Below are 56134 nucleotides of genomic sequence, written 5' to 3'. Positions count from 1 at the left end.
CTCGCTGACGGTGGTGCGGATGGGATGACCCTGTTCGCCGTACAGGTCCCAGAATTGCACCGGCGTGTCGGCATAGACCCAGTCGGTGTCGCCGATCTCGGCGGCGCGCGCGGCGAAGGCGGCGTGCGTCTTGGCCTGCGGCGAGCCCGCCATCGCGAGGCCGGACAAATCGCCCTTCACGTCGGCGACGAAGCTCGGCACCCCGATTTTGGAGAAGCCCTCGATGATCCCCTGCAGGGTCACCGTCTTGCCGGTGCCGGTCGCGCCGGCGATCAACCCGTGGCGGTTGGCGCGCTTGAGGTCGAGCGTCTGCGGCATGCCGCCGCCGAGGCCGATGAAGATGCCGTCGCTCATGTCCGCTCCTGTTGTCGTGGTGCAGACCTACCCCGGCGATCGGGCAAAAGGAAAGGGCCGCCGCTCGGGTGAGCGACGACCCTTTCTCATCAGCAAGCGACAGGCGCTTACTTGATCTTCACCGGGATGAAGCCCGGGATCCGGCCCCGCTGGACCAGCAGCAGGACCTGCGGACGGCCTGCGGCCTTGGCCTGCGCGACGAGGCGGGCGACGTCGGCCGAAGTGCGAACCGGCGTGCTGTTGACCGCCTGAATCACGTCACCGCGCTTGATCTTGCCATTGGCGTCGCTCGACGAATCGACCGATGCGACAACCACGCCCTGCACGGTGGGATCGACGCCGACCGCACGGGCGATGCCCGGCGTCAGCGGCTGGACGTTGAGCCCGAGCGGCGCGGTGCTGCCCTGGGTCGGCCCGGCGCTGCCCGTGCCGTCATCGTCGCTGCCGTCCGTCTGCGAATCGTTCGGGCCGAAGCCGCCCGAATCCTCGCCGCCGTTGGCCAGCGCCTTGAGCTGGTCGTTCGATGGGCGCGTCACCACCTGGATGTTCACGGTCGTCGGCTGTCCGGCGCGCAACACCTCGAAGCGCGCGGTCGTACCCGGCTGGAGATTGGAGACGAGGCGCGTCAGCGTCTGGTCGGGGGTGACCTGCTGGCCGTTGATCTTGGTGACCACGTCGCCGGCACGCAGGCCGCCCTTCGCCGCCGGGCCGCCCGGCTCGACGCGCGCGATCAATTCGCCCTGGTTCTTCGGGATGCCCAGCGCCGCGGCGGCATCGTCGTTGACCGCGCCGCCGATCGACACGCCGATATAGCCGCGGGTGATCTTGCCACCCTTCATGAACGTCTCGATGATTGGCTTGGCGGTCGCCGCGGGGATGGCGAAGCCGATGCCGATATTGCCGCCCGACTGGCTGAAGATCTGCGAATTGACGCCGATCACGTTGCCGTTGAGGTCGAACATCGGGCCGCCCGAATTGCCCTGGTTGATCGAGGCGTCGGTCTGGATGAACTGGTCGTAGGCGCCGCCCTGACCGGTGACGCGGTTGATCGCCGAGATGATGCCCGCGGTCACCGTGCCGCCGAGGCCGAAGGGCTCGCCGATCGCCAGCACCCAATCGCCGACGCGCGAGCGGCTCGAATCGCCCCACTTCACGAACGGCAGGCCCGCGGCGTCGATCTTGAGCAGCGCGAGGTCCGAATCCTGGTCCTTGCCGACGACGCGCGCGGTATATTCCTTGTTGTTGCTCAGCGTGACGGTGATCGAATTGACCGTCGCGCCTTCCGCACCCGGCGCGATGACGTGGTTGTTGGTCACGACATAGCCGTCCGGCGAGATCAGGAAGCCCGAGCCCAGCGACGCGCCCTCGCGCTTCACCGGTGCGCCGCCCTGCCCGCCGCCCATGCCGCCGAACAGGTCGCCGAACGGCGTGCCCGAGAAGGGGTTGGCCGGCTGGCGCTGAACGATCGTCTGCTTGGTCGAGATGTTGACCACGGCGGGCTGCAACTTGGCCACCATGTCGGCGAAGCTCATCGGCGCGCCGGCCTTGGGCGCGGCGGCCTGGATCGCACCGGGCTCGTTCTGGGCCTGTTGCGCGGTGCTCGGCTGCAGCGCCAGCGTGGCGGTCGCGCCACCGAGGAGAAGCGCACTGGTAATGGCGTAGGCGTAGCGCACTAGGAGAAAATCCTCTTCATGAAGGGCGGTCGGAATTGGTGCCTTAGTGGACCCAAACGCCTGAACGCCGCTTGAATGTTCATACGCCCGAAAGCTGGGGGCTCAATCCCTGCGGATCAACGCCCCCTGCCCTCGAACTCACGCAAGTAACTGTTTCCGGGTGACAAGATGATGGACGTCGAACCGCTCGGTGCCGGTCCGCCATCCGCCCCGAAGGTGTGGCGATAGGACTGCATGGCACGGTAGAAGTCGTAGAAATCGGCGTCCTTGGTGAAGCTTTGCGCATAGATGCGCGCCGCTGCCGCATCCGCCTCGCCGCGGATGATCTGCGCTTCCTTCTGGCCCTGCGCGCGGATCGTCGTCGCCTGCTGCTGGCGCGCGGTCGCCATCCGGGCGAGCGCGCGGTCGAGCGGGCTGCCGTCGGGCAGATCGGCGTGCTTGATGCGCACGTCGACGATCTGCACGCCATATTGGCTGGCGAGCCGCTGCATGCGGGTCTGGATATTGTCCATCACCTGGTCACGCTCGGGGCTGAGCAGGGTGGCGAACGGCTGGTTGCCGAGCTCGTTGCGGATCGAGCTGCCGAGCAACGGGCGCAGCGCCTCGGTGATCGCCGCCTCGGTCTGCGAGGTGCTGCCGGTCGCGTTCACCGCCTTCAGCGGATCGATGATGCGGAAGCGCGCATAAGCGTCGACCTCGAGCCGGAGCTGGTCCGACGAGAGCACCTGCTGATTGTCGTAGTCGACGTCGAGCACGCGCTTGTTGAGCCACACCAGCCGGTCGATGAACGGGATGCGCAGGATCGGGCCGGCACCGGTACGGCCGAATTGTTCGTTCGGCTTCCACGCGTTGACGGTGCGCACCGGCTGTTCGAAGCGCAGGATCACCGCCTGCTGCGTCTCGGGCACGATGGTGATCGTCGCCGAAAACAGGATGACGAGGACCAGCGCGGCGAGGCCGAGCGCGATCGGGTGACGCCAGAGGCCGTTCACTGGCCGCCTCCCGTCGTCGGCGCGGGCTGCACCTGGGTTGCCTGTGCCGGCGCGGCATCGGGCAGCCGCCGGGCGCGGTCGAGCGGCAGATAGGGCACGACGCCATTGGCTTCGACGATCGTCTTGTCGGACTTGGCCAGCACGGCCTCCATGGTCTCGTAATACATGCGGCGGCGCGTCACCTCAGGGGCGAGGCGATATTGTTCGTACACCTTGTCGAACTGCGACGCTTCGCCTTCGGCACGGGCGACGACCTGCTTGGCATAGGATTGCGCCTGGTTGCGGACGCCCTGCGCATCCTGCTGCGCGGCGGTGACGTCCTTGAACGCGTCGTTGACGCGCGCGGGCGGATCGGCCTGCTTGATGCCGACGCCGACGACGACGATGCCCGACTTATAGTCGTCGAGCACCTTCTGCATCCGCTCCTGCACCTGGTTCTCGATCAGCGCGCGGCCCGGCCCGAGCGCCGAATCGAGGCTGACGTTCGCCACCACCTCGCGCATCGCGCTCTCCGCGGTGGCACGCACGGTGTCGCGCGGCCGGTCGATCTGGAACACGAAATTCTGCGGGCTCGAGATCTTCCAGCGCACCGCATAGGCCAGATCGATGATGTTCTGGTCGCGGGTCAGCATCAGATTCTCGGTGCCGCTCTCCGGGAAATTCTCGATGCGGATGTTCTGCACGTCGACCTTGACGACGCGCGCGATCGGCGCCGGCATCGTCATCGCGATACCGGGATCAAGCGTACCCGAATAGCGGCCGAGATAGGTGACGACGCCGCGTTCCTGCGGCGCGATCGGGTGGATCGAGGTATAGAGGATCCACACCAGCAGGATGATCCCCGCGCCGATCAGCCACAAAGCGCGCGCATTGGGTGCGCCGGGCAGGCCACCGAGCCCGCCGCCGTTACCGCCGCCGCCGCCGCCCCGCGCCTTGCGGAGGAATTCGTCGAGCGCGGTCGGCTTGGCGCCGGTCTTGCGGGCGCCGGGCGGCAGCGACCATGGATTGCGCGGACCACCGCCGTTGGCGCCGCCATTGGCGTCATCGCCCTGTCCCCAGGGACCCTTGGGCGTTTCGGCAGCGAGAATGGGAGGGCGGCTTTTGCGGCCCGGCAGGATATTCATCCTTTCCTTATAAGAAGGCGGACGCGGAAAAACAGTGGCAAGCCGCCGACGCGGGCCTATCTGGTGCCGCATGACACAAGACGTAACGATTGCCGCGGTCCGCGCCGCCGCGGGCGAGCGGGCGACGGTCCGGTTCGAGGGCACACGCGCCGGCATCGTGCTCGACGCGACCGGCCTCGGCGGCGCCGAGCGCGACGCGCTGGAAGCCGCGGTCCGCGCCGCGGCGAGCGCGGCGTGGACGGGCGAGGTGCGGCTGGTGGTCACCGCCGAGCGCATCCATCGTCGCCTGATCGCGGTGGGAAGCGGCAAGGGCGGCGTCGGCAAATCGACGCTCGCCGCCAATCTCGCCATCGCGCTGAAGGCGCGCGGCCGCCGCGTCGGGCTGGTCGATGCCGATATCTACGGTCCCTCGCAGCCGCGGCTGATGGCGGCGGAGGACCAGCGTCCGACCGCCAAGGACAAGGTGCTCGACCCCGTCCCCACGCCTTATGGCGTGCCGATGCTGTCGATGGGACAGCTCATCGAGCCGGGCAAGGCGATCGCCTGGCGCGGGCCGATGGCGGCGGGCGCGCTGACGCAATTGGTCGATGCCGATTGGGGGGCGACCGACACGTTGGTACTCGACCTGCCGCCCGGCACCGGCGACGTTCAGCTGACGATGGTGCAGAAGCACAAGCCGGCGGGTGCGATCATCGTCTCGACGCCGCAGGACCTCGCGCTGATCGACGCGGCGCGCGCGATCGACCTGTTCGACAAGGCGGGTATCCCGATCATCGGACTGGTCGAGAATATGGCGGGCTATGTCTGCCCGCATTGCGGCGAACTGTCCGATCCGTTCGGCAATGGCGGCGCGCAGGCGACCGCGGAACGGCTCGGCCTGCCCTTCCTGGGCCGGGTACCGCTGGCGATCGGCATCCGCACCGCCTCCGACGCTGGCCAGCCGCCGGCGGCGGGGAACGGCGCCGATGCGACCGCGTTCCATGCGATAGCGGGTCAGGTCGATGACTGGCTGCGCGCCCATTGAGGAGACGATCATGCCGCTGACCGACGATGCCGCGATCAAGGCGCTGCTGGAAGGCGCACGGACGATTGCCCTGGTCGGCGCCTCGGACCGGCCCGATCGGCCATCCTATGGCGTCATGGCGACGTTGCAGCGCCACGGCTATCGCGTCATCCCGGTCAATCCGCAGATCACCGGCGAGCACGTCCACGGTGAATTCGTCTTCCGCGACCTGCACCAGCTCGGCGATCCCATCGACATCGTCGACATCTTCCGCCGCCCCGAAGCCGCGGGCGAGGCGGTCGACGAGGCGATCGCGATCGGCGCCAAGGCGGTCTGGCTGCAACTGGGCGTGATCAACGAGGCCGCGGCGGCACGGGCGGAAGCGGCCGGGCTGCAGGTGGTCATGGACCGCTGCCCGGCGATCGAGATCCCGCGGCTCGGCGTCGCGCCGATCGAGGCTTGATTCGCCGGCCCGGCTCGGCGAGGATGCCGGCACCGCTCGTCATGGGAGTTGGGCTGGATGCTTGCGCTGCTGTTGCTGTTTGCCGCCCCGACCGAGGACCCCGCTACGGTCATCGCGCGATCGTCGTCGCTGATTGCCGGCGATCGCTGCACCACCGATCCCAACAAGACCGACATCACCGTTTGCGGCCGGCGTCGCGCCGATCGCTTTCGCGTGCCGTTCGTCGAGCACGATGCGGGCGATCCCAAGCATGAGGCGGTGCGCGTCGAGCGCGACCGGCTGCTCAACCGCACCAATCCGGTGCAGGATCTCAGCCCGTTCCTCGTCGGCGGCGGCATGGCGGGTGTGACGGTGAGCAGCGCGACCGGCGTCAGCGGCGTCACCAACCGGCCGCTCGCGCCATGATCTGGCTCGCGATCGCCCTTCAGGCCGCTGCGGCAGCGACTCCGGCGCCGGCGCCGGACGCACCGCAACGCTGGTCGATCCTCACGCCGCAGCCGTGCATGCCGCAGGCCGACAAGACCGACATCGTCGTCTGCGCGGACGGCACATCGTCGCAGACGCTGCCGCTCCCCGACGAGATAGGGCCGCCACCCGGCCGCGGCGCCAACCGCGACCTGAAAGCGACCACCGCGCTGGCGCTGGACGCCCCGCCCTGCGCGGCGACGCTTCGCGGCTGCACCGTCGGCTTCGGCCCGCCGATCGTACCGCTCGTCGGCGCGCTGGCGAAAGTCGCCAAATCCGCCTTCGCCAAGAAACCCGACAAGCGCGGCCGCGTGGCAATCGACCTCAGCACGCCGTAATTCCTCCCCCGCCGGGGGAAGGTGGTAGCGCGAAGCGGTGTCGCCGCGGGAGGATGGGACGGAGTGTCATGACAGCGCTTCCGCCCTTTCCTCCCCCTCCACCATTCGGCTTTCGCCGAACGGTCCCCCTCCCCCTGGCGGGGGAGGAATATGGCGTTATCCCAGGATCGGCATCCACAGCGGCTGGCCGGACAGGCTCTGCGAGCCCCGCAGCTTCTCCAGCGCGTGGACCACCGCGCGTTCCGGGCCTTCGTGCGTGACGATCGCGACGATCGCGCTGCCGTCGGCGGCGACGCCGCGCTGGATCAGGCTCTCGATCGACACGCCGGCATCGCGCATCGCCGCGGCGATCTCGGCGAGCACGCCGACGCGATCCTGCACGGTGAATCGCAGATAGGATCGTGCGCGCCGTTCGCCGGTGTCGGCGGCGGGTTCGACGGTCAGTGCCGCCGCCGGCATGGCATAAGGCGAGCCATATTCGCCGCGCGCGATGTCGATCAGGTCGGCGACCACCGCGCTCGCGGTCGGGCCCTCGCCCGCGCCGGCGCCCTGAAAGAACAGGCGGCCGACGTAATTGCCCTCCGCCACCACCGCGTTGAGCGACCCGGTGACGTGCGCGAGGGGATGGTCGAGCGGCACGAGATGCGGGTGGACGCGCTGGAACAGGCCATGCGCATCGGCCTCCGCGACCCCGACCAGCCGCACGCGATACCCGAGCGCCGCCGCTTCTGCGATGTCGGCGGCGATGACGTGGCGGATGCCCGTCGCCGAAACGTCGCCGAACGCCGGTCGCGTGCCGAAGGCGAGGCTGGCGAGGATCGACAGTTTGTGCGCCGCGTCGACGCCGTCGATATCGAAGCTCGGGTCCGATTCGGCGTAACCGAGCGCCTGCGCCTCGGCGAGCACGTCGGCGAAGTCGCGCCCCTCCGCCTCCATCTTCGACAGGATGAAATTGCATGTGCCATTGAGGATGCCATAGACCCGGCTGATCCGGTTTGCGGCGGCGCCCTCGCGCAGCCCCTTGATCACCGGCACCCCGCCGGCCACCGCCGCCTCGAACTTGAGGGGCACCGCCGCAGCCTCGGCCGCCTGCGCGAGTTCGAGGCCATGGTGTGCGATCATCGCCTTGTTCGCGGTGACGAATCCCTTGCCCGCCGCGATCGTGGTACGGGCGAGCGTCAGCGCCGGGCCGTCGGCGCCGCCGATCAGCTCGACCACCACATCGGCGCCGTCGCCGCCGGCGAGATCGCGCATGTCGTCGACCCAGGCGAAGCGGCCGAGATCGACGCCGCGATCCTTCGACCTATCCCGCGCGGATATCGCGACAATCTCGATCGGGCGGCCGGCACGGCGGGTGATGAGATCGCGGTTCGCATCGAGCAGGCGGACGACGCCGCCGCCGACCGTACCGAGGCCAGCGAGGGCGACGCGCAAGGGTGTGTTGCTATCCATGGCCGCCGCCTAGCGGAAAGGCGCGTCGCCTGTCGAGACGGCGCACCTTTATGTCGCGCACGTCGCCGCCATTGCCCGACGGCCGCGTACCGTGCCACAACCCGCGGTACTTCCTTTTTGCCAGCGAGCGCATTTCCCTGATGGCCACCGCCCCCAGCCCCACCACCCGGCCCGTCGCCGAGCTGACCGTCCGCGGCATCCTGCTCGGCGGGCTCATCACCCTGCTGTTCACCGCCGCCAACGTCTATCTCGGGCTGAAGGTGGGGCTGACCTTCGCAACCTCGATCCCCGCGGCGGTGATATCGATGGCGATCCTGCGCTATCTGCCCGGCGCGACGATCCTCGAAAACAACATCGTCCAGACCGTCGCCTCCGCGGCGGGGACGCTGGCGGCGATCATCTTCGTGCTGCCCGGACTGGTGATGATCGGCTGGTGGCAGGGTTTCCCCTATCTGCTCACCGCCGGGATCACGATGACCGGCGGTATCCTCGGCGTGATGTTCTCGGTGCCGCTACGCCGCGCGCTGGTGGTCGACACCGACCTGCCCTATCCCGAAGGCCGTGCCGCCGCCGAGGTGCTGATGGTCGGCGCCGGCAGCCGCGCGGGCGAGGCGGAGAGCACGCGCGGGCTGCGGCTGATCGTCGTCAACGCGCTGGTTTCGGCGGGTTTCGCGGTGCTGACCCAGACCAAGCTGGTGGTCGCCGAGGCGGCGCATTTCTTTCGCGCCGGCGCGGGTGCGACCGCGATCTCGGGCGGGCTGTCGTTCGCGCTGATCGGTGCGGGGCATCTCGTCGGCCTGTCGGTCGGCCTGGCGATGTTCGCCGGCGTCGTCATCGGCTGGTGGATCGCGCTGCCGATCCTGACCGGCCTGTCGCCCGCCGCCGCCGGCGTCGGCATCGAGGCGTGGGTCGGCGGCGTGTTCCGCACCGACGTGCGCTTCCTCGGCGCGGGCGTGATCGGCGTCGCGGCGATCTGGACCTTGCTCAAGATCATCGGGCCGGTGCTCGGCGGCATCCGCTCGTCGATCGCGGCGAGCAAGGCGAAGCGCGGCGGCGCGGTGCTCGAACTCGGCGAGCGCGATTTGTCGATCGGCATCGTCGTCGCGGTGACGCTGGCGACGCTGGTGCCGATCGCCGGCCTGTTGTGGTCGGTGATCGCGGGCGGGCCGCTGGAGGGATCGGCGCTGGTGCTGATCGCGGGCGCGTTGGTGTTCGTGCTGGTGCTCGGCCTGATCATCGCCGCGGTGTGCGGCTATATGGCGGGCCTGATCGGCGCGTCGAACAGCCCGGTGTCGGGGATCGGCATCCTCTCCGTGCTCGCCGCCAGCCTGATGCTCGTCGGCCTGTTCGGCCGCGGCGCGGGGCCGGACACCACGCAGGCGCTGGTCGCCTATGCGTTGATCGTCACCGGCATCGTCTTCGGCGTCGCGACCATCTCGAACGACAATCTGCAGGATCTCAAGACCGGCCAGCTCGTCGGGGCGACGCCGTGGAAGCAGCAGGTCGCGCTGATCTTCGGCGTGATCTTCGGCAGCCTCGTGGTGCCGCCGGTGCTCGAACTGCTCGCGACGACGCTGGGGTTCCAGGGCGCGCCCGGCGCCGGCCCGAACGCGCTCGCCGCGCCGCAGGCGGCGCTGATCTCCGCGCTCGCCAAGGGCGTGCTCGGCGGCGATCTCAACTGGGCGATGATCGGCTATGGCGCATTGGTCGGCGTCGGCGTGATCCTGCTCGACGAGACGCTGGGGCGGCTCGGCAAGCTGCGCCTGCCGCCGCTCGGGATCGGCCTCGGCGTCTATCTGCCGATGGCGGTGACCTTGCCGGTGGTGATCGGCGCGGTCATCGGCGCGTTCTACGACCGCTGGGCGGAACGGACCCCCGATGTCGAACTGGCCAAGCGCATGGGCGTGCTGACCGCGACCGGGATGATCGTCGGCGAGAGCCTGTGGGGCGTCGGCTTCGCGATCATCGTCTACCTCACCAATTCCGACGCGCCGCTGGCGATCGCGCCGGCGGGGTTCGAGACGGCGGCCCTGATCGGCGGGACGATCGCGTTCCTGGCGCTGATCGCCGGCCTGTACCGCTACACGCGACGCTCCGTCGCCGCCTAAATGCGGCCAACCGTTGGAACGCGGCGCAGGATCGGCCGTTGAGGAAATGGAACCCGGTGATCACCCAGCCATCCCCCCCGGCCGGTGATTGCCGGGTTTTCAGTTAGCGTATCATGGGGTTCGTCGTGACATCGTCAGCACAAGAGAAGCGCGACCGACTGGCGAGGGTGAGCGAGGCGCTGCAGTCGAGCGTCGCCGTGCCGACCGACACGTTCATCACCGACGACATTCCGCTGCTGCTCACCAAGCTGTCTCGGATCCCCGCCAAACGGGCCAAGACAGATCCCAACACTTAGCCGTCATCCCGGCAAAAGCCGGGACCGACGGTTACGGTAGGCGGCATGATGCGCGAAACGAACGCGCATCATGACCATGGGCCCAGCTTTTGCCGGGATGACGAGACCGGCGCAGGGCACGCCTCACACCATCGCGGCGAGCATGTCCTTGATCTTGACGAAGGCGAAGCCGACCGAGCTGTCGGCGATGCCGTACGGCAGGAACAACGTGTCGCCGTGCTTGATCGCGCCGCAGCTGTAGACGACGTTGGGCACATAGCCCTCGCGGTCCTGATCCTTCGCCGCGAGGATCGGCTCGCGGGTGCGGCCGAGCACCTTCGACGGATCGTTCTTGTCGAGCAGCGCCGCACCGATCGAATATTTGCGCATCGCGCCGACGCCGTGGGTCAGCAGCAGCCAGCCCTCGTCGAGTTCGATCGGCGGGCCGCAATTGCCGATCTGCACCAGCTCCCACGGGAAGACCGGCGTCAGGATCTTCTCGCCCTCGTCCCAATGCTCCAGACTGTCCGACTTGAGCAGGAACAGATTCTCGCCGTCCTGCCGGCCGATCATCATATATTGGCCGGCGACCTTGCGCGGGAACAGCGCCATGCCCTTGTTGCGCGCCGCGGGTCCCGACATCGGCACCAGATCGAACGCGCGGAAGTCGCGCGTGCGCAACAGCTCCGACTGGATCACCGAACCGTTATAGGCGGTATAGGTGCCGATCCATTCGTGGCTGCCGTCCTCATGCTGGAAGTGGACGATGCGCAAATCCTCCAGCCCCTTCGACTGCGCCTGCGTGATCGGGAAGATGACGGTGCCTGACAGCGTCGAATCACGATGGCGCCACACGGTGACCGGGCCTTCGGGAATCTCGTCCTCGCCGGCACCGACGACGTCGGTCGCTGTGGCGAAGGGCGGCTCCGGCGCCAGCTTCAGCTCGTTGCCGCTGGTGATGATCCCCTCACGGAACGCGACCGAGGAGATATGCCCCTCGCCGACCGAGCGCAGGCTCATCAGGATGCGCATAGACCCCTCGGGCATGCCCGTCTGGTCGAAATGCGGCACCGCGCTGGGGTTCATCAACGCCGCGGCGGCATAGCTGTATTCGTGGCAGAAATAGGCACCGATCAGCTGGCGCTTCTCGTCGCTGATCTCGGCGCCGTCGAGGCCGAGCAGATCCTCGATCTCGTCGTAGCGCGTCATGAAGACGCGGCGCGTCTGCCAGTGGCGCGCCTCGAAATCCTTGAGCACCGTCTCGAGCTGCTCGCGCGCCTCTTCAGACGACATTTCGAGCACTTCGCCGACCAGACGCTCGGTCCGGTTGGGCGGGCCGCCCTTGCCGCCCCACGCAATGTGGAACGGCCGGACGACCACGCGGGACGGATCGGCATGAAGCCGCAAGCGGTGGGTGAACAGATCCATCGCGATTGTTAAGCCTCGCCGGTCGGGTCGTTGACTGGACCGCCGCCCGAACCGATCAGGCGACGCGCGTCGTCCCTGCCACGCCTTGGGCCGACTTTGAAAGCCCCGAAATCGCGCAACTGGCCAGTTGAAGCGCCAAAATCGACTCGGCACCCTGATTGCGGTTGAGCCCGGTCGGCATCAGCCCGTCGAAACAGCCGCCATCCAGCGGGCTGGCAAGCGGCAAATCGAGGTCGTTCTGGCCGAGATACCAGGCATAGGCGCGCTCCACCTCTGCCACCCAGCGCGTATCGCGGGTCGCATGCCAGGCCGCCAGACAGGCATCCACCGTCGCCTGCGCTTCGAGCGGCTGCTGGTCGAACTGCAACGGCTCGGCATAGGGCCGGCCGAAGCTCTCGGTACCAACGGCACGGAACCGCCCCTCGGGCGACGTCTGCTTGGCGACGATCCAGTCGAGCGTCTCCAGACCGCAGTCGATCAGATCCTGCCGCTCCAGCGCCTGACCCGCGACGATCAGCGCCTGCGGCAAACGGGCGTTGTCATAGGCGAGGACGATCTCGAACCACTGCCATTCCGGCCGACGCGCCTCGGCAAGCAAGGCGAGATGATCGTCCGGGAAGCGTTCGAGGATCGATCGCGCCAGATCGTGACCGGGCGACGCTTCCAGCATCGCCGCCGCGCCGAGCATCGCGAACGACTGCGCACGCAGCGACCCCAGGTCGAGCGCAAGGCTGGCCGTCGCGTCGAACATGTTGCGCGCCCAGTCGCGATGCTTGGCATCCTTGCCGTCGCGTGCGGTGACGCCCAGCGCCCAGATCGCACGGCCGTTCGAATCCTCGGAGCCGACGTCCTCGCACCACGTCCGGTCGAAGTTCATGAAGTTGCGGAACCGGCGCTCGTCCGGATTCCACGCATATTGGACGAAGGAGGCGTAGATCGTCGTCCATTTGTCGCGCTCGACCGGATCGATATCGTCCATCGCGCTCATCAGCATCAGCGCGCGGGCGTTGTCGTCGATGCAATAGCCGTGGCGGCGATCGGGCACCGAATAGATCGAATGCTGCAACATGCCGGTGCCGTCGCTCATCCGCTCGACCGCGGCGAAATTGGGCTTCAACGCGCGCACACCCTGCTGGGGCTGCGCCAGCCGCCTAGGGCGGGCGGCGACGGCGACCTCGGTCTCGTGCAGCGTCGCCTCGGCGAGGCGCGGCCAGATCATCGTGCGGCCGCGATCATAAGCCCGCTGCGCCAGCCGCGTGCGATCGCGCGCGCTCGACAGCAGCCGGTTGATCTCGCGCGCGAACGCGGCGACGTCGCGGAAGTCGACCAGCACGCCGTGACCGTCGGCGAGGATCTCGGTCGCATGCACGTAAGGCGTGGAGATCACCGCCTTGCCGACGCCCACCGCATAGGACAGCGTGCCCGAGGTGATCTGCGCCGGATTGAGATACGGCGTCGCGTAGATGTCGGCCGCCTGCAGATAGTCGATCAGTTCGTTATGCTCGACGAACGCATCGATGAAGGCAACGTTGTCGCCGACGCCATGCTCTTCCGCCAGCGCCTTGAGACGGTCGCGATAGGCCTCGCCCTCATGCGCGACGAGATTGGGGTGGGTCGCGCCGAGCACGACGTACAGCAGATTGGGATGGCGCTCCGTCACGGCGGGCAGCGCATCGATGATCGTCTCGATTCCCTTGTTGGGGGCGAGCAGGCCGAAGGTCAGCACCACGTCGCGGCCCTGCCAGCCGAAGCGCGGCTTCAGCGTCTCGGGATCGACGAAGGGGCGATCGGGCACGCCGTGCGGGATCATCGCGATCTGACGCGGCGCCGCACCATAGACCCGGCGCAGGATGTCGCGGCCCCGCTCGGCCATCACCACCACCTTGGCGGCGCGGCGCAACAGACCTTCGAGCACCCGGCGCTCGTCGGCATTGGGCTTTTCGAGGACGGTGTGCAGCGTCACGATCACCGGCAGCGTCGTCCGGTCGAGCAAGGCGAGCAGATACTCGCCGGCCGGACCGCCGTAGATGCCATATTCGTGCTGCACCCAGATCGCCTGCGCGCCACTCGCCTCGATCGTCCGGGCGGTCGTGAGATAGGAGGACAGATCGTTCTGCGGGATCGTGCCGGTCACCGCGGGCGGATAGTCGTAGCGACCGGGATGATCGTCCATCGCATAGACGTCGACGCGGACATCGGGGAAACGGTCGCGCATCGCCTGATACACGTCCGTCGTGAACGTCGCGAGACCACATTGGCGCGGCAGGAAGTTGCCGATCATCGCCAGATGCTGGATTCCGTCGCCATTCCCCGCGGTCGTAAACATCCGAGTCCCTTCAAAAAGGCAGATTTGTGGCGAAGCCAAAACCTTGCTGTTTGGTGAACACGCGAACGGCCCAAAGGTTGCATTCTTGTTGCACTGCAACCAGCGGCGACCCGGATGCGATCAGCCTCTGCCGCGATAGGGCTGCACGCCCTGATCGGGCAGCCACAGGCCAGCGGGCGGCGCCCCGGACTGCCAGAAGACATCGATCGGAATGCCGCCGCGTGGATACCAATAGCCGCCGATGCGCAGCCACTGGGGCTTCATCTCGTCGAACAGGCGCTGGCCGATGCCGACGGTGCAATCCTCGTGGAAGCCGGCATGGTTGCGGAACGACCCGAGGAACAGCTTGAGCGACTTGGATTCGACGATCGTCTCGCCGGGCGCATAATCGATGACGAGATGCGCGAAATCGGGCTGGCCAGTCACCGGGCAGAGCGAGGTGAATTCCGGCACCGCGAAACGGACGAGATAGGTCGTTCCGGCACGCGGGTTGGGAACATAATCGAGCACCGCCTCTTCGGGAGAGGCGGGCAGCTGGCTGGCTTGGCCGAGGTGCATTGGGGTCATGCCCCGCCATGTAGGATGTCGATCCCGATATGAAAACGCTGGTTCCGGTGCTGGGCGACCAGCTCAGCCTGTCCCTCTCCTCGCTGCGCGACGCCGACCCGGCCGAAACGATCGTGCTGATGATGGAGGTCGGCGACGAGACGACCTACGTCCGCCACCACAAGCAGAAGATCGCCTATATCCTGTCGGCGATGCGCCACCACGCCGCGGCGCTGGCGCACGCGGGCTGGACGATCGATTACGTCCGGCTCGACGATCCCGACAACAGCGGCAGCTTCACCGGCGAGATCGCCCGCGCCGTCCAGCGCCACGCACCCGACCGTATCACCGTCACCGAAGCCGGCGAATGGCGCGTCGTCGCGATGATCGACGGCTGGGAGACGATCTTCGGCCTGCCCGTCGACATCCGCCGCGACGATCGCTTTCTTTGCGACCATGCCGAGTTCGAGGCCTGGGCGAAGGACCGCAACCAGTTGACGATGGAGTTCTTCTACCGCGTCATGCGTCGCAAGACCGGGCTGGTGATGGATGGCAAACAGCCGGTCGGCGAACGCTGGAACTTCGACAAGGAGAATCGCAAGCCGGCGAAGAACGACCTGTTCATGCCGCGTCCGCACAGGTTCGCGCCCGATGCGATCACGCAGGAGGTGCTGGCGCTGGTCGCCGAGCGCTTCGCCGATCATCCCGGCACGCTCGACGGTTTCGCTTATGCGGTGACCGCGGCCGATGCCGAGAAACAGGCCGCCTATTTCCTCGAAAAGGCGCTGCCGCAATTCGGCGATTACGAGGACGCGATGCTGACCGGCGAGCGCTACCTCTGGCACTCGATCCTGTCGCCCTACATCAATTCCGGGCTGCTCGATCCGCTCGACCTGTGCCGGCGCGCCGAGGCGGAATATCGCGCCGGCCGCGCCCCGCTCAATTCGGTCGAGGGCTATATCCGCCAGATCATCGGCTGGCGCGAATATATGCGTGGCATCTACTGGCGGGAGGGGCCCGCATATGTCGAGCGCAACTTCCTCGATCATCACCGCAAATTGCCCGGCTGGTATTGGACCGGCGAGACCGACATGCACTGCCTCAAGGAGGTGATCGGCCAGACGCTCGCCACCGCGCACGCGCATCATATCCAGCGGCTGATGGTCACCGGCAATTTCGCGCTGCTGATCGGCGCCGATCCCGCCGAGGTCCATCGCTGGTATCTCGAAGTCTATATCGACGCCTATGAATGGGTCGAGCTGCCCAACACGCTCGGGATGAGCCAGTTCGGCGACGGCGGCCTGCTGGGGTCGAAGCCCTATATCTCGTCGGGCGCCTATATCGACCGGATGAGCGACTATTGCGGCAAATGCCGCTACGACGTGAAGCAGCGGGTCGGCGAAAACGCCTGCCCGTACAACGCACTCTACTGGGACTTCCTCGTCCGCCACGAGGACAAGCTGGGCGGCAACATGCGCCTGCGCATGCCATATAGTACGTGGGCGAAGCAATCCGAGCAATCTCAAAAGGAAACACTGGCTCAGGCCGCAACTTTTTTGCAGGCCCTCGACACCGCCGGGGAAGATGGCTATTGACGGCATCGGGCGCTCCTCCCCAGTCGTCGGCCCGACTAACCCGTGTGAACGTAGGGAGTGAGTGATGGACGCGTTGGTGACCACCGAATGGCTGGCCGGGGAACTCGGTGCGAGCGATCTCAGGATCGTCGATGCCACCTATTTCGCCAATTTCCCCGGCGAGCCGCCGCGCGACGCCGCCATCGAATATGAGGCGGCGCATATTCCGGGCGCGGTGTTCATGAACCTCGGCGAATTGCGCGACACCGACAGCGATCTGCCGATGATGCTGCCGAGCGCGGAGAAATTCGCCAGCCGCATGCAAAGCCTCGGGCTCGGCGACGGCAGCCGCATCGTGCTCTACGACAATTCCCCGCATCATACCGCCGCGCGGGCGTGGTGGATGCTGCGTACCTTCGGCGCGCACGACGTCGCGATCCTCGATGGCGGCCTCGCCAAATGGCAGGCGGAGGGGCGCGCGACCGCGAGCGGCAAGGAAAGCCTGCGCCATCGCCATTTCACCGTCTGGGCCGACGCCAAGAACGTCCGCACGCTGGCGCAGATGAAGGCTAATATCGACAGCGGCGCCGAACAGGTGGTCGACGCCCGCTCGGCGGCGCGCTTCACCGGCGAGGAACCCGATCCGCGCCCCGCGACGCATGCCGGCCATATCCCGGGCTCGAAGAACCTGCCGCAGGGCAAGCTGTTCAACGTCGACGGCACGTGGAAGCGCGGGCAGGCGCTGCACGAGGCGTTCGCGGCGGCGGGGGTCGACCTCGACCGGCCGATGGTCGCCACCTGCGGTTCTGGCATCACCGCGGCGGTGCTTGCCTTCGGCGCGCATCTGGTCGGCAGGGACATGCCCATCTATGATGGCAGTTGGTCGGAATGGGGAGCGGATCGCTCGACGCCCAAGGCCATGGGAGCCAAGGAAACCGTTGACGGATAGGAACACGACCGACCGCGATCTGGGCGACGCCACCCGCGTCGTCCAGGCCGGCCGGCGCCCCGAATGGACGCAAGGCATCGTCAACACGCCGGTCTGGCGCGCCTCGACGATCCTCTACGACAGCATCGCCGACCTGCGCGCCAACGCCCGGCCTGACACGCATCACCGCCTTTATTACGGCCGCCGCGGCACGCCGACGCAATGGAGCCTCGCCGACGCGCTGACGGCGCTCGAACCGGGGGCGGAGGCGACCTTCCTCTACCCCTCGGGCGTCGCGGCGATCGCCGCGGCGTTGCTCTCCGTCCTGTCGCCCGGCGACGAATTGCTGCTGGTCGACAGCGCCTATGACCCGACACGCGGGCAGGCGATGCAATTGCTCAAGCGGTTCGGGATCACGACGCGCTTCTACGATCCGTTGATCGGCGCGGGGATCGAGGCGCTGGTCGGCCCGGCGACCAAGGCGATCTTTCTCGAAAGCCCGGGCAGCCTGACCTTCGAGGTGCAGGACGTGCCGGCGATCGTCGCGGTGGCCAAGCGCCATGGGCTGACGACGCTGCTCGACAATACTTGGGCGACGCCGCTGTTCTTCCCGGCGATCGAGAAAGGCATCGACCTCACCATCCTCGCCGCGACCAAATATGTCGTCGGCCATTCCGACGCGATGCTCGGCTCGGTCACCGCCGCGCCGGGCCATTATGCGCGGCTGCGCGATACGAGCTTCCAATTGGGGCAGGTCGCCTCCCCCGACGACAGCTGGCTCGGCAGCCGCGGCCTGCGCACGATGGCGGTACGGCTGGCGCAGCACCAGCGCAGCGCGCTGGAGATCGCACGCTGGCTCGCGGAGCGGCCCGAGGTGGCGCAGGTGCTGCACCCGGCCCTGCCCTCCTGCCCCGGCCACGATCTGTGGGCGCGCGACTTCAAGGGATCGAGCGGATTGTTCTCGTTCGTGCTGAACGGCGGCGGCGAGGCGGCGCGTGCGGCGCTGATCGATACGCTCGACCTGTTCGGCATCGGCTATAGCTGGGGCGGGTTCGAAAGCCTCGCCATCCCCGCCGACCCCGCCCGAAGCAGGACCGCGGCGCCGCGCGACTATGCCGGGCCGATGGTGCGGTTGCAGATCGGGCTGGAGGACGCAGGCGACCTGATCGCCGATCTTGAGCGCGGGCTGGCGGCGTTCAGAGGGGCTATATAATTTGTAAGTCCTCCCCCGCCAGGGAGTGCCGGGTTGAACGGCCGCCGGCCGTTCAAGGTCATGCCGGGGGCATGATCGACCCTGCACTCCCGCTGACGCGAGGGAGGATTTGACGGTTACTGCGCCGATGCCTTCGCGTCCTGGCCGTCGCCCTCGGGGGCTGCGACGATGTCGCGCGTCGTCGCACCCTTGTCGACGACGTTGGTCGCGGGGTCGCCGACCGACGAGCGGATGCCGGTGTCGGCCGCGTCGCCGCCGGCCTGGCTGACGACGCCATTCTCCGCCGCGCTGCGCTGCGTATTGCCGCCGAACAAGGCGTCGAGCGTCTGCGCCTGCGAGGCATTGTCCTGCGGGCGGGCGGCGCCGGGCTGCGGCGGCACCAGCGAATAATCGGGCGGGATCACCAGCGGCGCCTGGCGCGCGACGGCGAATTCGTCCGGCCGGGCGCGATCGTAGCCGCGCTTGCCGCAGCCCGAGAGGAGGACGACGCAGGCGAGGCCGGCGAGAATCGGAACTGACTTACGCATGGGGATTCTCCGAGGGGATGTCGCGCTTGTCGCGCATCAGGAGCGCGCGGACAAGCAGCACCAGCACGCCGAGGGTGATCGCCGCATCGGCGACGTTGAAGACGAGGAACGGCCGCCAGTCGCCGAAATGCAGATCGGCGAAGTCGACGACATAGCCGAAGCGCACCCGGTCGACGATATTGCCGAGCGCGCCGCCCAGGATCGCGCCCAGCGCCATCTGGTCGGCGCGATGCGGCTCGCGCGTCATCCACACCGCCACCGCAATCGCAATCGCGCCGGTCATCGCGACCAGCGCCCAGCGCATCGTATTCGTGTCGGCGTGGAGCAGCCCCAGCGAGATGCCGTGGTTGGCGACGAAGCGCAGGTTGAAGAACGGCGTGATCGTCCGCTCCGCGGTCAGCTCGTCGAGCTGCAACACATCGGTGATCGTCACCTTCGTCACCTGATCGACGACGAACAGCAAGGCCGCGGTCAGCAGCCCGGCGATGGGGATGTTACGCATGGGCGACGACATCCTCGCACCGCGCGCACAGGTCGCCGTCGACCGCCACCTCGGGCAGATGCCGCCAGCAGCGTCCGCATTTGTGGTAATCGGTACGCGTCACCGCGACCGCGTCGCCGGCTTCGACCTTGGCGACGATGAACGTCTCGGCCAGCGCCTCTGCCGACAGCGGCAGCTCGGGTACGGTCACCTCCGCCTCGAGGCTGGAGCGCACAGTCTTCTCGCGGCGCAGCGGCTCGATCGCCTCGGTCACGCTGGTACGCAGCCGGCGGACGTCCGCCCAGTCGGTGCCGAGCGGCTGATCGCCGGGCAGCGCCGGAAGTTCGGGCCATTCGAGGAAATGCACCGATCCGTCCTCGCTCGGGAAGCGCGCCTGCCACACCTCTTCCGCGGTGAAGCAGAGGATCGGCGCGGCATAGCGGACGAGGGCGTGGAACAAGGTGTCGAGTACCGTGCGATAGGCGCGCCGCTTCGGATCGCCCGGCGCATCGCAATAGAGCGAGTCCTTGCGGATATCGAAGAAGAAGGCCGACAGATCCTCGTTGGCGAAGTCGGTCAGGCGACGCAGATAGCGGTTGAGCTCGTAGCTCTCCGCCGCCTCGCGCAGGTCCATGTCGAGCTGGCCCAGCAAGGTGAGCACGTAGCGCTCCAGCTCGGGCATCGCCTCGACCTCGACCCGTTCGGCCTCGCTGAAGCCGTCGAGCGCGCCGAGCAGATAGCGGAAGGTGTTGCGCAGCTTGCGATAGCCGTCGGAGGCGGTACCGAGCACTTCCTTGCCGATCCGCACGTCGTCGAAATAATCCGTCGAGGCGACCCACATGCGCAGGATATCCGCCCCACTCTCGCCGATCACCTTGAGGGGATCGACGACGTTGCCGAGGCTCTTCGACATCTTTCGCCCCTGTCCGTCGAGCGCGAAGCCGTGCGTCAGCACCGCGTCATACGGCGCGCGACCGCGCGTGCCGCAGCTTTCGAGGAGCGACGACTGGAACCAGCCGCGATGCTGGTCGCTGCCTTCGAGGTACAGATTGGCGCGGACGTCCTCGCCGTAGCGCGCCTCGACGGTGAAGACATGCGTCGAACCGCTGTCGAACCAGACGTCGAGAATGTCGTTCTGCGGTTCGTAATCCGCCAGGTCATGATCGGGGCCGAGCAGCGCCTGATGATCCGCGGTGAACCACGCATCGGCGCCGCCGTTGCGGAAGGCGGCGATGATCCGCGCGTTGACCGCGGGATCGTTGAGATAGTCGCCGGTCGCGCGATCGACGTAAAGCGCGATCGGCACACCCCACGCGCGTTGGCGGCTGATCACCCAATCGGGCCGTCCCTCGACCATCGAGCGGATGCGGTTCTGCGAGCGCGCCGGCACCCAGCGCGTATGCTCGATCGCGTCGAGCGCGGTCTCGCGCAGCGTCGCGCCGTTGCTCGCGCCTTCCCCGCCGTTGAGGATCGGCCGGTCCATCGGGATGAACCATTGCGGCGTCGCGCGGAAGATCACCTTCGCCTTCGACCGCCACGAATGCGGATAGCTGTGCGCGAAATCGTCCGACGCGGCGAGCAATGCGCCGACCGCGCGCAGGTCCGTGCAGATCGGGCCGTCGGCGCCGACGAACTTCTTGTTGATGACGCTGCCCTGCCCACCGAGCCACGCCCAATCGGGCCGGTAGAAGCCGGCACCATCGACCGCGAACACCGGCTCCAGGCCATTGGCCTTGCACAGCAGGAAGTCGTCCTCGCCATGGTCTGGCGCCATGTGGACGAGGCCGGTGCCCGCGTCGCTGGTGACGAAATCGCCCGACAGGAACGGCCGCGGCCGCGCGAAGAAGCCGCCGAGCGCGTGCATCGGGTGACGCGCGGTCGCCCCCTCCAGGGCGCTGCCCTTGACCAGGGCTATCACGGTTTCGAGCGCGATGCCGGTGCGCTTGCCGAACGCCGACACCAGATTTTCCTCGACGAGGAAGCGCCGGCCGCCGCTTTCGAACAGCACGTAATCGAGCGCCGGATTATAGGCGAGCGCCTGGTTGACCGGGATCGTCCACGGCGTGGTCGTCCAGATCACCGCGGTCGCGCCGACCAGCAATTCTCCCTCGGGCGCGGTTGCGATCTCGAAGCCGACGTCGATCTGGGTCGAGACGACGTCCTCATATTCGACCTCCGCCTCGGCGAGCGCGGTCTTTTCGACCGGCGACCACATCACCGGTTTGGCACCGCGATAGAGCTGGCCGCTCTCGGCGAATTTGAGCAATTCGCCGACGATCGTCGCCTCGGCGTCGTAATTCATCGTCAGATAGGGATCGGCCCAATCGCCCATCACGCCCAGCCGCTGGAACTGGTCGCGCTGCACGCCGACCCAGCGATCGGCATAGGCGCGGCATTCAGCACGGAATTGCGCGACCGGCACCTCGTCCTTGTTCTGCTTCTTGGCGCGATACGCCTCCTCGACCTTCCATTCGATCGGCAGGCCATGGCAGTCCCAGCCGGGCACGTAGGGCGCGTCCTTGCCGATCAGCGACTGGCTGCGGACGATGATGTCCTTCAGCACCTTGTTCATCGCATGGCCCATGTGGATGTCGCCATTGGCGTAGGGCGGGCCGTCATGGAGGATGAATTTCTCGCGTCCCGCCCGCTGTTCGCGCAGCCGGTCGTAGACGCCGATCCGCGCCCAGCGGTCGAGGATCGCCGGCTCCTTGGCGGCGAGACCCGCCTTCATCGGAAAGTCGGTCTTCGGCAGGAAGACGGTGTCGCGCCAATCTTCAGGCGTGTCGGGGGCGTCGGTCATATGTTTGGCGGTCTTATCGTGAGTGTCGGTCAGCACAAAGCGCATAAACGAGGTGGGTTAAGCATCCAGCAACGCCCGCGCCCGCGCGCAATCGCGCTCCATCTGCGCCATCAGCGCATCCAGGCCGTCGAATTTCGCCTCGGGACGCAGATAGTCGATCAGCGCCACCTCGATCGATTGCCCGTACAGATCGCCGGAGAAATCGAAGAAAAAGGGTTCGAGCAGCTCCTTGGGCGGATCGAAGGTCGGCCGGATGCCGAGGTTCGCCGCGCCCTTCAGCTGCCGCCCGTCGGCGAGCCGCGCGGTGACCGCATAGATGCCGTAGGCCGGGCGCAAATATTTGCCCATGTCGACGTTGGCGGTGGGATAGCCGATCGTGCGACCGACCTTGTCGCCATGCTGGACCACGCCCTCAATCGCGAAGGGGCGGGTGAGCAGCCGCGCCGCACCGCGCGGGTCGCCGTCGCACAGCAGCCTACGGATGCGGGTCGACGACACCGGCTCGCCGTCCAGCGTCACCGCACCGACCGTCTCCGCGACGAAACCATGCGCCCGGCCGCGCGCGGCGAGCAGGCGGACGTCGCCGCTCTTGTGATGGCCGAAGGTGAAATCCTCGCCGGTCACGACGCCCGCGACCGCGAGATTGGCGTGCAGCCGCTCGGCGATGAACGCCTCCGCCGACAGCGCGGCGAGCGCCGCGTCGAACGGGAAGACGACCATCGCATCGACCCCCGCCGCGGCGAACAGCCGTTCGCGCTGGTCGAGCGTGGTCAGCCGGAACGGCGGCGCATCGGGGCGGAAGTGGCGTACCGGATGCGGATCGAAGGTCGCGACCAGTGCCGGCCTGCCCTCGGCGCGCGCACGCGCCACCGCCCGCCCGACCACCGCCTGGTGCCCGAGGTGAAAGCCATCGAAATTGCCGAGCGCGACGATCCCGCCCGCCAGATGCGACGGCACCGCCGAGCCACCGTCCAGCCGCTCCATCGCCGGCCCCTTAGGACGCGCGCGTGCGGGGAGCAACAGGTGGTGCAAATCGGCCCCTTTCCGCGGCCCGTCGACCGGGGGTAGGATGATGACCATGACGTCCCTCCCCTACCTCGGCAGCGGCCTGATGCCCGAGCCGATCGTCGCCCGCCTGCTGTCGCAACCCGGCGTGCAGAAGGTGCCGAGCCCGAAGCTCGACCTGTTCATCGCCCGCGGCTTCATCGGGCCAACGCTGTGCGACGCGCTGATCGAGCGGATCGACGCGGTCCGCCGCCCCTCGACGATCGCCGATCCCAACGGCGACGCCGCCTTCCGCACCAGCGAGACGGGCGATCTCGCCGCGACCGACCCGGTGGTGCAGGCGGTCGAGGCACGGCTGGCCGCGTTCACCGGCCTCGACCCCATGCATGGCGAGCCGTTGCAGGGCCAGCGCTACGCGGTCGGGCAGGAGTTCAAGGGCCACACCGATTATTTCGAGCCGCAGGGCGCCGACTACGAGCGCTATTGCTCCGTGGCGGGCAACCGGACGTGGACGGTGATGGTCTATCTCAACGAACCCGAAGCCGGCGGCGCGACCCGCTTCAAGGCGGCGGACAAGATCATCCAGCCGGAGACGGGCAAGCTCGTCGCCTGGAACAACCGCCGCTTCGACGGCACACCCAACCCAGCGACGCTGCATCAGGGGATGAAGGTGCGCGACGGGGTAAAATACGTCATCACCAAATGGTATCGCGAACGGGTGTGGGCATGATCCCAATTCCTCCCCCGCCAGGGCGAGGTGGCAGTGCGCAGCACTGACGAAAGGGGCGGAAAGGGCGGGAGCCCTGATACGAGGCTCCGCCCCATCCTCCCCCTCCACCACTCGGCTAGCGCCGGGCGGTCCCCCTCCCCCTTGCGGGGGAGGATTTCGGATTAGAACGTCGCGCTCACGCCCAGGCTGAACACGCGGCCGAGATTGTAGCGGTTGATATACACCTCGTTGCCGTTGGCGAAGGTCTGGCTCTCGCGATAGCGGGTGCGGGTCAGGTTGCGCGCCTCGGCCTTTATCTCGAACTTGCCGCCCATCAGCTCGACGCCTTGCCGCGCGACGAGATCGAGGCGGACGCCGGGATGCTCGACGATGTCGGGCTGGAAGCCGGTGCCGCTCAGCAGCGAGGGACCGCGATTGGTCACGCGCTTGCTCGCATAGTTGAACAGCAAGGTGATCTGCGAGAGCGCCGCGCTGTCCTCGATCCCGATCTGCAAATTGACGAGATGGTCCGACTGGCCCGTCAGCGGCGCACCGTCGCGGAACAGCGACGAGGCGGGCGCGAAACCGACCGCGCAATTGCCGACCGCCTGCGTCGAAGAGGCGACCGACGGCGCGCAATTGCTGTCCGCGGTGATCTTCGACTTGGTGTAGGTGTAATTGGCGACCAGCAGCGCGCGCCGCGTCGCGAAGAAGTCGCTGCCGAAGACGTCGGCGAGCGGGAAATATTTCTGGAGCTCGACCTCGCCGCCGTACAGCGTCGCCTTGGGCAGATAGGTGAAGCCGGTCTGCAACCGGTCGTCGGCGCCGGTGTAGAAGCCGACCTGCTCGATCGGATTGTCGATCCGCTTGTAGAAGCCCGCCAGAGTGAAGCGCTGGTCGCGCTTGAAGAACCATTCGTAGCGCGCTTCGAGATTATAGAGCTTCGAATCGCGCAGCAGCGGGTTACCGAAGAACAAGCGATCCGAATCGGGATCGCGGAACTGCTGCGGCGCGAGCTCGCGGAACTGCGGGCGCGAGATCGTCTTGGCGGCGCTGGCACGCAATTGCATGTCGGCGGCGAAATTCCAGGTCAGCGTCGATGCCGGCAGGAAGTAATCGTTCTTCAGCCGCGCAAGACCCGTGGTGACGCCGAACGGCGTGACCCGCTCGTCGCCGCGCTCGTAGCGCACGCCGATCACCGCCCGCAGCCCGTCGAACGCCTCGCCCTCGGCCTGCACGTAGCCGGCGTGGACGTCGAGGCTGGCGTCATAGCGATAGGCGCCCGCCGCGGTGCTGAACTGCAACTGGATCGTGCAGGGCGCGGTGTTGGCGGTCGACGGACAGGCGTTGTTGAGCACGTCGGGGCTCAACAGATAATCCGGCCGCAACAGATTGTAGGGATAGCCGGGCGCGGTGCCGCCGCCGTTCGACGTCTGATAGTTGAACTGCAGGCGCGACGAGGTCCGGTCGGTGCCCTGGTAGAAATAGCCCGCCGACAGCGTGATCGGACGATCGCCGTCGATCTTGTACGACGTGTCCGCCTGACCGGTCCACAGATTCTCGTTCAGCTCGCTGAAGATGATCGAGGCGAAGGGGGTGAAGCGCTGCGTCACCTGATAGGCGCCGTTGCACTGGTAGCCGTCCGCCTGCTGCGCACCGTCGCTGGTGATCGGCAGGCCGGTGGTGGTCGTCGCGGAGCAGAGATAGTCGAACTGGCGCTCATAGGGCGCATTGCGCTTCGAATTGGCATAGGCGCCGCGCACGTCGACCTTCAGCGCATCGGTCAGCTTGAACTCGCCGACCAATTGCGTCTCGATCAGCTGGCGTTCGAACCAATTGGTGTTCTGCTGGAAACGCAAACCGCTGGCGTTGTTGTACAGCGTCGCCGCCGATCCGCGCGCCTGCTTCAGCGTGTCGTGGATATAGACGTTGGTCCAGCGGATGGTGTTCTCGCCGAACTCCAGACCGACGCCGATCAGCGCATTGGCGACGATCCGGTTGTCGGTCAGCAAGGTGCTGAAATCGTTGCGCAGCGTGCCGTCGGCCGAGACGCTGTCCTGTTGGTTGGCGAAACGGGTGCGGAAGGTGTTGCTGGCGCTCAGCGAGGCGATCACGCCGAGCCGCGAAGATCCTATGTCGTAAACCGAGCCGCCGCTGATCTCGCCCGACCAGTTCGCCGGCAATTGGTTGTTGCGCTGGAGCAGCGTGGTCGAGGCGTTGGAGAGCTGCGCGACCTGCGCGGCGGGGATGATGCCGCTGCCGTTGGGCGCATTCTTGATGAACGCGGGCACCTTGCGCGTGCCGTCGTCGAAGCCGATCCAGTCGGCATCGCCGCCGTAATAGGTATAGCCCAATTCGCTGGTCGTCGCGTCGTCGGCCGAGATGGTCGCGCCGAACGAGACGAAATTCTTGTCGGGGATCGCCTTGGTCGTCAAATTGATGACGCCGCCGCCGAACTCGCCGGGATAATTGACCGAATAGGTCTTCTGGACCAGCGCCGAACCGACGATCGTCGTCGGGAAGATGTCGAGCGGCACCGAACGGCGCAGCGGCTCGGGGCTGGGCAAAGGCGAACCGTTGAGCAGCGACGAGGAATAGCGATCGCCGAGGCCGCGGACGTAGACGAAGCCGCCGCCGACCACCGACAGGCCGGTGACGCGGGTCAGCGCGCCGGCGATGTCGCCCTCGCCGGTCCGCGCGATATCGGCACTCGACAGCACCGAGACGATCTGCGGAGTCGAGCGGACGACGTTGGGGATGTTGCGGCCGACGACGACGATGTCCTCGACATCGCCGTTCATGCCCGGGGCGGACACCTCGACCGGTGCCTCCTGCTGATCGGTGGCGGTCGGCGCCGCGCTCTGCGGATCGGTCGCGCCGCCAGGGCTCGACGTCGCGGGCGTGGAGGTCTGCGCCGGGGGCGGTGCCGGCGCGGCGGTGCCACCCGCGGTCTGCGCGAGAACCGCCGGCGCCACGAGGGTGGAGGACATCAATAGAAGGGTGGCGAAAGCGAGCCGCTGCGGCATGACCGTCAATCCCGGATCAGGAGTCTGGATACAGGTGTCCGCAGGTGACGGGATCGCCACCTGCGGAACCAATGCTGGGATGGGGCGCCGTCAGGCGCCCCATGGCCTCAGCGGCCCTGGCAGGCGAAATAGACCGAGTTGAACGACGGCGGACCGAAGTCCTGCAACGCCGTATCGGCCGGACGGACGGTGCTGCGCCCGCCGCTGGTCTGCTCGCCGGCGATGATGTTGACGCAGGCGACGTTGCTCACCGTCTTCACCACGCCGTTGACGAAGCGCATGTCGGAGCCGCCACGCTGGCGGATCGCGGCGGGCGCCAGCGCGGTCTGGATGAAGGTGAAATTGGCGTAGGTCGCGAAGGTCCGCGGCAGCAGGTCCTCGGCGTTGTTCGAGTCGATCTCGGTCGAGAAGCTGTCGACGGTCGCGCCGCTGGTCCGCTGCGCCGCGATCATGAACTGGATGAAGCCGCGATAGCCGTTGTCGATGTCGAAACCGTCGTCGTCGGCGCCGGTGATCGCGATATATTTCAGGTTGCTGGTGCCGCCGAAGATCTCGATGCCGTCATCCGCCGAATTGTGGCTCTGGATATGGTCTAGCGTGGTGCCCGACCCGGTCGCGCCCAGCGTCAGGCCCTGCAGCTCGTTGCCGTCGCTGATCGCGATGCCCGAATAGCGGATCTGGACGTAGGACATCGTGCCGCTCGAATCGGCGGTGTCGGTGCCGCCGTAGAAGCGGCCGGTGACGCCCTCGATCGCGAGCTGGCACGGCGTCGCGTTGCTGCCGCCGCTGCCGGTCGCGCACACCGCGGTCGGCGCGCGGCCGAGCAGGATGATGCCGCCCCAATGGCCCTGGCTGGTTTCCGATTCGCCGGTCGCCGAGCTGACGTTCTGCTGCGAGGTGAAGATGATCGGCGCCGCGGCGGTGCCGATCGCGTTGAGCTTCGATCCGCGGTTGACCAGCAGCAGGTCGTTGGTCGATTCGTTGGCATTGGCGAAGACGGTGACGCCGGGTTCGACGGTCAGCGTTACGCCGGTGCCGCCGGTCGCGCCGAGATCGGTGCCGACCTCGGTCTGGCCGGTGAAGCGATAGGCGATGCCGGCGATGCGCGGCAGCGTCAGGCTGGTGGTGACCGCCTGCGGGATGTCGCAGACCTTGAAGCCGCCGATCGTCGCGGCGGTGGCGGTGTTCGCCGCGCCGGTCGCGGTGTTGGTGCCCGCCGGGCAGGCGGCGCCGCTCGCCAGCGTGCCGATCGCCGGCACCGCGGTGCAGCGCGCGCCGCTGCCGCCGAACTCGGCGGCGGTCGAGTTGCAGGTCCAGCCCTGGAAGCTCGTGTCGCTCGGCCCGCTCAGCGCGCCGACGTAATTGGTGCGGGTGAAGAAGGCGTTGATCGCCGACGGGTCGGCCGCGGTGGTCAGCGAGGTCGCGGACACCGGATAGACGCCGTTGAGCGTCGAGCCGACGCCGTTGACGTTGTTGTTGCTGCCCGCGTTGACGATGGCGAGCTGCTCGTCGGAGGTGATCGTGATCGTGTTGACCTGCGTGGGGGCGGCGAATTGCGCGGCGGTGATCGCCGAGGGGGTCGGCGTCGGGGTCGGCGCGGTCGGCGTCGGGGTCGGCGCGACGATCACGACGCTGCCGGCTCCCGGCGAGGCGACGCTGTCGGCGCCGCCGCAGCCGGCAAGCGCCAGGCAGGCGGTGGATGCCATGAGGATTGCGCCGATGCGCGTGTTGCTCGCCATGATCGAAAGCTCCCGGTCGATAGTCGTTGTGACGGTCGGCCAAGGCTCCCCCTTCGACCGTTCCCTGGAGCCGCGGTACGAGCGGTAAATGACGTCTGAATGAGATTCGGGAGACGTTTCAGTGACGGTGATGTGACGACTTTGTTACGGCGGCGGTTCCGGGACCGCGCGGCGCATGGGACGCAAGCCACTGAATGCCAGCGAAATTCCTCCCCCGCCAGCGCGAACGGATCGCACACGACCCGTGACAAGCCAAACCCTCTTCCCGTCACCCCGGCCTTGAGCCGGGGTCCCGCTTCTTCTTCTGCGGCTCAACCGCGGCGAGCAGAAGAGAGCGGGATGCCGGATCAAGTCCGGCATGACGAAGCAGGTTGCGGATACCCCCGCCCCCAACACAAAACGGGCGCCCTCCTTCCGGAGGACGCCCGCCGCGTCACGAAGCCAGCAAGCTTACTTCTTGCCGTCCGTCACGCCGATCGCGGGAACCGAGACGGTTTCCTTCTCGGTCTTGACCTTGGGCACTTCGACCGTGGTTTCCTTGGTGCCGACGACGACCTTTTTCGAGTCGAGATCCACCGCCGGCAGCGAACCGCCCTTGGCGCTGACGTCGACGGTCGGCAGCGAGCCCTTCTTGGTAACGTCCGCGCTCCAGAAGCCGGTCAGGAACAGCAGGGCGACGATGATGATCGCCACCACCGCCACGATCGCCAGCACGCGGCCCGCGCCGCCGCGACGCTCGACGATGACGCGGTCGCCGTTACGGTCGGTCGTATAGTCTACCATGATCTCTCTCCCTTTGAACTGAAGAGCTTAATCCGGAGATCAGACGATTGTTCCCGATCCGCAACGACCAAAAGGAACCGGGAACCGCGCCGGCCTCGGCCTGCACGCCGCAACGCCCCGGCGCCGGAAACCAAAAAGCCCGCCGATCGTGCGACCGGACGGGCTGATATGGTGGGCGCGACAGGGATTGAACCTGTGACCCCACCCGTGTGAAGGGTGTGCTCTACCGCTGAGCTACGCGCCCGAAACTTGTCGGAGGCGGGCCTTTACGGGCAGCCGCCGCCGCTGTCCAGTCTCAGTTCACCGAATCTTTCAGGCCCTTGCCGGCCTTGAACTTGGGCTGGTTGGACGCCTTGATCGTCATCGGCTCCAGCGTGCGGGGATTGCGGCCCTGCGACGCCTTGCGCTTGGAGACGGAGAAGGTGCCGAACCCCACCAGGCGAACCTCGTCGCCCTTCTTCAAGCTGTCCGTGATCGCGTCGAACACCGCTTCCACCGCCTTGATCGCGTCGCCCTTGGCGAGCCCCGAGGTGTCCGCGACCGTCGCGATCAGCTCTTGCTTGTTCATGGAATACTGCCCCCTTCGAACCTTAAGAAGAATCATTGCCAAGCCAGAACGACCAGTAAGGCCGCCCCGACCGGCAGAGTCAATCGATACCGCTGCGCTGTGTAAGGCGCAGCGGTTTCAAAACGTTAACGACGGCCTAGCCGCCTTTGGGTCAGTGATGCAACTCACCGCCCGCAGGTGCAACCCCCGCCGGCGGCAATGCGGCGAGTTCATCGGCGTCCGTCCATTCGATTGCGGACAGGGGTTCGGTCAGCGCCAGCTTGAGCACCTCGTCGACGTGCGCGACCGGCACGATGGTCAGCCCGTCCTTGATGTTCTGCGGGATGTCGGCGAGATCCTTCTCGTTTTCCTGCGGGATCAGCACCGTGGTGATGCCGCCGCGCAGCGCCGCGAGCAGCTTTTCCTTGAGCCCGCCGATCGGCAGCACGCGGCCGCGGAGCGTGACCTCGCCGGTCATCGCCACGTCCTTCTTCACCGAAACGCCGGTCAGCGTCGAGACGATCGAGACGACCAGGCCGATGCCCGCCGACGGCCCGTCCTTGGGCACCGCACCCTCGGGCAGATGGATGTGGATGTCCTTGCGGTGGAACAGCGACGGCTTGATGCCATAGCTCGGGCTGCGCGCCTGGACGAAGCTGAAGGCGGCCTGCACCGATTCCTTCATCACGTCGCCCAGCGTACCCGTGGTCTTGACCGCGCCCTTGCCGGGCACGGTGACGCTCTCGATCGTCAGCAATTCGCCGCCGACCTCGGTCCAGGCGAGCCCAGTGACCGCACCAATCTGATGCTCGGTCTCGCCGAGCCCGTGGCGGAATTTCTGCACGCCCGCAAACTCGCCGAGATTGTCGGGCGTCACCGTGACGCTCGTCACCTTGCCCTCCAGGATCTGGCGCAAAGCCTTGCGCGCCAGCCGCGCGATCTCGCGCTCGAGCGTGCGTACGCCCGCCTCGCGCGTGTATTTCTGGATCAGCGCGCGCAGCCCGTCGTCGGTCAGCGTGAACTCGCCGGGCTTCAGGCCGTGCGCCTCGATCTGCTTCTCAATCAGATGGCCCTTGGCGATCTCGACCTTCTCGTCCTCGGTATAGCCTTCGAGGCGGATGATCTCCATCCGGTCGAGCAACGGCTGCGGCAGGTTGAGCGTGTTGGCGGTGCAGACGAACATCACGTCGGACAGATCGATGTCGATCTCGAGATAATGGTCGTTGAACTTGCCGTTCTGTTCCGGGTCGAGCACCTCGAGCAGCGCCGACGCCGGGTCGCCGCGAAAATCCTGGCCGAGCTTGTCGATCTCGTCGAGCAGGAACAGCGGGTTGGACGTGCCGGCCTTCTTGAGGTTGGTGACGATCTTGCCCGGCAGCGAGCCGATGTACGTACGGCGATGGCCGCGGATTTCGGCTTCGTCGCGCACGCCGCCCAGCGACTGGCGGATGAACTCGCGGCCCGTCGCCTTGGCGATCGACTTGCCGAGGCTGGTCTTGCCGACGCCCGGCGGGCCGACGAGGCACAGGATCGGCCCCTTCAGCTTGTTGGTGCGCGCCTGCACGCCGAGATATTCGACAATCCGGTCCTTGACCTTCTCCAGCGCGTAATGATCCTCGTCCAGCACCGCCTGCGCCGCGGCGATGTCCTTCTTGATCTTGGACTTCTTGCCCCAGGGCAGGCCGAGCAGCACGTCGAGGTAGTTGCGCACGACGGTCGCCTCGGCGCTCATCGGCGCCATCGTCTTGAGCTTCTTCAGCTCCGACGTCGCCTTGCTGCGCGCTTCCTTGCTGAGCTTCAGCGTCGCGATCTTCTGCGTCAGCTCGGCGATCTCGTCGCCGTCGCTCTCGTCGTCGCTATTGCCCAGCTCGCGCTGGATCGCCTTCAACTGCTCGTTGAGATAATATTCGCGCTGCGTCTTCTCCATCTGGCGCTTGACGCGGCTCTTGATCTTCTTCTCGACGTGCAGCACGCCGAGCTCGCCCTCCATCAGCGCATAGGCCATCTCCAGCCGCTTGACCGGATCGAGCTCGACCAGCAGCGCCTGCTTGTCGGCGACCTTGACCTGCACGTTGGCCATGATCGCATCGCCGAGCTTCGAGGCCTTGACGATCTCGCCGAGCTGCTGCGCGGTTTCGGCGGGCAGCTTCTTGTTGAGCTTGGCATAGGTCTCGAACTGCTCGACCGCCGAGCGCATCAGCGCCTCGACCTCGACGCCCTCCGCCTCGCGCTCCTCCAGCATCTCGACCGTCGACTGCAGATAGCCGTCGCCCTCCGACAGCTCGCCCAGCCGGCCCCGCGCCTTGCCCTCGACCAGCACGCGCACGGTGCCGTCGGGCAGCTTCAGCAATTGCAGCACGGTGGCGGTGACGCCGACCTCGTACAGATCCTCGCGGCCGGGATCGTCCTCGGCCGGATCGAGCTGCGCGACGAGGAAGATCTCCTTGTCCGCGCCCATCGCCGCTTCCAGCGCGGCGACCGATTTGTCGCGTCCGACGAACAGCGGCACGATCATGTGCGGGAACACGACGATGTCGCGCAGCGGCAGAACGGGGAATGTGATCATGGATACTCCGGCGCCACTTCGAACGGGGTGGCTTTGATACTCTATATGGGGATCGGGGCGTATCCATCAATCGTCGCGCGTACGGCACGGCGGGACTTGTCATCCTTCGGCCGAGCGCCGAAACCCGCCGCTTCCATCCGGGAGTACAGAATGCCGCTACGCCTGCCGTTCGCCGCCCTATTGCTGCTGTCGGCCAGCGCTTATGCCGCCGAACCGGGCAAGCCGCCGCTCAGCGCGCAGACCGCCGCCTCGGGCGGGCCGCTCGACGCCGCGCAGAAGAAGGTGACGTTCGACACCGCGGACCTGCAGTTCGAGGTCGATCCCGAGCGCGAGGTGATCAACGCCACCGCGACGCTCGTCTTCACCGCCAAGGAGCGGATCGACCGGCTGGTCGTCGATCTCGACAAGAATTTCACCGTCACCGCGGTGACCGTCGACGGCGTCGATTCGGCGGGGTTCAGCAACCCCGAAGGCCGGATGACGATCAAATTGGTCAAGAAGGCCGCCAAGGACGCCAAGCTCACCGTCAAGATCACGTATGGTGGCCGCCCGCATACCGCGGTGCGCGCGCCGTGGGACGGCGGCTTCGTCTGGGCCAAGACGCCCGACGGCAGCCCGTGGATCGCCACCGCGGTGCAGGGCGAGGGCTGCGACCTGTTCTGGCCGTGCATCGACTATCCGACCTACGAGCCGCAGAAGGTGACGCTCCACATCACCGTGCCCAAGGGGCTGAAGGCGCCGTCGAACGGCAAATTGCTCGGCGTCGATCATCTCGACGATGGCCGCAGCACCTGGAACTGGGAGGTCGCGCACCCCAATCCCTATACGATCGCGCTCAACGTCGGCCCGTATGAGGAGCTGACCGGCACCTACAAGAGCAAATACGGCAACGAGATACCGATGTATTATTGGTATCTGCCCGGCGAGAAGGACAAAGCGGGGAAGCTGTTCGCCGAATTCGCGCCGACGCTCGACTTCTACGAAAGCGTCGTCGGCCCCTACCCCTGGGCGAACGAGAAGGTCGGCGTGGTCGAGACCCCGCACAAGGGCATGGAGCACCAGACGATCAACGCCTACGGCAACGAATATGCCAAGGCGCCCGAGGGGTTCGACTGGCTGTTCCAGCACGAATTCGGCCACGAATGGTTCGCCAACCAGATGACCGCGCCCAATTGGGACGACTTCTGGATGCACGAAGGCTTCACCGAATATATGCAGCCGCTCTACGGCCGCTGGCGCGACGGCGACGCGCGCTATGCGGCGATGATGCTCGACATGCGGCCGAAGATCCTCAACCAGTCGGCGCTGGTCGCCGGCAAGCCGCAGACCGCCGACGACGTCTACAAGACCTCGCCCGGCCGCGGCGGCGACATCTATTACAAGGGCGCGTGGGTGCTCCACACGCTGCGCAACGCGATCGGCGACAGGCAGTTCGACGAGATCCTGCGCTGGACCGTCTACGGCCGCGCCGATCCCGCGCCGGGCAATTTCCAGCCGTTGTTCCGCACGACGCCCGAGTTCATCGGCTACGTCAAGCAGGTGACGGGGCAGGATTGGCAATGGTTCTTCGACGTCTACCTTTACCAGGCGGCGCTGCCCAAGCTGACCGCGACGCGCAACGCGACGCAGCTCACGCTGAAATGGACCTCGCCGACCAACAAGCCCTTCCCGCTGCCGGTCGAGGTGTCGGTCGACGACGTCGTCCAGAAGGTGGCGATGACCGGCGGCGTCGCGACGATCACCGTGCCGGCGGGCGCGCACGTCGTCGTCGACCCGATGGCGCGCGTGCTCAGGCAGGACGATGCGATCGACGCCTATCAGGCGTGGAAGGCCGCGCAGCCCAAACCCAAATGACCGAGGAGCCCGCGATGACGACCCAGCCCTGGACCGCGCGTGCCGCCGAGATGGCGGCGATCTTCATGGTCGGCGACGGCCTCGTCGGCCTCCTCCAGCCGCGGCGCCACGTCGATCTGTGGAAGGAAAAATCGCTCGGCGCCGAGAAGACGGTCGCGCCGTTCGTCGACCGGCCGGGCCGGCGGCAACTCTATGCGCTCGCGCAGATCGCCGGCGGCCTGTGGCTCGCCAGCCGCCAGCGCCCGCGATGAGCCATGCCGCCGGCCTGCCCGCATTGGCGGCGCTGGCGACCGGGCTTTTGCTGTTCGCGGTCGCGCTCGTCGCGCGGCGCTGGCGACGCCCGGCCGAACGCGGCAGCCGGCGCGACGCGGCGTCGCTGATCGGCATCGCAATTCAAGGCCTCGGCGGCGTCATCGCCGCGAGCGGCCCGGTACGGGCGACGCTCGACCCGCTCGGGTCCGCGGCGCTGGTGCAGGCGGCGCTAACCGCAGCGCTGCTCGCCGCGGCGCTCACCCTCTTCGTCTGGGCGACCGCGGCGATGGGCCGCAACTGGAGCCTCGTCGCGCGCACCCGCGCCGATCATGCCCTGATCACCACCGGCCCCTTCGCCCGGATGCGCCACCCGATCTACACCGCACTCGCGCTGGTGGTGATCGCGCTCGCGTTGGCGCTGGGCCACCTCCCCCGCCTGACATTGGCCCTGCCGGTTTACGCGCTGGGCACGTGGCTGCGCGTCCGCATCGAGGAGCGATTGCTGCAGGCGATGTTCGGCGCGACCTACGAAGCCTATGCGGCACGCGTGAAGCGCTTCGTGCCGGGGCTGATCTAGTCGGAACGACATTCACTCAAAATCCTCCCCCGCCAGGGGGAGGTGGCGCGGCGAAGCCGTGACGGAAGGGGAGGTAAGCGACGTCTTGCGTTGCGTGTCCTCCCCCTCCGTCAGGCCTTCGGCCTGCCACCTCCCCCTGGCGGGGGAGGATTTATGTCCAACATCCTGAATGTACGGCCCCTACGGCACCACCGTGGTGAACAGATACGCCGCGAAGATCACCAGATGCACCACCCCCTGCAGCACCGTCGTCCGCCCGGTGCCCAGCGAGATCGTCGTCACGAACAGCGACAGCGCCAGCAGCGTCATGCTCTTCGCGCCGATCCCCAGCGCCAGCGGCAGGCCGAGCACCAGGCTGACGATCGCCACCGCCGGAATGGTCAGCCCGATCGTCGCCAGCGCCGACCCCAAAGCGAGGTTGAGGCTGGTCTGCAACCGGTCGCGCCGCGCCGCATTGTAGGCGGCGAGGCTCTCCGGCGCGAGCACCAGCGCCGCGATCACCACGCCGACGATCGCCAGCGGCAGCCCGGCGGCGAGGATCGCCGCCTCGACCTGCGCCGACAATCCTTTGGCGAGCAATACCACCACGACCAATGCGACCAGCAGGATGCCGAACGCGGTCCATGCGGTGCGGTCGTTCGGCGGCGGCGCATGTTCTTCCTGCGCGATGTCGCCGGCGGGCAGGAAATAGTCGCGATGCCGCACCGTCTGCACCAGCACGAACGTGCCGTAGAGCACCAGGCTGACGATCGCGACGAAGATCAGTTGCGACGGCGCATAGGTCGGCCCTGCCGCGCTCGTCGTGTAATTGGGCAGGATCAGCGACAGCACGACCAGCGCGGCGAGCGTCGCCAGCGCGGCGCTGATCCCGCGCAACGTGAAGCGTTGCTCGCCATGCTTGATCCCGCCGGTCAGCAGGCACAGCCCGATGATGAAGTTCAGGATGATCATGATCGCCGCGAACACTGTGTCGCGCGCCAGCGCGGCGACGTCGCCTGAGCCCGACAGCATCAGCGAGACGATCAGCGACACCTCGATCACCGTCACCGCGATCGCCAATACCAGCGTTCCGAACGGCTCGCCGACGCGATGCGCGACCACTTCCGCGTGATGCACCGCCGCCACGACGGCGCCGATCAGCACGATCGCGGCGACGATCGTACCGATCGTTCCCACCGCATAGACCGACAGCAGCACCACCGGCACGCCGAGCGCCGGGAACAGGATCGCCCAAGGCGGTAGCCCTATCCAGCCCTTGGTTACGGTCATGCTGTCTCCTCCGGATCGTTACGCAAAGCCAATGCTTCCGCGTACGCAAAAGGTCCGTATCGATCGCAGCGAAGCGCCGCCATTAACACTTTGATACGGATCAAGAGCAGACGCGACGTACCCGGCAAGATGTCCGGGTGATGATCTAAGTTATTACGATTGTTAAGTTTTGTTCTACCTGCGCATCAAACCCATGGCGTCGTCGTCGGTTAGGTCAGGGTCGGTGCGAGGCCGACATGTTTCTTCCCGAACATCCGGAGACCCCGCCATGTATTATCACGACAAGCGCCTGCAATATCCCGTCACCGTCGAAAAGCCGGACCCGCAGTTCGCGCGCATGCTGCAACAGGCGATCGGCGGCGTGGAAGGCGAGATTCGCGTCTGCATGCAATATTTCTTTCAGGCGTGGGGCAATCGTGCGCGGGATACGCGCTACCGCGACATGCTGTTGCACACCGCGACCGAAGAGATCGGCCATATCGAGATGCTCGCCACCGCGGTCGCGCTCAACCTCGACAAGGCCCCTGCCTCCTTGCAGGAAGAGGGCGCAGCCGACGGGATCGTCGGCGCGGTGATGGGCGGCGAACGCCCGCGCCACATCATCGAAGGGCTGATCCACAAGAATCTGCTGTCGAGCGGCCTCGCCGCGATGCCGATCGATTCCGACGGCGTGCCCTTCAACATGAGCCACATCTACGCCAGCGGCAATATTGCGGCGGACATGTATGCGAACGTCGCAGCGGAAAGCACGGGCCGCGTGCTCGCCGTCCGCCTGTTCAACGCGGCGCATGACGAGGGCATGAAGAAGATGCTCCACTATATGATCGCCCGCGACACGATGCACCAGAATCAATGGCTCGCGGTGGTCGAGGAACTCGGTGGCATGACCGTTCAGGCCCCCGTTCCGAACAGCTTCCCGGAGAGCGAGGAAGACAATCAGAACAACTATAATTTCTACGCCACCTCGGTCGACGGCACCTTCCCGGGAGGACGCTGGACCAGCGGCCCCTCGGTCGACGGCAAGGGCGAATATACCGTGTTCCGTAACGAGCCGCTCGGCGAGGAACCGATCCTCGGGCCCGCCCGTCCGGACAGCGGCGCGCAGACCGACCAGATCGGCAAGCCCTGATCGACTGGACCCGGCGGCGTCGGAAGCGCCGCCGGGCCTCCCTCATCGTCCCTGCGCGGCCCGCGCCTGCGCCGGCCGGTCGAACGCCTGATCGCGATAGCGCCCGTCCTTCTCGACCCAATGCAGGAAGAGGTGCGCCGACCAGCTATTGGGATTGGCCTCGAGCCGCCCGTGCCGGTGATGCGTCCCCTGATACAGCACCCCGTCGCCCGGCTGCATCGCCACCGATGCATAGGGTTGCGCCCCGAAATCCTCCGAGACCTGCGGCTGCGGCACCTCGGTGCGCTCGGTCGCGACCGACAGCGCCCACGGCCGGTCGTCACCATAAGCGATAGTCAGCGACAGGCTGTGTTCGCACGCTTGCCGATCCGAATGCACGCGGCAGACGTCGCCCTGCTGATAGGCGCGGAAATAGGCATAGGTCGGCAGCAGTTCGCGCCCCACCACCTCGGCGACCCGCGGCGTCAGCCCCCAGAGGAAGGTGAGCATCGGCGCATATTGGAACGCATAGACCTCGATCGCCGGCTGGCGCAGCAACGGCCCGCGCGCGGTGAAGCTCTGCAACGGCCGCCCCGCCGCCTGCAGGTCGGTCTGCATCATCCGATAGAAAGCGAGCAGCACCTCGGGCACGAACAATTGCGGCAGGCCGACATGGCCGTCGCGATGATAGCGTTCCGATAAGGTCATGGTCCGGCTCGTCTTTCTGGCATCGCCACGGTCTAGGCCGCGCGCGCGCCGGGCGCCACGCCTGTTTCGCCGGCGCCGGTCAGTCGCCCATGACGAGCAGGATCGCCGGGAACAGGTTCTGCAGCACGTGCACCGCCACCACGACCCCGATCGCCCACCAGAAGCCGCGCGGCCGCCAGGTGACGTAGAGCGTCGAGAAGATCAGGAACGGCCACCAGATCACCGCCCCCCACCACGGCGAGGCGAGGCTGTGCGCGATCCCCCACAAGGCGCTGCTCGCGAGCACCGCCTGCCACCCGCTCAGCCAGCGCAGCAACAGGCTGAGGACGCCCGCCATGATCAGCGTCTCGACCACGGGACTGAACCCCGCGACGAGGAACAGCTTCATCGGCCCCGAGGTATCGCCGAGATCCGGCCCGGCGTTGCCCGGCACGAGATGCTCGATCGCCGTGCTCAGCGCGATGCTGCCGACGATCGTCAGCAGCCACCCGACGAGGACCGCCAGCCACGCCCGCCGGTCGCGGAACAGCAGCGGCGGCAGGATGGCGAGCGGCCCCCTGCCCTCGTACCATGCCGGGCTGAGGCCGGGTGCGGTCTCGATCCGTGTCGTTGCCATCGTCGCTCCGTCGTTTGTCGCCCGCCGTCTGCGCCGGCCCGCGTTAACCCCGGATGAGGCGATGCGGCTATTCTTTGCGGGCGTGCCATAAATATGCCCCTTTGCCCGACACCCGCCCCTTCACCCCGGACTAGGGCCGATCAACATTCAACTCGTGGACGATGACAATTCCTCCCCCGCCAGGGGGAGGAATTCGACTGAAGGTCGATCCTGCGTAGTTCCGGGGTCCACCCTGTGGCGAGGAGAGCGGCTTGAGAACCCACTCGTCTCCCGCGGCCCGGTGGACCCCGGAACTAGTACGTGGTGACGGATAGAAAGAGAAAGCCGATTGAACCTCACCACCCCGGCCCTGTACGATAGCCGTACCCGCTGGGGTCGCGATCGGCCACCGCCCCACGAAAAAGGGGCGCCGCTCGCGCGACGCCCCCATCTCATCCAAAGGCGAATGGATCAGGCAGCAGCGCCCGCCCCGTCCTTCTTCTTCTCGGCATAGACGCGGATCGGTTCCTTGCGGCCTTCGATCACGTCCTTGTCGATCATCACCTCGTCGACGCCGTCCATGCCGGGCAGGTCGAACATCGTGTCGAGCAGGATCGATTCGAGGATCGAACGCAGCCCGCGCGCGCCGGTCTTGCGCTCGATCGCCTTCTTGGCGACCGTCACCAGCGCGTCGTCGGTGAAGTCGAGCTCGACCTGCTCCATCTCGAACAGCTTCTGATATTGCTTTACCAAAGCGTTCTTCGGCTCGGACAGGATCTTGACCAGCGCCGGGATGTCGAGATCCTCCAACGTCGCGATCACCGGCAGACGGCCGACGAATTCGGGGATCAGGCCGAACTTGAGCAGATCCTCGGGCTCGGTCTGGCGCAGCAGCTCGCCGGTGCGCTTCTCCTCGGGCGCCGCCACATAGGCGCCGAAACCGATCGACTTGCCCTGCAAACGGTCGCCGATGATCTTCTCGAGGCCCGAGAAGGCGCCGCCGCAGATGAACAGGATGTTCGTCGTGTCGACCTGCAGGAATTCCTGCTGCGGATGCTTGCGCCCGCCCTGCGGCGGTACGCTCGCGGTGGTGCCTTCCATCAGCTTGAGCAGCGCCTGCTGCACGCCCTCGCCCGACACGTCGCGGGTGATAGACGGGTTTTCCGCCTTACGGCTGATCTTGTCGATCTCGTCGATATAGACGATGCCGCGCTGCGCCCGCTCGACGTTATAGTCGGACGCCTGGAGCAGCTTGAGGATGATGTTCTCGACGTCCTCGCCGACGTAACCCGCCTCGGTCAGCGTCGTCGCGTCCGCCATCGTGAACGGCACGTCGAGGATGCGCGCCAGCGTCTGCGCGAGCAGCGTCTTGCCGCAGCCGGTCGGCCCGACGAGCAGGATGTTCGACTTGCTCAGCTCGACGTCGGCACCCTTGGCGCCGTGGTTGAGGCGCTTGTAATGGTTGTGCACCGCCACCGACAGCACGCGCTTGGCGCGCTTCTGGCCGATGACGTAATCGTCGAGGACGTCGCAGATTTCCTGCGGAGTCGGCACGCCGCCGTCCTTCTTGGACACCAGGGCCGACTTCGTCTCCTCACGGATGATGTCGTTGCACAGCTCGACGCACTCGTCGCAGATGAACACGGTGGGTCCGGCAATCAGCTTCCGAACCTCGTGCTGCGACTTGCCGCAGAACGAGCAGTAGAGGGTGCTCTTCGAGTCGCCACCGCTCAGTTTCGTCATTCAAACTTCCTTGTCGCGGGTGAGGCCCCGCTGGTGAGGCCGGCCATCGTAGACCGGCCGTTACGCAAACCACAACGCCCAAACGTCCCTAACGGCACGGCCGGGCGCGGAACTGCGCCTTTATGCCGCTTGGGCAACGTCTTCCGAGGGGCTCGGACGCTTGTCGAACACCTCGTCGACCAGGCCGAACTCCTTGGCTTCATGCGCTTCTAGGAACGTGTCGCGATCCATCCGGCGCTCGATCTCCTCGATCGGCTGACCGGTATATTGCGCGTACAGCTGGTTCATCCGCGCACGGATGCGCAGGATTTCCTTCGCCTGGATCTCGATGTCGCTGGCCATGCCCTGCGCGCCGCCCGACGGCTGGTGGATCATGATCCGCGCATTGGTCAGCGCCACGCGCATGCCCGGCTCGCCGCTGGCGAGCAGGAAGCTGCCCATCGAGGCGGCCTGACCGATGCACACCGTGCCGACGCGGGGACGGATATATTGCATCGTGTCGTGGATCGCCATGCCCGCCGTGACGACGCCGCCCGGCGAGTTGATGTACATGAAGATGTCCTTCTTCGGGTTCTCGGACTCGAGGAAGAGCAGCTGCGCGGTGATGAGGCTGGCCATGCCGTCCTCGACGCCGCCGGTGACGAAGATGATCCGCTCGCGCAGCAGGCGGCTGAAGATGTCGAACGAACGCTCGCCGCGGTTCGACTGTTCGATGACGATCGGCACGAGACCCGACTGGGTCTGCTGCAAACCAAGGCCGGCATTGGCCATCGGGCTCATGAAGTCGCCGGTCTCGAACGGATTATGCATGAAAATCTCTCTATATGCCCCGAAGATCGCCAACATCGGCGCTCCGGCGGGGGAGTTCAAGCCCCGGCGGTCGGGGCGGGTTGGGCGAGATAGGCGAGCCGGCGCACCTCGCGCCGGCCGCGCACCACGGTATCGAGGATCAGCCCGGCGAACCCGCACAACGCGGCGATGATCATCAGCCCGGTGATCAGGATCGCGGTCGGGAAGCGCGGCACCAGGTGCGTGTGCATATAGGTGATCGCCAGCGGCACGCTCATCGCCACGCCGATCGCGGCGAACACCGCGCCGATCGTGCCGAAGAACAGCAGCGGCCGCTCGATCCGGTACAAGGTCAGGATGGTGTTGAGGATGCGGAAGCCGTCGCCATAGGTGCTCAGCTTCGACGCCGAACCCTCGGGACGCGCATAATAAGGCGTTTCGATCTCGGCGCAGGGCATCTTGAGTTCGAGCGCGTGGACGCTGATCTCGGTCTCGATCTCGAACCCCGACGACAGCGACGGGAAGCTCTTGACGAAGCGGCGCGAGAAGACGCGATAGCCCGACAGGATATCGGTGAAGCTGCGCCCGAACAGCCGCGCGAGCATGCCGGTGAGCAGGGCGTTGCCGAAGCGATGCCCGCGCCGATAGCTCTCCTGCACCTGGCTGATCCGGCTGCCGACCACCATGTCGCATTGCTCGTCGAACAGGCGCGCGACCAGCGCCGGGGCGGAGGCGGCGTCATAGGTCGCATCGCCATCGGCCATCACATAGACGTCGGCGTCGATATCGGCGAACATCCGGCGGACGACATTGCCCTTGCCCTGGATGCGCTCGGTGCGGACCATCGCACCCGCAGCGCGCGCGACCGCGACGGTGTCGTCGGTCGAATTGTTGTCGTAGACGTAGACGGTCGCACCCGGCAGCGCGGCGCGGAAGCCGGCGACGGTCTGCGCGATCGCCGCGGCCTCGTTATAGCAGGGCAGCAGGACTGCGATCGTCGGTTGCGTCACGTCTGTCCTCTTTGGGTCAGCAAGGGTGCGGGACCGCCCGCACCATCCCGTTCGTCATCCCCGCGCAGGCGGGGATCCATAGACGCTGACGCTGCGGCTCCATCGGGGAGCTGCGCGTCTGGATCCCCGCCTGCGCGGGGATGACAATGGCGGGAAGGGGACGCCGCCCCCTCCCCAATCAGTCTCAGCCCTCGCTCGACGCGGCGGCCTTCTTCGCCCGCGGCTTCTTCGCCGGTGCGTCGGCAGCCTCGGTGCCCTCCGCGGCTTCCGCCGCGACCGGCGACGATTCGGTCACCGCGGTCTCGGCCTCGACCGGCGCGGCGGCCTTCTTGGCGCGCGGCTTCTTGGCGGGTGCCTCGGCAGCGCCCTCGGCAGCGGCGTCCTCGGCCGGCGTCTCGGTCGCCGCATTGTCACCCTCGGCGACCGGCTTCTTGGCGGCAGCCTTCTTCGGCTTGGGCTCGCCCGCGGCCTTCTTCGCCTTGGGCTTGTGGTTGTCGTGATCGTGCGTGTGCGTGCCGGTCGCGAAACCGTCCTCGCTCTCGATCGCGGCTTCCAGCTCCTCGCGGGTCGCTTCGCGGTCGGTCACTTCGGCCTTGTCGAACAGGAAGTCGACGACCTTGTCCTCGTACAGCGGCGCACGCAGCTGGGCGGCCGCCATCGGCTCCTGCTGGACGTACTGGATGAAGCGCTGCTGGTCCTCGCCGCGATATTGCTGCGCGGCCTGCGCGATCAGCCGGTTCATTTCCTGCTGATTGACCTCGACGCCGTTCGCCTGGCCGATTTCCGACAGGAGCAGGCCCAGACGCACGCGGCGCTCGGCGATCTTGCGATAATCGTCGCGCTCGGCTTCCATCTCGGCGAGCGCCGCGGCGGGATCTTCCTCGTGCGTCGCCTCATGCTCCAGCTGCTGCCAGATCTGCGCGAACTCGGCCTCGACCATCGACGGCGGCACTTCGAAATCGTGCCCCTCGGCGAGCTGGTCGAGCAGCTTGCGCTTCATGTGGGTCCGCGTCAGGCCGTTATGCTCCTGCTCGATCTGACCCTTGATCAGGCCGCGCAGCTGCTCGAGGCTTTCGAGGCCGAGGTTCTTGGCGAGGTCTTCGTCGATCGCGCTCTCGGCGGCGACCTGGATCTTCTTGACGGTGATCTCGAACGTCGCGGGCTGGCCGGCGAGGTCCTTGGCGCCGTAATCCTCGGGGAAGGTCACGTTGAGCACCTTCTCCTCGCCCAGCGTCACGCCGACGAGCTGCTCCTCGAACCCCGGGATCAGCCGGCCCGAGCCGAGCTCGACGCCCATGTCGGTGCCGGTGCCGCCGTCGAAGGCGACGCCGTCCGCGGTCTTGCCGACGAAGTCGACGGTGACGAGGTCGCCCATCTCGGCGGCCTTGTCGTCGGCGTCATCCCACTTCTTCGACTGGTCGGCGAACTTCTGCAGCTGCTCGTCGACCAACTCGTCGGCGACCGGCACGGTCAGCCGCTCGAGCTTGAGCGAATCGATCGCCGGCGCGGGCACCGCCGGCAGCACTTCCAGCTCGACCGTGACCGCGGCATCCTGGCCGGGCGCGTAATCATCGTTGAGCGCGACCGAAGGCTGCATCGCGGGACGCAGCGCCTTGTCGGCGATGAGCTGCTGCACGCCCTGCTGGATCGCGCTGTTGAGCGCGTCGGCGGCGAGCGATTCACCGTGCATCTTGCGGACGAGATTGGCCGGAACCTTGCCGGGGCGGAAGCCGGGCATCTTCACCTGCGGCGCGATGCGCTTCACCTCGGCATCGACCTTGGCATCGATGTCCTTGGCGGTGATGGTCAGCGTGTAGGCACGCTTCAGGCCCTCGTTCAACGTCTCGACAGTCTGCATGTTCGGCCTTCAATCTTGAGAAATCTGACGGAAATTCATTAAGGCTGCCGTCCCGCCCGAAAGCGGCGGGACTGGTGCGGGCGAAGGGACTCGAACCCCCACATCTTGCGATGGCAGGACCTAAACCTGCTGCGTCTACCAATTCCGCCACGCCCGCACAAAGGACCCGCCGTTGGGCGCGCGTCTATACCAGCGTAGCGCCCGGGGGCAAGCGAAGAGGCAACCGGCGCGCACCCGGAACGTTGGGTCATATGAAGGAGAGACCGACATGGCAACCCAGCCCCCACCCGAAACGCCGATCCCCGAGTCGCAGCCGGTCCAGCCGGATTCGCCGCCGCCCGAGATCCAGACGCCCGCACCGGACGTCGACGTCCCCTCGCCCGGCATCCCCGCGACCGACCCCGGCACCTCGCAGCCGGCGGAGATCTGACGATGAGCACCGACCCCAACGCCCTCCCCGAAGACGCACCGGACAGCAATCCGGACGCCCGTGAGGACGAGCGCAGCGACATCGAACAGGCGGTCGAAGCCCGCGCCGACGCGGTCGCCCGCGGCGAAGGCGGCGAGGAACCCTCGCGCTTCACCGACACCGGCGCCTTCGACGGCAACAGCGGCACCGGCGGCGAGGTCAAGAACCAGGACCTCACGCAACAATGACGAGGCGGCCCTCCAGGGCCGCCTTTTTTGGGGTCGCCCCCCCTTCGCCCTGAGCCTGTCGAAGGGCATTGGCGCGCAAGGCTTCCGAGCCGAGCGCAAGACATTCGAGCTATGCGGGAACCACAAGCGTTTAGTTCATAACGCTCACGATGATGGCATCTAAATCCTCCCTCGCTTTAGCGGGGGAGGGGGACCGCCGGCCGCAGGCCGGTGGTGGAGGGGGCGTTGCCGCATACGACACCATGCGCCGTATCCTCCCCCTCCGTCAGTGCTTCGCACTGCCACCTCCCCCTGGCGGGGGAGGACTTTGGCATATGGCATCTCCATAAGTCGTTCGCGCTCCAAATCCACCCCGTCACCCCGGCCTTGTGCCGGGGTCCCGCTTCTTCTTTGGACGGTGCGAAGAAGCGGGATGCCAGATCAAGTCCGACATGACGGGGATGGGAAAGCCGGTGCCGCGACCCGATCGCCCCTATGCGATACCCCTGCCCGCGGGGGAGGAATTTACCCTCCCTATTTCACCCGCCGCGCGGTGAGGATCGTCACCTTGGTCACCGGTACCTCGCCCTTGAACGCCCCGCGCAGCGTCGCGGTCGGCGACACCGGCGCGTCGAACACCTTGAGGATCGTGTCCTGCCCCTCGACGACATGCCCGAACGCCGCATAACCGAGGTTGTCGCCCGGCTTGCTCGGGTCCGCATCGAACGACGGCTGGTCGCCGACGCTGATCGTGAACTCGCCGCGCGCGCTGCCCGGCGCGAACCGCGCGGTCGAGACGGTGAAGTCGGTGTGCTTTATCCCCGTCTGCGTCGTCGGCTCATGCTTGATCGGCGGCAGGATGCGCTTGGCGTCGCCGTCCGGCCCGAATTGCACGAAGCCGAAATGCTCGCCGATCTTCACCGCACGATAGAAGCTCACCCCATCGAGCCGCTTGCCGTCGACATATCTAAGGAAATTTCCCGCGCTGATCGGCGCATGCACCACATCCGCCTCGATCACGAACCGCCCGACGCTGGTCTCGAACGCGACCCTCGGCAGCGTCGGCACCGGCTGCGCCGCAGGCACCGGCGCGGCGGGTGCCGCCTGTTGCGCCGCCACCGGCATTGCAAAGAGCGACAAGGCAAACGTGGCGACCCGAACGAAACCGATCATCCCTGCTCTCCCAGCGCTCACGCGAACCGCAACCGCACGTCCCGCCCGAACTCGGCACGGGCATCGTCGAACACCTGCTCCGCGCGCCGCACATAGGCAAGCTCGTCGGGCGGCATATCGCCGACATGGCGGACGATCACCTCGTACGGCGGCGCGAGCGCCGCGATTCCGCCGCCGAGACAATCGAACAGCGCATCCAGATTGCCGCCGACCCACGGTTCCGCACCGAGCCGCGGCAGCAGCGCGGCGTAGAAATCCGCCCTGCTCCGCCACCCCTGCCCGTCGAGCTCGATCGTCGTCATCTTGTCAGCGTCAGCCGAGCGCCTTCTTCAGCAACTCGTTGACCACCGCCGGATTGGCCTTGCCGCCCATCGCCTTCATCGTCTGGCCGACGAAGAAGCCGAACAGCGTCTCCTTGCCGCCGCGATATTGCGCGAGCTGGTTGGGGCTCTTCGCGATCACCTCGGCGATCACCGCCTCGATCGCGCCGGTGTCGCTGGTCTGCTTGAGGCCGCGAACCTCGACGATCTTCGACGGCGCGTCGCCCGTCTCCAGCATCACCTCGAACACCTGCTTGGCGAGGCTGCCCGACAGCGTACCGTCGGCGACCAGCGCGAGCAGCTCGGCCGCCTGCGCCGGCGACACCGGCGAATCGGCGATATCGCGCCCGGTCCGGTTGAGCGCGCCGAACAGCTCCGACGTCGTCCAGTTCGCCGCCGCGACCGGCTTGGCGCCCGCGTCGAGCAACGCGTCGAACCAGCGCGCCGCCTCGACCTCGGCGGTCAGCACGTCCGCCTGATAGGCCGAGATACCGAGCGATTCGTACCGCTTGCGCTTGGCGTCGGGCAGTTCGGGCAGGCTCGCGCGGCACTCGGCGAGGAACGCCTCCTCCAGTTCGAGCGGCAACAGGTCGGGATCGGGGAAGTACCGGTAATCGTGCGCGTCTTCCTTCGAGCGCATCGAGCGGGTGGTGCCGCTCTCGACGTTGAACAGCCGCGTCTCCTGGACGATGCGGCCGCCGTCCTCGATCACCTCGACCTGCCGCTTCGCCTCATATTCGATCGCCGCCATGACGAAGCGCACCGAATTGACGTTCTTCGTCTCGGTCCGCGTCCCCAGCTCGCCGCCCGGCTTGCGCACGCTGACGTTGACGTCGGCGCGCATCGAGCCCTCTTCCATATTGCCGTCGCACGAGCCGACGTAGCGCAGGATCGCGCGCAGCTTGCGCAGATACGCCCCCGCCTCGGCCGGCGAGCGCATGTCGGGCCGGCTGACGATCTCCATCAGCGCCACGCCCGAGCGGTTGAGGTCGACGTACGAGCGCGTCGGATGCTGGTCGTGCATCAGCTTGCCCGCATCCTGCTCGACGTGGATGCGCTCGACTCCGATCGTCTTGGTCGCATCGGGATTCTTGTCGTCGGGGCTGATCTCGATTGCGCCCTCGCCGACCAGCGGATGGAACAGCTGGCTGATCTGATAGCCCTGCGGCAGATCGGCGTAGAAATAATTCTTGCGATCGAACCGCGACCAGCGGTTGATCTGCGCGTCGATCGCCATGCCGGTCCGCACCGCCTGACGGATGCACTCCATGTTCGGCACCGGCAGCATCCCCGGCATCGCCGCATCGACGAGGCTGACCTGCGTGTTCGGCTCCGCCCCGAACGCGGTCGCCGCGCCCGAGAACAATTTGGCGTTGGAGGTGACCTGCGCATGGACCTCGAGGCCGATCACGACCTCCCACTCGCCGGTGGCGCCCTGGATGCGGTAGGTAGAGGCTTCAGTCATATCGGACGCTTCTTTACATATTTCGGCTTGGCGGCGCGAAAGACAGCCTGACCAAGATTATTGATGGACCATTCGACACGGCACCCAGCCTTGAGCCCGAGCTTTTTGCGAAGCATTGGATGAATCCGCACCCGACCTTTGTCGTCAATCTTTGACTTCGCCGCAAACAGAAGTTCCACAATGGCCTCCTCATGTTTTCCGCCGTACAGTCTTCGACTGCTTTGGATCGACCGCCTCTTACCTTATCGGATCCGCATACCAGCTAGAGTTGTCGATATCACCACCACGCCTGCGGCCGCGCGGTGAAGCCCGCCCGCTGCTCGATCGCCAGCCCGGCGTTGAGCACGCCCTGCTCGTCCAGCGGCTTGCCGATGATCTGCAGCCCCAGCGGCAGCCCCTGTTTGTCGAGCCCGCCCGGCACGCTCATCGCCGGCAGTCCCGCCAGCGAAGACGGCACGGTGAACACGTCGTTGAGATACATCGCCAGCGGATCGGCCGACTTCTCGCCGAGCGCGAACGCCGCCGACGGCGCGGTCGGGGTCAGCAGCACGTCGCACGTCTCCCACGCCCGCTCGAAATCGCGCGCGATCAGCGTCCGCACCTTCTGCGCCTGCGTGTAATAGGCGTCGTAGAAGCCCGCCGACAGCACATAGGTGCCGATCATGATACGCCGCTTCACCTCCGGCCCGAAGCCGGCGGCACGGGTCGCGGCATACATGTCCTGCAACCCCGCCCCCTCTGGCAAGTCGCGCAGGCCGTAGCGGACGCCGTCATAGCGCGCGAGGTTGGACGAGGCCTCCGCCGGCGCGATGATGTAATAAGCGGGCAGCGCATAGCGCGTGTGCGGCAGCGAGACCTCGACGATCTCCGCGCCCGCGTCGCGCAGCCAGTCGATCCCCGCCTGCCACAGCGCCTCGATCTCCTCGGGCATGCCGTCGACGCGATATTCCCTGGGGATACCGACGCGCTTGCCCGCGAGGCTGCCCGACAGCCCCTGTTCCCAGCGCGGCACGTCGAGCTGGAGCGAGGTCGCGTCCTTGGCGTCGAACCCGGCCATCGCCTCGAGCAGGATCGCGCAGTCGCGCACGTCGCGCGCCATCGGCCCCGCCTGGTCGAGCGACGAGGCGAAGGCGATCGTCCCCCAGCGCGAGCAGCGGCCATAGGTCGGCTTGATGCCGCTGATCCCGGTGAACGCCGCCGGCTGGCGGATCGAGCCGCCGGTGTCGGTGCCGGTCGCGCCCGGGCACAGCCCCGCCGCCACCGCCGCCGCGCTGCCGCCCGACGAGCCGCCCGGCGCGAGCGGGGCGTCGCTGCCCGGCCGCCGCCACGGCGAGATCACGTTGCCGAACGCGCTGGTCTCGTTCGACGAGCCCATCGCGAACTGGTCCATGTTGAGCTTGCCGAGCATCCCCGCGCCGGCATCCCAGAGCTTCTGCGAGATCGTCGATTCGTACGTCGGCACGAAGCCTTCGAGGATATGGCTCGCCGCGGTGGTCGCGACGCCGTCGGTGCAGAACAGGTCCTTCATCCCGATCGGCACGCCGGCGAGCGGCTTCAGCGTCTCGCCCGCTGCGCGCGCGCTATCGGCGGCGCGCGCAGCGGCGAGCGCATGGTCGGGCGTCTCGACCAGAAACGCGTTGAGCGGCTTGGCCTTGGCCGCCTTCACCACGAAGGCGTCGGCGACCTCGACCGCGGAGAACGCGCCGCTGCGCACGCCGTCGCGCAACGCGGCGACGCCCAATTCGGTCAGCTCGGCCATTATTCGATCACCTTGGGAACGGTAAAGAAGCCATGCTCCGCCTGCGGGGCATTGGCCATCAGCGCGTCGCGGATGCCGCCGCCGGTCAGCGGATCGGCGTCGATCACGTCCTCGCGCAGGCGCAGCTGGTTGGGGATCACCGCGGTCATCGGCTCGACGCCGGCGGTATCCACCCCTTCCAGTTGCTCGATCCAATCGAGGATGTTGCTGAGTTCGGGCGCGAGGCGGCTCGCGTCCTCGTCGGTGATCGCGATGCGCGCGAGCGCGGCGACCTTCTTCACGGTGGCGGTGTCTACGGACATGCGCTGCGCCTATCAGAGGCGGCTTTATAGATGCAACCTCGTGTTGCCACTTCGCCGGGCCTCGTCCATCAGACGGGCTCCCTGCCCTGCCCGGACACCCCATTCTTGGCCCGCAAATTTCTCTACGTCTTCGCGTTCCTGATCGCGCTCGTCATCGCCGGCGCCTTCGCCTACCGCCTGTACGGCGTCGAGATCCTGCGCATGGCGCTGGTCCCGTCGGAGGCGTTCAAGGCGCAGCCGCGCGTCGCTCCGGAGCGCTACGCCGATCGCGCGATGTGGATCGCCCGACCCGACATCCCCGCCAACCCCGCGCTGTGGACCCCCGCCGGCTACACGCCGGAGCCGAGCCCCAGGGCCGCGGTCTTCTTCATCCACCCGACCTCGTACATCGGCCGCGACCATTGGAACGCGACGCTGGACGATGCCGAGACCAACGCGCGCGCCGCGATCTTCCTGCGCGGCCAGGCGAGCGCGTTCAACGCCGCCGGCGAGATCTGGTCGCCGCGCTACCGCCAGGCGACGTTCGGCGCCTTCCTGACCAGCGTCGCCGACGCCAATCGCGCGCTCGACCTCGCCTACGGCGACGTCGCCGCCGCCTTCGCCACCTTCGTCGAACAGGTCGATCCCAAGCGGCCGATCATCCTCGCCGGCCACAGCCAGGGCGCGCTCCACCTCACCCGCCTGCTGCGCGAGCAGATCGCCGGAAAGCCGATCGCGAAGCGGATCGTCGCCGCTTATGTCGTCGGCTGGCCGGTATCGAAGACCACCGACCTCGCCGCGCTCGGCCTGCCCGAATGCACCCGTCCCGACCAGGCGCGCTGTCTGCTGTCGTGGGAGAGTTTCGCCGAGCCCGCCGACCCGCAGCAGATCACCGACCTCTACGACCAGACGCAGGGGTTCGACGGCCGCCCGCGCCGCGGCACCGACATGGTCTGCACCAATCCGCTGACCGGCACCGCCGGCGCCGACGCCCCCGCGACCGCCAATCTCGGCACGCTCTATCCCTCCGCCGATCTCAGCAGCGCGAGCATCGCGCCGGGCGCGGTGCCGGCGCGCTGCGGCCCGCGCGGCATCCTGCTGATCGGCGCGCCGCCGGAGGTCGGCAGCTACGTGCTGCCCGGCAACAATTACCACGTCTACGATTACAGCCTGTTCTGGGCCAACGTCCGCGCCGACGCGCAGCGCCGCCTCGCCGCCTTCGGGGCGAAGCGATGATCACCCCCGACCGCGCCGTCTTCCGCGAGGCGCTGCCGACCGGCGGCCGGCTGCTCGGCCTCGACCTCGGCAGCAAGACGATCGGCACCGCCGTATGCGACGCCGGCTGGAGCTTCGCCAGCCCTGCCGCGCTGATCCGCCGCACCAAATTCACCAAGGACAAGGCGGCGCTGGTCGCGCTCGCCACCGCGCAACAGGTGAAGGGGCTGGTGCTCGGCCTCCCCCTCAACCTCGACGGCAGCGAGAGCCCGCGCAGCCAGTCGACCCGCGCCTTCGCGAGGAATTGCGACGACCTCGGCCTGCCGATCCTGCTGTGGGACGAACGCTGGTCGACGGTCGCGGTCGAACGCACGATGATCGAACAGGACATGAGCCGCGCCAAACGCGCCGAGCGCATCGACAACCTCGCCGCGGCGCACATCCTGCAAGCGGCGATCGACGCGCTGGTGATGGTTTAGGGGGGTGTGGTGAGTTGCCGGCCGTCCGGTTACCGGAACGCGCATTGCGATAGGTACCGCCGGGCAGCACCACTTTTCCCGAAAACGATCAGAGCCCGGTAAGGCGATTTCGCTCGACTCGATCAACCGATCCAGTTTTCGACGCGCAGACCGCGAACACGTTGGAATTCCCCGACGTTGCCAGTAACCAACGTTGCGCCGACGGCGTAAGCGTGCGCCGCAATCAGAAGGTCGTTCGGACCGATCGGTTTGCCGGCAGCTTCCAGTCCGGCGCGGATACCCGCATATTCCGCGTCGGCGGGGACATCGAGGGCCAGAATGTCGATGCTCGCAAGGATGGCCTCCACCTGTGCGACCAGTCGGGGCGAACCCTTCTTCGCGCATCCGTAGCGCAACTCGGCCGCGGTGATGATGCTGACGCACATCGCCTCGCTGCCGTGAGCTGCCACTTGTTCGAAGACCCGGCCTTGAGGGCTGCGCACCAGATCGGACACGATGTTGGTGTCGAGCATATAGCGGGTCCGGCTCACAGATCGATATCCCTGAGCGGCAGCAGCGGCGCGTCGAGATCGTCGGGAAACGCATCGGAAGGATCGAGGGGGGACAGGGATCGAAGCGTGTCGAGCAGGTTGGGCCGGGGTTCGGGCTCGATGATGAGACGATCACCCTCCTTGTGGATCAGGACACGACTGCCGGAAAATTCGAACTCCGCTGGAATGCGGACGGCCTGACTGCGGTTGTTGCGGAACAGCTTCGCTTCGCGGACGTCGCGACTCGGGGCGGGCTCGGCCATCTCGCAACCTCCATTGTATATGCCATGTATATACCAAGGATGCGGCCATTCTTCAAATGTCGGTACCGCTGCGCTATCGACCGCCGCTGTGGCGCACATCCTGCAAGCGCCGATCGATGCGCTGGTGATACGTCAAGATCGCTGATGACTTGCGAAATGGCCTCGTCAGGGCAGGTTCTTCTCGACGACGGCCTTTCTCCGCGGATCGGCAGGAACATCAGCAGCGGATTGGGCCCTTGCCCTCGCGGTACATGACGGTAGCCGTGGTCGGCTTCGATTGAGCGTTTACAGCTACGCTCAAAGAAAATCCGGACGCATCGTTATAGGTCGAGAAGTGAAACCCGGGACGTTGCTGAACCGCGGAACGGTTCAGGCCGGACTTCCTCGCCTGCCGATCATAATGGTGGACGACGTCCTTCAAGGTCGAAGACGTCGAGAAGCTGTACCCCCGATAACAGCCAATGGCTTGATCGCGGAGCAGCAAAGTAACTCCAACGGGCGCCGGAAACTGCGACGGCTTGGCCAGAACCGGCGATGCGATCACGGCAGCGGCAAGGAGTGCCACCAGTCGGTTCGACATGCCCATCATTCCACTGCCTCCTGTTTCTGCTCGGTTGTACCGGCATCTTGAACAACCATACAATTATGGCGCCGCAAGCCAAGGGAGAGGAAACCCGCTTCTCGCGCATGGATCTGGAGGATTATCATGGCACTTAGACTGCATCCGCCGCTTGCGGTGCACGCTGGCGACTGGCTCAAGACCGAAGTCGTCGAGCCGCACGGCATCACCGTGAAGGCGCTCGCCGAGCACCTCGGTGTATCGCGTCAGGGGCTGAGCGACCTGCTCAACGGCCACGGCGGATTGTCCCCCGATATGGCGCTGCGCTTCGAGAAAGCGTTCGGCATCAAGGCGGATACGCTGCTGCGTATGCAACTCGCCTACGATCTGGCGCTGCTGCGGGAGCATCAGGACGACATCAAGGTCGAACGGGTGGCGCAAGCCGCCTGACCGTAGATAGTCGCCGACCTGCCCCTGTCCTACACCCCACCCCCTCTGCTACACCCCAAACGCTCTTTCGCATCGTGGACCCGCATCATCACCAAAACAGAAACGATCGGGTCGGATCGTTTCCATTCAAGTGTCCATCTTGTCCATGTTGCCCCAATCCAGCCACAATTAGACGGCGGCTCCCTCCCCGCTTGCCCCCACCCCGCCTGCGCGCTAACCGGCGCGCTTGATGAACCGTTCGGACCACCGCCCCGCTGCCCTGATCCAGGGTGGCGCCGTCTTCCCGCACCGGCACCTCACCGGCATCGACGGGCTCCAGCCGCATGAGATCGCCTTTCTGCTCGACGAGGCGGAAAGCTGGGTCGCGGCGAACCGCAGCCATGCCGCGCCCGACAAGCGGCTCGACGGCCTCACCCAGATCAACGCCTTCTTCGAGAATAGCACGCGCACGCTGCTGAGCTTCGAGATCGCCGGCAAGCGGCTCGGCGCCGACGTCGTCAACATGCACGCGGCGCAGTCGAGCGTGAAGAAGGGCGAGACGCTGATCGACACCGCGCAGACGCTCAACGCGATGCGCGCCGACGTGATCGTCATCCGCCATATGGCGAGCGGCGCGGTGCGGCTGATCGCCGATAAGGTCGATTGCCCGGTGCTCAACGCCGGCGACGGTCGCCACGAACATCCGACACAGGCGCTGCTCGACGCGCTCACCATCCGCCGCCGCAAGGGGTCGATCGCCGGCCAGCGCGTGGTGATCTGCGGCGACGTGCTGCACAGCCGCGTCGCGCGCTCGAACATCCTCGCGCTCACCGCGCTCGCCGCCGAGGTGCGCGTCTGCGCGCCGTCGACGCTGATGCCCGCCGGGATCGCGCGGATGGGGGTGACGCCGTTCACCGATTTCGACGCGGCGCTGGTCGGCGCCGACGTGGTGATGATGCTGCGCGTCCAGAACGAGCGGATGGCGGGCGGCTATATCCCGTCGAGCCGCGAATATCGGCTGCGCTACGGGCTGACGCCGGAGCGGCTGGCGAAGCTGCCCGACGCGCTGGTGATGCATCCGGGGCCGATGAACCGGGGGGTGGAGATCGATTCGGTGGTGGCGGACGGGCCGCAATCGGCGATCACCGAACAGGTGGAGATGGGCGTGGCGGTACGGATGGCGTGTCTCGACGTGCTCACCCGGCGCGCGCGCGGCGTGGAGGGCTGGGCATGAGCACGGGCACGATCGCCTTCCTCGACGCGCGGCTCGCCTGCCCCGTCGCCGGCGTCGCGCCGGGCGGGCTGCTGGTCCGCGACGGCGTCATCGTCGCGCGCGGCCCGATCGAGCTGCCCGGCGACGCGGTGACGGTCGATTGCGGCGGGCGGGTGCTGGCGCCGGGGATCGTCGACCTCGGTGTGTTCAAGGTCGACCGCGATGCCTGCCGCACGGGCGGAATCGTCCGCGTCGCGCTGATGCCCGACGGCAATCCGGTGCTCGACGATCCCGGCATCGTCCAGCGCGCGGCGCTGATCGGCAAGCCCGATCTGTGGATCCACCCGATCGCCGCGGCGACGCAGGGCCTCGCCGGCACCGACATGGCGGAGATGGCGATCTGCATCTCGGCCGGTGCGCGGGCGGTGGGCACCGGGCGCGGCTGGATCGCCGATACCGGCGTGATGCTGCGCGTGCTGTCCTATGCCCGCGACCTCGACATCGCGGTGGTCGCGCATGCCGAGGACGGCGCGCTGACCGCGGGCGCGGTGGCGACCGACGGCGAGACCGCGACGCGGCACGGCCTGCCCGCCGCGCCGGCGGTGGCCGAGGCGCTGGCGGTGGCGCGCGACCTGATGCTCGCCGAGGAAAGCGGCGCGCGGCTCCACATCCGCCAGGCGACCACCGCCGCCGCCTTCGACCTGATCCGCGCTTCCAAGCGCCGCGGCGTGCGCGTCACCTGCGGCATCACCCCCGCGCATCTCCATCTGTCGGACATCGCGATGAGCGACTTCCGCACCTACGCCCACCTTTCGCCGCCGCTGCGCAGCGAGAGCGACAGGCTGGCGGCACGCGCCGCGGTGGCGGACGGGACGATCGACGTCCTCTCCTCGGGCCACGACCCGCACGGACCGGAGGCGAAGCGCCTGCCCTTCGTCGATTCGGCGGCGGGGATGGCGGGGGCGGAGACGCTGCTGCCGCTCGGGCTGCTGCTGGTGCGCGACGGCGTGCTGCCGCTCGAGCGATTGCTGGCGATGCTCTCGGTCCATCCGGCGAAGGTGCTCGGGCTCGACACGGGCACGCTGGAGGTCGGCAAGCCCGCCGACCTGATGCTGTTCGACGCGGATACCCCCTGGCAGGTCGACGGCGAGGCCTTCGCCTCGGCAGGCAACACGCCGTTCGACGGCCTGCCCGTCCAGGGCCGGGTGCTCAGGCTGTGGAAGGCGGGCCGGGAGGTCTGATCAGCGCGCCGCCACCTGCACCGGCGCGCGCAGCCATTGCGCGACCCGGTCGCCGGCCTCGCGGCGGACGAAACAGGCGCCACCCTCGGCGCGATAGCGGCCGCACATCCGGTCCGCCTCGGCGCGGCTGAACCCGCCCACCGACACGCGGTAGAGCGACCCCTGCGCCGCCGCGACCATCGTCCCCGTCGGCCGCTGCCCGGTCAGCGCCGCGAAGCGCCGCGTCGCATCGGTCCAGCCCGATTTGGCGACCGCGACATTGCTGTATGCGCCGATCTGCACATACCATTCGCCCGCCTCGGCTGTACGGACGGGCATCGCCGCCGCCTGCCGCACCGGCGCGGCGACGGTGCGAACCAGCAT

55 protein-coding genes and 2 tRNA genes (2 of these 57 only partly in view) are annotated in these 56134 nt (G+C 67.2%); 21 read left to right on the top strand and 36 right to left on the bottom strand.

Features of this window, described 5'->3' with window-relative positions; all coding sequences use genetic code 11:
* The 4 genes from SFC76_RS08700 to hflK form a co-directional block, all read right to left on the bottom strand.
* Window positions 1-354, bottom strand: partial view of a helicase HerA-like domain-containing protein gene (locus SFC76_RS08700; RefSeq protein ID WP_322849075.1) — the beginning only. 1275 nt of this gene lie to the left of the window's left edge; only the first 354 of its 1629 coding nucleotides appear in the window; its start codon is at window positions 352-354; its stop codon lies beyond the left edge, outside the window.
* 107 nt (window positions 355-461) lie between these two features.
* Complete coding sequence (locus SFC76_RS08695; RefSeq protein WP_322849074.1) at window positions 462-2027, bottom strand: Do family serine endopeptidase; 1566 nt, start codon at window positions 2025-2027, stop codon at window positions 462-464.
* 116 nt (window positions 2028-2143) lie between these two features.
* On the bottom strand, window positions 2144-3019 hold the full coding sequence (gene hflC / locus SFC76_RS08690; RefSeq protein WP_038661752.1) for a protease modulator HflC: 876 nt from the start codon (window positions 3017-3019) through the stop codon (window positions 2144-2146).
* Window positions 3016-4143: an FtsH protease activity modulator HflK gene (gene hflK, locus SFC76_RS08685; RefSeq protein ID WP_322849073.1), complete on the bottom strand. Its 1128-nt coding sequence runs from the start codon at window positions 4141-4143 to the stop codon at window positions 3016-3018. The genes hflC and hflK overlap by 4 nt, the downstream gene beginning before the upstream one ends.
* 70 nt (window positions 4144-4213) lie before the next feature.
* Between hflK and SFC76_RS08680 the strand changes: the two genes are divergently transcribed.
* From SFC76_RS08680 to SFC76_RS08665, 4 genes are read left to right on the top strand one after another with little or no spacing between them, the layout of a single operon-like run.
* On the top strand, window positions 4214-5167 hold the full coding sequence (locus SFC76_RS08680) for an Mrp/NBP35 family ATP-binding protein (protein ID WP_322849072.1): 954 nt from the start codon (window positions 4214-4216) through the stop codon (window positions 5165-5167).
* Window positions 5168-5177: 10 nt separating this feature from the next.
* On the top strand, window positions 5178-5609 hold the full coding sequence (locus tag SFC76_RS08675) for a CoA-binding protein (protein WP_322849071.1): 432 nt from the start codon (window positions 5178-5180) through the stop codon (window positions 5607-5609).
* 57 nt (window positions 5610-5666) lie between these two features.
* Window positions 5667-6014, top strand: a complete 348-nt coding sequence (locus tag SFC76_RS08670; RefSeq protein ID WP_322849070.1) for a hypothetical protein — start codon at window positions 5667-5669, stop codon at window positions 6012-6014.
* Window positions 6011-6412: a hypothetical protein gene (locus SFC76_RS08665; RefSeq protein WP_322849069.1), complete on the top strand. Its 402-nt coding sequence runs from the start codon at window positions 6011-6013 to the stop codon at window positions 6410-6412. Before SFC76_RS08670 ends, SFC76_RS08665 begins: the two co-directional genes overlap by 4 nt.
* Window positions 6413-6568: 156 nt before the next feature.
* On the opposite strand, the gene SFC76_RS08660 is transcribed toward SFC76_RS08665, so the two are convergent.
* The gene (locus SFC76_RS08660; RefSeq protein WP_322849068.1) at window positions 6569-7864 is read right to left on the bottom strand and encodes a homoserine dehydrogenase; all 1296 of its coding nucleotides are present in this window, start codon (window positions 7862-7864) and stop codon (window positions 6569-6571) included.
* Between the two features lie 140 nt (window positions 7865-8004).
* Here SFC76_RS08660 and SFC76_RS08655 point away from each other — a divergent pair, with 140 nt between their 5' ends.
* Both SFC76_RS08655 and SFC76_RS08650 read left to right on the top strand, forming a co-directional pair.
* The gene (locus SFC76_RS08655) at window positions 8005-9972 is read left to right on the top strand and encodes an OPT family oligopeptide transporter (RefSeq protein WP_322849067.1); all 1968 of its coding nucleotides are present in this window, start codon (window positions 8005-8007) and stop codon (window positions 9970-9972) included.
* A gap of 167 nt (window positions 9973-10139) precedes the next feature.
* Window positions 10140-10268, top strand: a complete 129-nt coding sequence (locus SFC76_RS08650) for a hypothetical protein (protein ID WP_322849066.1) — start codon at window positions 10140-10142, stop codon at window positions 10266-10268.
* 123 nt (window positions 10269-10391) lie between these two features.
* On the opposite strand, the gene SFC76_RS08645 is transcribed toward SFC76_RS08650, so the two are convergent.
* The 3 genes from SFC76_RS08645 to queF all read right to left on the bottom strand — a co-directional run bounded on the left by SFC76_RS08645 (window position 10392) and on the right by queF (window position 14568).
* Window positions 10392-11675 carry a glycoside hydrolase family 130 protein gene (locus tag SFC76_RS08645; protein WP_322849065.1) on the bottom strand — a complete coding sequence of 428 codons (1284 nt, stop codon included), beginning with the start codon at window positions 11673-11675 and terminating at the stop codon, window positions 10392-10394.
* A gap of 55 nt (window positions 11676-11730) precedes the next feature.
* On the bottom strand, window positions 11731-14001 hold the full coding sequence (locus tag SFC76_RS08640; RefSeq protein WP_322849064.1) for a glycosyltransferase family 4 protein: 2271 nt from the start codon (window positions 13999-14001) through the stop codon (window positions 11731-11733).
* Between the two features lie 120 nt (window positions 14002-14121).
* Window positions 14122-14568 (bottom strand): preQ(1) synthase, encoded by a 447-nt coding sequence (queF, locus tag SFC76_RS08635; protein ID WP_322849063.1) that lies wholly within the window; start codon window positions 14566-14568, stop codon window positions 14122-14124.
* A 29-nt stretch (window positions 14569-14597) separates the two neighbouring features.
* On the opposite strand from queF, the gene SFC76_RS08630 reads away from it, so the two are divergent.
* The 3 genes from SFC76_RS08630 to metC all read left to right on the top strand — a co-directional run bounded on the left by SFC76_RS08630 (window position 14598) and on the right by metC (window position 18262).
* Window positions 14598-16142, top strand: coding sequence for a cryptochrome/photolyase family protein (locus SFC76_RS08630; protein ID WP_322849062.1), 1545 nt, complete (start codon window positions 14598-14600; stop codon window positions 16140-16142).
* Between the two features lie 64 nt (window positions 16143-16206).
* Complete coding sequence (gene sseA, locus SFC76_RS08625) at window positions 16207-17070, top strand: 3-mercaptopyruvate sulfurtransferase (protein WP_322849061.1); 864 nt, start codon at window positions 16207-16209, stop codon at window positions 17068-17070.
* Window positions 17021-18262, top strand: a complete 1242-nt coding sequence (metC, locus tag SFC76_RS08620; RefSeq protein WP_416222405.1) for a cystathionine beta-lyase — start codon at window positions 17021-17023, stop codon at window positions 18260-18262. Before sseA ends, metC begins: the two co-directional genes overlap by 50 nt.
* 116 nt (window positions 18263-18378) lie before the next feature.
* On the opposite strand, the gene SFC76_RS08615 is transcribed toward metC, so the two are convergent.
* The 4 genes from SFC76_RS08615 to SFC76_RS08600 are packed head-to-tail and all read right to left on the bottom strand — an operon-like array spanning window position 18379 to window position 23054.
* The gene (locus SFC76_RS08615) at window positions 18379-18789 is read right to left on the bottom strand and encodes a DUF3035 domain-containing protein (RefSeq protein ID WP_322849059.1); all 411 of its coding nucleotides are present in this window, start codon (window positions 18787-18789) and stop codon (window positions 18379-18381) included.
* Window positions 18782-19291: a signal peptidase II gene (gene lspA, locus SFC76_RS08610; RefSeq protein WP_322849058.1), complete on the bottom strand. Its 510-nt coding sequence runs from the start codon at window positions 19289-19291 to the stop codon at window positions 18782-18784. The genes SFC76_RS08615 and lspA overlap by 8 nt, the downstream gene beginning before the upstream one ends.
* Window positions 19284-22070 carry an isoleucine--tRNA ligase gene (ileS, locus tag SFC76_RS08605; RefSeq protein ID WP_322849057.1) on the bottom strand — a complete coding sequence of 929 codons (2787 nt, stop codon included), beginning with the start codon at window positions 22068-22070 and terminating at the stop codon, window positions 19284-19286. The genes lspA and ileS overlap by 8 nt, the downstream gene beginning before the upstream one ends.
* Before the next feature lie 57 nt (window positions 22071-22127).
* Complete coding sequence (locus tag SFC76_RS08600) at window positions 22128-23054, bottom strand: bifunctional riboflavin kinase/FAD synthetase (protein ID WP_322849056.1); 927 nt, start codon at window positions 23052-23054, stop codon at window positions 22128-22130.
* Between the two features lie 94 nt (window positions 23055-23148).
* Between SFC76_RS08600 and SFC76_RS08595 the strand changes: the two genes are divergently transcribed.
* Window positions 23149-23805, top strand: a complete 657-nt coding sequence (locus SFC76_RS08595) for a 2OG-Fe(II) oxygenase (protein WP_322849055.1) — start codon at window positions 23149-23151, stop codon at window positions 23803-23805.
* A 161-nt stretch (window positions 23806-23966) separates the two neighbouring features.
* On the opposite strand, the gene SFC76_RS08590 is transcribed toward SFC76_RS08595, so the two are convergent.
* The 6 genes from SFC76_RS08590 to lon form a co-directional block, all read right to left on the bottom strand.
* Window positions 23967-26810 carry a TonB-dependent receptor domain-containing protein gene (locus tag SFC76_RS08590; RefSeq protein ID WP_322849054.1) on the bottom strand — a complete coding sequence of 948 codons (2844 nt, stop codon included), beginning with the start codon at window positions 26808-26810 and terminating at the stop codon, window positions 23967-23969.
* Between the two features lie 107 nt (window positions 26811-26917).
* Window positions 26918-28549 carry a hypothetical protein gene (locus SFC76_RS08585; protein WP_322849053.1) on the bottom strand — a complete coding sequence of 544 codons (1632 nt, stop codon included), beginning with the start codon at window positions 28547-28549 and terminating at the stop codon, window positions 26918-26920.
* A 450-nt stretch (window positions 28550-28999) separates the two neighbouring features.
* Entirely contained in the window at window positions 29000-29332 is a 333-nt protein-coding gene (locus SFC76_RS08580) for a hypothetical protein (protein WP_322849052.1), read from the bottom strand.
* A gap of 169 nt (window positions 29333-29501) precedes the next feature.
* Window positions 29502-29576 (bottom strand) — tRNA-Val (locus SFC76_RS08575).
* A 51-nt stretch (window positions 29577-29627) separates the two neighbouring features.
* Window positions 29628-29900 (bottom strand): HU family DNA-binding protein, encoded by a 273-nt coding sequence (locus SFC76_RS08570; RefSeq protein ID WP_038661816.1) that lies wholly within the window; start codon window positions 29898-29900, stop codon window positions 29628-29630.
* A 151-nt stretch (window positions 29901-30051) separates the two neighbouring features.
* Window positions 30052-32445, bottom strand: a complete 2394-nt coding sequence (gene lon / locus SFC76_RS08565; protein ID WP_322849051.1) for an endopeptidase La — start codon at window positions 32443-32445, stop codon at window positions 30052-30054.
* Window positions 32446-32595: 150 nt separating this feature from the next.
* Here lon and SFC76_RS08560 point away from each other — a divergent pair, with 150 nt between their 5' ends.
* Genes SFC76_RS08560 through SFC76_RS08550 form a run of 3 tightly spaced genes read left to right on the top strand, consistent with a single transcriptional unit; the run spans window position 32596 to window position 35128 of the window.
* On the top strand, window positions 32596-34299 hold the full coding sequence (locus tag SFC76_RS08560) for a M1 family metallopeptidase (protein WP_322849050.1): 1704 nt from the start codon (window positions 32596-32598) through the stop codon (window positions 34297-34299).
* A gap of 14 nt (window positions 34300-34313) precedes the next feature.
* Entirely contained in the window at window positions 34314-34550 is a 237-nt protein-coding gene (locus SFC76_RS08555; RefSeq protein WP_322849049.1) for a hypothetical protein, read from the top strand.
* Complete coding sequence (locus tag SFC76_RS08550) at window positions 34547-35128, top strand: isoprenylcysteine carboxylmethyltransferase family protein (protein WP_322849048.1); 582 nt, start codon at window positions 34547-34549, stop codon at window positions 35126-35128. Before SFC76_RS08555 ends, SFC76_RS08550 begins: the two co-directional genes overlap by 4 nt.
* A gap of 180 nt (window positions 35129-35308) precedes the next feature.
* On the opposite strand, the gene SFC76_RS08545 is transcribed toward SFC76_RS08550, so the two are convergent.
* Entirely contained in the window at window positions 35309-36397 is a 1089-nt protein-coding gene (locus SFC76_RS08545) for an ionic transporter y4hA (protein ID WP_322849047.1), read from the bottom strand.
* A gap of 268 nt (window positions 36398-36665) precedes the next feature.
* Between SFC76_RS08545 and SFC76_RS08540 the strand changes: the two genes are divergently transcribed.
* Entirely contained in the window at window positions 36666-37526 is an 861-nt protein-coding gene (locus SFC76_RS08540) for a manganese catalase family protein (protein ID WP_322849046.1), read from the top strand.
* A gap of 42 nt (window positions 37527-37568) precedes the next feature.
* Here the strand turns inward: SFC76_RS08540 and SFC76_RS08535 are convergent, their stop codons facing one another.
* The 7 genes from SFC76_RS08535 to SFC76_RS08505 all read right to left on the bottom strand — a co-directional run bounded on the left by SFC76_RS08535 (window position 37569) and on the right by SFC76_RS08505 (window position 44365).
* Window positions 37569-38213 carry a hypothetical protein gene (locus tag SFC76_RS08535; RefSeq protein ID WP_322849045.1) on the bottom strand — a complete coding sequence of 215 codons (645 nt, stop codon included), beginning with the start codon at window positions 38211-38213 and terminating at the stop codon, window positions 37569-37571.
* A gap of 79 nt (window positions 38214-38292) precedes the next feature.
* Window positions 38293-38829 (bottom strand): hypothetical protein, encoded by a 537-nt coding sequence (locus tag SFC76_RS08530; protein WP_322849044.1) that lies wholly within the window; start codon window positions 38827-38829, stop codon window positions 38293-38295.
* A 450-nt stretch (window positions 38830-39279) separates the two neighbouring features.
* Complete coding sequence (clpX, locus tag SFC76_RS08525) at window positions 39280-40551, bottom strand: ATP-dependent Clp protease ATP-binding subunit ClpX (RefSeq protein ID WP_322849043.1); 1272 nt, start codon at window positions 40549-40551, stop codon at window positions 39280-39282.
* A gap of 120 nt (window positions 40552-40671) precedes the next feature.
* Complete coding sequence (locus tag SFC76_RS08520; protein ID WP_322849042.1) at window positions 40672-41361, bottom strand: ATP-dependent Clp protease proteolytic subunit; 690 nt, start codon at window positions 41359-41361, stop codon at window positions 40672-40674.
* Between the two features lie 56 nt (window positions 41362-41417).
* Window positions 41418-42350: a glycosyltransferase family 2 protein gene (locus tag SFC76_RS08515; RefSeq protein ID WP_322849041.1), complete on the bottom strand. Its 933-nt coding sequence runs from the start codon at window positions 42348-42350 to the stop codon at window positions 41418-41420.
* A 184-nt stretch (window positions 42351-42534) separates the two neighbouring features.
* Complete coding sequence (tig, locus tag SFC76_RS08510) at window positions 42535-44208, bottom strand: trigger factor (protein WP_322849040.1); 1674 nt, start codon at window positions 44206-44208, stop codon at window positions 42535-42537.
* A gap of 72 nt (window positions 44209-44280) precedes the next feature.
* Window positions 44281-44365, bottom strand: a tRNA-Leu gene (locus SFC76_RS08505).
* A 111-nt stretch (window positions 44366-44476) separates the two neighbouring features.
* Here SFC76_RS08505 and SFC76_RS08500 point away from each other — a divergent pair.
* Together SFC76_RS08500 and SFC76_RS08495 are read left to right on the top strand one after the other, a co-directional pair.
* A complete protein-coding gene (locus SFC76_RS08500) occupies window positions 44477-44638 on the top strand; it encodes a hypothetical protein (protein ID WP_322849039.1) in 162 nt (53 codons plus the stop codon).
* 2 nt (window positions 44639-44640) lie between these two features.
* Window positions 44641-44865: a hypothetical protein gene (locus SFC76_RS08495; protein ID WP_038661840.1), complete on the top strand. Its 225-nt coding sequence runs from the start codon at window positions 44641-44643 to the stop codon at window positions 44863-44865.
* Window positions 44866-45378: 513 nt separating this feature from the next.
* Here SFC76_RS08495 and SFC76_RS08490 read toward each other — a convergent pair.
* From SFC76_RS08490 to gatC, 6 genes are all read right to left on the bottom strand, one after another.
* Entirely contained in the window at window positions 45379-46017 is a 639-nt protein-coding gene (locus tag SFC76_RS08490; RefSeq protein WP_322849038.1) for a peptidylprolyl isomerase, read from the bottom strand.
* Between the two features lie 17 nt (window positions 46018-46034).
* The gene (locus SFC76_RS08485; RefSeq protein WP_322849037.1) at window positions 46035-46319 is read right to left on the bottom strand and encodes a barstar family protein; all 285 of its coding nucleotides are present in this window, start codon (window positions 46317-46319) and stop codon (window positions 46035-46037) included.
* A 10-nt stretch (window positions 46320-46329) separates the two neighbouring features.
* Window positions 46330-47802, bottom strand: coding sequence for an Asp-tRNA(Asn)/Glu-tRNA(Gln) amidotransferase subunit GatB (gene gatB, locus SFC76_RS08480; RefSeq protein WP_322849036.1), 1473 nt, complete (start codon window positions 47800-47802; stop codon window positions 46330-46332).
* Window positions 47799-47981 carry a hypothetical protein gene (locus SFC76_RS08475; protein WP_322849035.1) on the bottom strand — a complete coding sequence of 61 codons (183 nt, stop codon included), beginning with the start codon at window positions 47979-47981 and terminating at the stop codon, window positions 47799-47801. Before SFC76_RS08475 ends, gatB begins: the two co-directional genes overlap by 4 nt.
* Window positions 47982-48079: 98 nt before the next feature.
* A complete protein-coding gene (gene gatA, locus SFC76_RS08470) occupies window positions 48080-49561 on the bottom strand; it encodes an Asp-tRNA(Asn)/Glu-tRNA(Gln) amidotransferase subunit GatA (RefSeq protein ID WP_322849034.1) in 1482 nt (493 codons plus the stop codon).
* Entirely contained in the window at window positions 49561-49863 is a 303-nt protein-coding gene (gatC, locus tag SFC76_RS08465; RefSeq protein WP_322849033.1) for an Asp-tRNA(Asn)/Glu-tRNA(Gln) amidotransferase subunit GatC, read from the bottom strand. The genes gatA and gatC overlap by 1 nt, the downstream gene beginning before the upstream one ends.
* A gap of 105 nt (window positions 49864-49968) precedes the next feature.
* Here gatC and SFC76_RS08460 point away from each other — a divergent pair, with 105 nt between their 5' ends.
* A complete protein-coding gene (locus SFC76_RS08460) occupies window positions 49969-51078 on the top strand; it encodes a DUF3089 domain-containing protein (protein ID WP_322849032.1) in 1110 nt (369 codons plus the stop codon).
* A complete protein-coding gene (ruvX, locus tag SFC76_RS08455) occupies window positions 51075-51536 on the top strand; it encodes a Holliday junction resolvase RuvX (protein WP_322849031.1) in 462 nt (153 codons plus the stop codon). The genes SFC76_RS08460 and ruvX overlap by 4 nt, the downstream gene beginning before the upstream one ends.
* A gap of 122 nt (window positions 51537-51658) precedes the next feature.
* Here ruvX and SFC76_RS08450 read toward each other — a convergent pair whose 3' ends face one another.
* The 3 genes from SFC76_RS08450 to SFC76_RS08440 form a co-directional block, all read right to left on the bottom strand.
* The gene (locus SFC76_RS08450) at window positions 51659-52048 is read right to left on the bottom strand and encodes a type II toxin-antitoxin system VapC family toxin (RefSeq protein WP_322849030.1); all 390 of its coding nucleotides are present in this window, start codon (window positions 52046-52048) and stop codon (window positions 51659-51661) included.
* Window positions 52049-52062: 14 nt separating this feature from the next.
* Window positions 52063-52329, bottom strand: coding sequence for an antitoxin (locus SFC76_RS08445; protein WP_322849029.1), 267 nt, complete (start codon window positions 52327-52329; stop codon window positions 52063-52065).
* Between the two features lie 217 nt (window positions 52330-52546).
* Entirely contained in the window at window positions 52547-52918 is a 372-nt protein-coding gene (locus SFC76_RS08440; RefSeq protein ID WP_322849028.1) for a hypothetical protein, read from the bottom strand.
* 117 nt (window positions 52919-53035) lie between these two features.
* Here SFC76_RS08440 and SFC76_RS08435 point away from each other — a divergent pair, with 117 nt between their 5' ends.
* The 3 genes from SFC76_RS08435 to SFC76_RS08425 all read left to right on the top strand — a co-directional run bounded on the left by SFC76_RS08435 (window position 53036) and on the right by SFC76_RS08425 (window position 55771).
* Window positions 53036-53338, top strand: a complete 303-nt coding sequence (locus SFC76_RS08435; RefSeq protein WP_322849027.1) for a HigA family addiction module antitoxin — start codon at window positions 53036-53038, stop codon at window positions 53336-53338.
* A 229-nt stretch (window positions 53339-53567) separates the two neighbouring features.
* Window positions 53568-54551 (top strand): aspartate carbamoyltransferase catalytic subunit, encoded by a 984-nt coding sequence (locus SFC76_RS08430; RefSeq protein WP_322849026.1) that lies wholly within the window; start codon window positions 53568-53570, stop codon window positions 54549-54551.
* Window positions 54548-55771 (top strand): dihydroorotase, encoded by a 1224-nt coding sequence (locus SFC76_RS08425; protein ID WP_322849025.1) that lies wholly within the window; start codon window positions 54548-54550, stop codon window positions 55769-55771. Before SFC76_RS08430 ends, SFC76_RS08425 begins: the two co-directional genes overlap by 4 nt.
* Here the strand turns inward: SFC76_RS08425 and SFC76_RS08420 are convergent, their stop codons facing one another.
* Window positions 55772-56134 carry the 3' portion of a tetratricopeptide repeat protein gene (locus SFC76_RS08420; RefSeq protein WP_322849024.1) on the bottom strand. The gene runs 885 nt beyond the window's last position, so the window shows 363 of its 1248 coding nt (coding positions 886-1248); the start codon falls outside the window, past its right edge; it ends in the stop codon at window positions 55772-55774. It lies immediately after the preceding gene.

This window comes from Sphingomonas sp. CD22 (genome assembly GCF_034556155.1).
GTDB lineage: Bacteria > Pseudomonadota > Alphaproteobacteria > Sphingomonadales > Sphingomonadaceae > Sphingomonas.
This window is presented reverse-complemented; position numbering and strand designations above follow the sequence as displayed.

Bases quoted from the DNA above. Each gene is read 5' to 3' on its own strand.
- clpX (WP_322849043.1), bottom strand. From the start codon at position 40,551: ATGACGAAACTGAGCGGTGGCGACTCGAAGAGCACCCTCTACTGCTCG.
- SFC76_RS08445 (WP_322849029.1), bottom strand. From the start codon at position 52,329: ATGGCCGAGCCCGCCCCGAGTCGCGACGTCCGCGAAGCGAAGCTGTTC.
- SFC76_RS08680 (WP_322849072.1), top strand. From the start codon at position 4,214: ATGACACAAGACGTAACGATTGCCGCGGTCCGCGCCGCCGCGGGCGAG.
- SFC76_RS08570 (WP_038661816.1), bottom strand. From the start codon at position 29,900: ATGAACAAGCAAGAGCTGATCGCGACGGTCGCGGACACCTCGGGGCTC.
- ruvX (WP_322849031.1), top strand. From the start codon at position 51,075: ATGATCACCCCCGACCGCGCCGTCTTCCGCGAGGCGCTGCCGACCGGC.
- SFC76_RS08535 (WP_322849045.1), bottom strand. From the start codon at position 38,213: ATGACCTTATCGGAACGCTATCATCGCGACGGCCATGTCGGCCTGCCG.
- SFC76_RS08490 (WP_322849038.1), bottom strand. From the start codon at position 46,017: ATGATCGGTTTCGTTCGGGTCGCCACGTTTGCCTTGTCGCTCTTTGCA.
- lspA (WP_322849058.1), bottom strand. From the start codon at position 19,291: ATGCGTAACATCCCCATCGCCGGGCTGCTGACCGCGGCCTTGCTGTTC.
- SFC76_RS08595 (WP_322849055.1), top strand. From the start codon at position 23,149: ATGACGTCCCTCCCCTACCTCGGCAGCGGCCTGATGCCCGAGCCGATC.
- SFC76_RS08540 (WP_322849046.1), top strand. From the start codon at position 36,666: ATGTATTATCACGACAAGCGCCTGCAATATCCCGTCACCGTCGAAAAG.
- SFC76_RS08450 (WP_322849030.1), bottom strand. From the start codon at position 52,048: ATGCTCGACACCAACATCGTGTCCGATCTGGTGCGCAGCCCTCAAGGC.
- SFC76_RS08485 (WP_322849037.1), bottom strand. From the start codon at position 46,319: ATGACGACGATCGAGCTCGACGGGCAGGGGTGGCGGAGCAGGGCGGAT.
- SFC76_RS08675 (WP_322849071.1), top strand. From the start codon at position 5,178: ATGCCGCTGACCGACGATGCCGCGATCAAGGCGCTGCTGGAAGGCGCA.
- SFC76_RS08520 (WP_322849042.1), bottom strand. From the start codon at position 41,361: ATGCATAATCCGTTCGAGACCGGCGACTTCATGAGCCCGATGGCCAAT.
- SFC76_RS08670 (WP_322849070.1), top strand. From the start codon at position 5,667: ATGCTTGCGCTGCTGTTGCTGTTTGCCGCCCCGACCGAGGACCCCGCT.
- SFC76_RS08500 (WP_322849039.1), top strand. From the start codon at position 44,477: ATGGCAACCCAGCCCCCACCCGAAACGCCGATCCCCGAGTCGCAGCCG.
- SFC76_RS08440 (WP_322849028.1), bottom strand. From the start codon at position 52,918: ATGATGGGCATGTCGAACCGACTGGTGGCACTCCTTGCCGCTGCCGTG.
- gatA (WP_322849034.1), bottom strand. From the start codon at position 49,561: ATGGCCGAGCTGACCGAATTGGGCGTCGCCGCGTTGCGCGACGGCGTG.
- SFC76_RS08630 (WP_322849062.1), top strand. From the start codon at position 14,598: ATGAAAACGCTGGTTCCGGTGCTGGGCGACCAGCTCAGCCTGTCCCTC.
- SFC76_RS08495 (WP_038661840.1), top strand. From the start codon at position 44,641: ATGAGCACCGACCCCAACGCCCTCCCCGAAGACGCACCGGACAGCAAT.
- queF (WP_322849063.1), bottom strand. From the start codon at position 14,568: ATGACCCCAATGCACCTCGGCCAAGCCAGCCAGCTGCCCGCCTCTCCC.
- lon (WP_322849051.1), bottom strand. From the start codon at position 32,445: ATGATCACATTCCCCGTTCTGCCGCTGCGCGACATCGTCGTGTTCCCG.
- SFC76_RS08665 (WP_322849069.1), top strand. From the start codon at position 6,011: ATGATCTGGCTCGCGATCGCCCTTCAGGCCGCTGCGGCAGCGACTCCG.
- SFC76_RS08640 (WP_322849064.1), bottom strand. From the start codon at position 14,001: ATGTTTACGACCGCGGGGAATGGCGACGGAATCCAGCATCTGGCGATG.
- SFC76_RS08585 (WP_322849053.1), bottom strand. From the start codon at position 28,549: ATGGCGAGCAACACGCGCATCGGCGCAATCCTCATGGCATCCACCGCC.
- SFC76_RS08645 (WP_322849065.1), bottom strand. From the start codon at position 11,675: ATGGATCTGTTCACCCACCGCTTGCGGCTTCATGCCGATCCGTCCCGC.
- sseA (WP_322849061.1), top strand. From the start codon at position 16,207: ATGGACGCGTTGGTGACCACCGAATGGCTGGCCGGGGAACTCGGTGCG.
- SFC76_RS08545 (WP_322849047.1), bottom strand. From the start codon at position 36,397: ATGACCGTAACCAAGGGCTGGATAGGGCTACCGCCTTGGGCGATCCTG.
- SFC76_RS08615 (WP_322849059.1), bottom strand. From the start codon at position 18,789: ATGCGTAAGTCAGTTCCGATTCTCGCCGGCCTCGCCTGCGTCGTCCTC.
- SFC76_RS08555 (WP_322849049.1), top strand. From the start codon at position 34,314: ATGACGACCCAGCCCTGGACCGCGCGTGCCGCCGAGATGGCGGCGATC.
- SFC76_RS08655 (WP_322849067.1), top strand. From the start codon at position 8,005: ATGGCCACCGCCCCCAGCCCCACCACCCGGCCCGTCGCCGAGCTGACC.
- ileS (WP_322849057.1), bottom strand. From the start codon at position 22,070: ATGACCGACGCCCCCGACACGCCTGAAGATTGGCGCGACACCGTCTTC.
- SFC76_RS08425 (WP_322849025.1), top strand. From the start codon at position 54,548: ATGAGCACGGGCACGATCGCCTTCCTCGACGCGCGGCTCGCCTGCCCC.
- SFC76_RS08430 (WP_322849026.1), top strand. From the start codon at position 53,568: ATGAACCGTTCGGACCACCGCCCCGCTGCCCTGATCCAGGGTGGCGCC.
- gatB (WP_322849036.1), bottom strand. From the start codon at position 47,802: ATGACTGAAGCCTCTACCTACCGCATCCAGGGCGCCACCGGCGAGTGG.
- SFC76_RS08560 (WP_322849050.1), top strand. From the start codon at position 32,596: ATGCCGCTACGCCTGCCGTTCGCCGCCCTATTGCTGCTGTCGGCCAGC.
- SFC76_RS08550 (WP_322849048.1), top strand. From the start codon at position 34,547: ATGAGCCATGCCGCCGGCCTGCCCGCATTGGCGGCGCTGGCGACCGGG.
- SFC76_RS08590 (WP_322849054.1), bottom strand. From the start codon at position 26,810: ATGCCGCAGCGGCTCGCTTTCGCCACCCTTCTATTGATGTCCTCCACC.
- SFC76_RS08600 (WP_322849056.1), bottom strand. From the start codon at position 23,054: ATGGAGCGGCTGGACGGTGGCTCGGCGGTGCCGTCGCATCTGGCGGGC.
- SFC76_RS08435 (WP_322849027.1), top strand. From the start codon at position 53,036: ATGGCACTTAGACTGCATCCGCCGCTTGCGGTGCACGCTGGCGACTGG.
- SFC76_RS08580 (WP_322849052.1), bottom strand. From the start codon at position 29,332: ATGGTAGACTATACGACCGACCGTAACGGCGACCGCGTCATCGTCGAG.
- gatC (WP_322849033.1), bottom strand. From the start codon at position 49,863: ATGTCCGTAGACACCGCCACCGTGAAGAAGGTCGCCGCGCTCGCGCGC.
- SFC76_RS08660 (WP_322849068.1), bottom strand. From the start codon at position 7,864: ATGGATAGCAACACACCCTTGCGCGTCGCCCTCGCTGGCCTCGGTACG.
- hflK (WP_322849073.1), bottom strand. From the start codon at position 4,143: ATGAATATCCTGCCGGGCCGCAAAAGCCGCCCTCCCATTCTCGCTGCC.
- SFC76_RS08530 (WP_322849044.1), bottom strand. From the start codon at position 38,829: ATGGCAACGACACGGATCGAGACCGCACCCGGCCTCAGCCCGGCATGG.
- tig (WP_322849040.1), bottom strand. From the start codon at position 44,208: ATGCAGACTGTCGAGACGTTGAACGAGGGCCTGAAGCGTGCCTACACG.